General features: G+C 72.8%; 51 protein-coding genes and 1 riboswitch (2 of these 52 only partly in view). Of the genes, 30 read left to right on the plus strand and 21 right to left on the minus strand.

Annotation, left to right across the window (positions count from 1 at the left end):
* The 6 genes in view from ACFZB3_RS24540 to ACFZB3_RS24565 are tightly spaced (at most 42 nt apart) and all read left to right on the plus strand, a layout consistent with a single transcriptional unit that may run on beyond the window.
* Positions 1 to 211: the 3' portion of an ATP-binding cassette domain-containing protein gene (locus ACFZB3_RS24540; RefSeq protein WP_391378444.1), read on the plus strand. It extends 2,075 nt beyond the left edge of the window; only the last 211 of its 2,286 coding nucleotides appear in the window; its start codon lies off the left edge, out of view; its stop codon occupies positions 209 to 211.
* Positions 199 to 1,536 (plus strand): condensation domain-containing protein, encoded by a 1,338-nt coding sequence (locus ACFZB3_RS24545; RefSeq protein WP_391378446.1) that lies wholly within the window; start codon positions 199 to 201, stop codon positions 1,534 to 1,536. Before ACFZB3_RS24540 ends, ACFZB3_RS24545 begins: the two co-directional genes overlap by 13 nt.
* A 42-nt stretch (positions 1,537 to 1,578) precedes the next feature.
* On the plus strand, positions 1,579 to 1,827 hold the full coding sequence (locus ACFZB3_RS24550; protein ID WP_391378448.1) for a phosphopantetheine-binding protein: 249 nt from the start codon (positions 1,579 to 1,581) through the stop codon (positions 1,825 to 1,827).
* A gap of 6 nt (positions 1,828 to 1,833) precedes the next feature.
* Complete coding sequence (locus ACFZB3_RS24555; RefSeq protein WP_391378450.1) at positions 1,834 to 3,291, plus strand: AMP-binding protein; 1,458 nt, start codon at positions 1,834 to 1,836, stop codon at positions 3,289 to 3,291.
* Positions 3,278 to 5,035: an AMP-binding protein gene (locus ACFZB3_RS24560; RefSeq protein WP_391378451.1), complete on the plus strand. Its 1,758-nt coding sequence runs from the start codon at positions 3,278 to 3,280 to the stop codon at positions 5,033 to 5,035. Before ACFZB3_RS24555 ends, ACFZB3_RS24560 begins: the two co-directional genes overlap by 14 nt.
* On the plus strand, positions 5,032 to 5,964 hold the full coding sequence (locus tag ACFZB3_RS24565; RefSeq protein WP_391378453.1) for a JmjC domain-containing protein: 933 nt from the start codon (positions 5,032 to 5,034) through the stop codon (positions 5,962 to 5,964). Before ACFZB3_RS24560 ends, ACFZB3_RS24565 begins: the two co-directional genes overlap by 4 nt.
* A gap of 449 nt (positions 5,965 to 6,413) precedes the next feature.
* Here ACFZB3_RS24565 and ACFZB3_RS24570 read toward each other — a convergent pair whose 3' ends face one another.
* The 7 genes from ACFZB3_RS24570 to fae all read right to left on the minus strand — a co-directional run bounded on the left by ACFZB3_RS24570 (position 6,414) and on the right by fae (position 13,657).
* Entirely contained in the window at positions 6,414 to 7,280 is an 867-nt protein-coding gene (locus tag ACFZB3_RS24570) for a BTAD domain-containing putative transcriptional regulator (RefSeq protein WP_391378455.1), read from the minus strand.
* Between the two features lie 104 nt (positions 7,281 to 7,384).
* On the minus strand, positions 7,385 to 7,993 hold the full coding sequence (locus ACFZB3_RS24575; RefSeq protein WP_391378458.1) for a LuxR C-terminal-related transcriptional regulator: 609 nt from the start codon (positions 7,991 to 7,993) through the stop codon (positions 7,385 to 7,387).
* A gap of 294 nt (positions 7,994 to 8,287) precedes the next feature.
* Positions 8,288 to 9,448, minus strand: coding sequence for an iron-containing alcohol dehydrogenase (locus tag ACFZB3_RS24580; protein WP_391378460.1), 1,161 nt, complete (start codon positions 9,446 to 9,448; stop codon positions 8,288 to 8,290).
* A 46-nt stretch (positions 9,449 to 9,494) separates the two neighbouring features.
* Positions 9,495 to 10,424, minus strand: a complete 930-nt coding sequence (locus ACFZB3_RS24585) for an NAD(P)-binding domain-containing protein (protein WP_391378462.1) — start codon at positions 10,422 to 10,424, stop codon at positions 9,495 to 9,497.
* Between the two features lie 43 nt (positions 10,425 to 10,467).
* A complete protein-coding gene (locus tag ACFZB3_RS24590; protein ID WP_391378464.1) occupies positions 10,468 to 11,988 on the minus strand; it encodes an aldehyde dehydrogenase family protein in 1,521 nt (506 codons plus the stop codon).
* Positions 11,985 to 13,097 (minus strand): enolase C-terminal domain-like protein, encoded by a 1,113-nt coding sequence (locus tag ACFZB3_RS24595; RefSeq protein ID WP_391378466.1) that lies wholly within the window; start codon positions 13,095 to 13,097, stop codon positions 11,985 to 11,987. The genes ACFZB3_RS24590 and ACFZB3_RS24595 overlap by 4 nt, the downstream gene beginning before the upstream one ends.
* Positions 13,094 to 13,657, minus strand: a complete 564-nt coding sequence (fae, locus tag ACFZB3_RS24600; protein ID WP_391378468.1) for a formaldehyde-activating enzyme — start codon at positions 13,655 to 13,657, stop codon at positions 13,094 to 13,096. Before fae ends, ACFZB3_RS24595 begins: the two co-directional genes overlap by 4 nt.
* A gap of 253 nt (positions 13,658 to 13,910) precedes the next feature.
* Between fae and ACFZB3_RS24605 the strand changes: the two genes are divergently transcribed.
* The 4 genes from ACFZB3_RS24605 (at position 13,911) to ACFZB3_RS24620 (ending at position 18,409) form a co-directional block, all read left to right on the plus strand.
* The gene (locus ACFZB3_RS24605) at positions 13,911 to 14,699 is read left to right on the plus strand and encodes an IclR family transcriptional regulator C-terminal domain-containing protein (protein WP_391378470.1); all 789 of its coding nucleotides are present in this window, start codon (positions 13,911 to 13,913) and stop codon (positions 14,697 to 14,699) included.
* A 157-nt stretch (positions 14,700 to 14,856) separates the two neighbouring features.
* Entirely contained in the window at positions 14,857 to 16,332 is a 1,476-nt protein-coding gene (locus ACFZB3_RS24610; protein ID WP_391378472.1) for an aldehyde dehydrogenase family protein, read from the plus strand.
* 152 nt (positions 16,333 to 16,484) lie between these two features.
* Entirely contained in the window at positions 16,485 to 17,852 is a 1,368-nt protein-coding gene (locus ACFZB3_RS24615) for an MFS transporter (RefSeq protein ID WP_391378474.1), read from the plus strand.
* A 218-nt stretch (positions 17,853 to 18,070) separates the two neighbouring features.
* A complete protein-coding gene (locus tag ACFZB3_RS24620; protein ID WP_391378476.1) occupies positions 18,071 to 18,409 on the plus strand; it encodes a DUF2218 domain-containing protein in 339 nt (112 codons plus the stop codon).
* A gap of 1 nt (position 18,410) precedes the next feature.
* Here the strand turns inward: ACFZB3_RS24620 and ACFZB3_RS24625 are convergent, their stop codons facing one another.
* Together ACFZB3_RS24625 and ACFZB3_RS24630 are read right to left on the minus strand one after the other, a co-directional pair.
* Positions 18,411 to 19,223, minus strand: a complete 813-nt coding sequence (locus ACFZB3_RS24625) for a hypothetical protein (protein WP_391378478.1) — start codon at positions 19,221 to 19,223, stop codon at positions 18,411 to 18,413.
* 142 nt (positions 19,224 to 19,365) lie between these two features.
* On the minus strand, positions 19,366 to 19,623 hold the full coding sequence (locus tag ACFZB3_RS24630; RefSeq protein WP_391378481.1) for a hypothetical protein: 258 nt from the start codon (positions 19,621 to 19,623) through the stop codon (positions 19,366 to 19,368).
* A gap of 160 nt (positions 19,624 to 19,783) precedes the next feature.
* Between ACFZB3_RS24630 and ACFZB3_RS24635 the strand changes: the two genes are divergently transcribed.
* From ACFZB3_RS24635 to ACFZB3_RS24685, 11 genes are all read left to right on the plus strand, one after another.
* Entirely contained in the window at positions 19,784 to 19,915 is a 132-nt protein-coding gene (locus ACFZB3_RS24635; protein WP_391378483.1) for a hypothetical protein, read from the plus strand.
* Positions 19,916 to 20,105: 190 nt separating this feature from the next.
* Positions 20,106 to 20,978, plus strand: coding sequence for a glutathione S-transferase C-terminal domain-containing protein (locus ACFZB3_RS24640; RefSeq protein WP_391378485.1), 873 nt, complete (start codon positions 20,106 to 20,108; stop codon positions 20,976 to 20,978).
* Positions 20,979 to 21,055: 77 nt separating this feature from the next.
* Positions 21,056 to 21,179: riboswitch (SAM riboswitch) on the plus strand.
* Between the two features lie 388 nt (positions 21,180 to 21,567).
* Positions 21,568 to 22,551, plus strand: a complete 984-nt coding sequence (locus ACFZB3_RS24645) for an ABC transporter permease subunit (RefSeq protein ID WP_391378488.1) — start codon at positions 21,568 to 21,570, stop codon at positions 22,549 to 22,551.
* Entirely contained in the window at positions 22,548 to 23,336 is a 789-nt protein-coding gene (locus tag ACFZB3_RS24650; RefSeq protein ID WP_391378490.1) for an ATP-binding cassette domain-containing protein, read from the plus strand. Before ACFZB3_RS24645 ends, ACFZB3_RS24650 begins: the two co-directional genes overlap by 4 nt.
* Positions 23,337 to 23,398: 62 nt before the next feature.
* Positions 23,399 to 24,424, plus strand: a complete 1,026-nt coding sequence (locus tag ACFZB3_RS24655) for a transporter substrate-binding domain-containing protein (protein WP_391378492.1) — start codon at positions 23,399 to 23,401, stop codon at positions 24,422 to 24,424.
* A gap of 47 nt (positions 24,425 to 24,471) precedes the next feature.
* On the plus strand, positions 24,472 to 25,251 hold the full coding sequence (locus ACFZB3_RS24660; protein WP_391378494.1) for a GNAT family N-acetyltransferase: 780 nt from the start codon (positions 24,472 to 24,474) through the stop codon (positions 25,249 to 25,251).
* A 52-nt stretch (positions 25,252 to 25,303) separates the two neighbouring features.
* Positions 25,304 to 25,399 (plus strand): putative leader peptide, encoded by a 96-nt coding sequence (locus ACFZB3_RS24665; protein WP_384033399.1) that lies wholly within the window; start codon positions 25,304 to 25,306, stop codon positions 25,397 to 25,399.
* 66 nt (positions 25,400 to 25,465) lie between these two features.
* Positions 25,466 to 26,680 (plus strand): LLM class flavin-dependent oxidoreductase, encoded by a 1,215-nt coding sequence (locus ACFZB3_RS24670; protein WP_391378496.1) that lies wholly within the window; start codon positions 25,466 to 25,468, stop codon positions 26,678 to 26,680.
* Positions 26,681 to 26,701: 21 nt separating this feature from the next.
* The gene (locus ACFZB3_RS24675) at positions 26,702 to 28,075 is read left to right on the plus strand and encodes an NtaA/DmoA family FMN-dependent monooxygenase (RefSeq protein ID WP_391378498.1); all 1,374 of its coding nucleotides are present in this window, start codon (positions 26,702 to 26,704) and stop codon (positions 28,073 to 28,075) included.
* The gene (locus ACFZB3_RS24680) at positions 28,072 to 29,154 is read left to right on the plus strand and encodes an LLM class flavin-dependent oxidoreductase (RefSeq protein WP_391378500.1); all 1,083 of its coding nucleotides are present in this window, start codon (positions 28,072 to 28,074) and stop codon (positions 29,152 to 29,154) included. The genes ACFZB3_RS24675 and ACFZB3_RS24680 overlap by 4 nt, the downstream gene beginning before the upstream one ends.
* On the plus strand, positions 29,147 to 30,271 hold the full coding sequence (locus ACFZB3_RS24685) for an LLM class flavin-dependent oxidoreductase (RefSeq protein ID WP_391378502.1): 1,125 nt from the start codon (positions 29,147 to 29,149) through the stop codon (positions 30,269 to 30,271). Before ACFZB3_RS24680 ends, ACFZB3_RS24685 begins: the two co-directional genes overlap by 8 nt.
* A gap of 3 nt (positions 30,272 to 30,274) precedes the next feature.
* On the opposite strand, the gene ACFZB3_RS24690 is transcribed toward ACFZB3_RS24685, so the two are convergent.
* The 5 genes from ACFZB3_RS24690 to ACFZB3_RS24710 all read right to left on the minus strand — a co-directional run bounded on the left by ACFZB3_RS24690 (position 30,275) and on the right by ACFZB3_RS24710 (position 34,933).
* Positions 30,275 to 31,345, minus strand: a complete 1,071-nt coding sequence (locus ACFZB3_RS24690) for a phosphotransferase (RefSeq protein ID WP_391378504.1) — start codon at positions 31,343 to 31,345, stop codon at positions 30,275 to 30,277.
* On the minus strand, positions 31,342 to 32,103 hold the full coding sequence (locus ACFZB3_RS24695) for an ATP-binding cassette domain-containing protein (RefSeq protein WP_391378506.1): 762 nt from the start codon (positions 32,101 to 32,103) through the stop codon (positions 31,342 to 31,344). Before ACFZB3_RS24695 ends, ACFZB3_RS24690 begins: the two co-directional genes overlap by 4 nt.
* Complete coding sequence (locus ACFZB3_RS24700) at positions 32,100 to 32,861, minus strand: ABC transporter permease subunit (protein WP_391378508.1); 762 nt, start codon at positions 32,859 to 32,861, stop codon at positions 32,100 to 32,102. Before ACFZB3_RS24700 ends, ACFZB3_RS24695 begins: the two co-directional genes overlap by 4 nt.
* Entirely contained in the window at positions 32,858 to 33,895 is a 1,038-nt protein-coding gene (locus ACFZB3_RS24705) for an ABC transporter substrate-binding protein (RefSeq protein WP_391378510.1), read from the minus strand. Before ACFZB3_RS24705 ends, ACFZB3_RS24700 begins: the two co-directional genes overlap by 4 nt.
* A 117-nt stretch (positions 33,896 to 34,012) precedes the next feature.
* Entirely contained in the window at positions 34,013 to 34,933 is a 921-nt protein-coding gene (locus tag ACFZB3_RS24710) for an ABC transporter substrate-binding protein (protein WP_391378512.1), read from the minus strand.
* A 392-nt stretch (positions 34,934 to 35,325) separates the two neighbouring features.
* Here ACFZB3_RS24710 and ACFZB3_RS24715 point away from each other — a divergent pair, with 392 nt between their 5' ends.
* Positions 35,326 to 36,174 carry a rhodanese-like domain-containing protein gene (locus ACFZB3_RS24715; RefSeq protein WP_391378515.1) on the plus strand — a complete coding sequence of 283 codons (849 nt, stop codon included), beginning with the start codon at positions 35,326 to 35,328 and terminating at the stop codon, positions 36,172 to 36,174.
* 192 nt (positions 36,175 to 36,366) lie between these two features.
* Here the strand turns inward: ACFZB3_RS24715 and ACFZB3_RS24720 are convergent, their stop codons facing one another.
* Complete coding sequence (locus ACFZB3_RS24720) at positions 36,367 to 37,446, minus strand: M12 family metallopeptidase (protein ID WP_391378517.1); 1,080 nt, start codon at positions 37,444 to 37,446, stop codon at positions 36,367 to 36,369.
* Positions 37,447 to 37,540: 94 nt separating this feature from the next.
* Here ACFZB3_RS24720 and ACFZB3_RS24725 point away from each other — a divergent pair, with 94 nt between their 5' ends.
* Positions 37,541 to 39,277, plus strand: a complete 1,737-nt coding sequence (locus ACFZB3_RS24725) for a LuxR C-terminal-related transcriptional regulator (RefSeq protein ID WP_391378520.1) — start codon at positions 37,541 to 37,543, stop codon at positions 39,275 to 39,277.
* Between the two features lie 11 nt (positions 39,278 to 39,288).
* Here ACFZB3_RS24725 and ACFZB3_RS24730 read toward each other — a convergent pair whose 3' ends face one another.
* Complete coding sequence (locus tag ACFZB3_RS24730; RefSeq protein ID WP_391378522.1) at positions 39,289 to 41,892, minus strand: CHAT domain-containing protein; 2,604 nt, start codon at positions 41,890 to 41,892, stop codon at positions 39,289 to 39,291.
* A 112-nt stretch (positions 41,893 to 42,004) separates the two neighbouring features.
* Here ACFZB3_RS24730 and ACFZB3_RS24735 point away from each other — a divergent pair, with 112 nt between their 5' ends.
* The 3 genes from ACFZB3_RS24735 to ACFZB3_RS24745 are packed head-to-tail and all read left to right on the plus strand — an operon-like array spanning position 42,005 to position 44,570.
* Positions 42,005 to 43,447: a S8 family serine peptidase gene (locus tag ACFZB3_RS24735; protein WP_391378524.1), complete on the plus strand. Its 1,443-nt coding sequence runs from the start codon at positions 42,005 to 42,007 to the stop codon at positions 43,445 to 43,447.
* A gap of 35 nt (positions 43,448 to 43,482) precedes the next feature.
* Positions 43,483 to 44,082: a sigma-70 family RNA polymerase sigma factor gene (locus ACFZB3_RS24740; RefSeq protein ID WP_391378526.1), complete on the plus strand. Its 600-nt coding sequence runs from the start codon at positions 43,483 to 43,485 to the stop codon at positions 44,080 to 44,082.
* A complete protein-coding gene (locus ACFZB3_RS24745) occupies positions 44,079 to 44,570 on the plus strand; it encodes a hypothetical protein (RefSeq protein WP_391378528.1) in 492 nt (163 codons plus the stop codon). The genes ACFZB3_RS24740 and ACFZB3_RS24745 overlap by 4 nt, the downstream gene beginning before the upstream one ends.
* Before the next feature lie 84 nt (positions 44,571 to 44,654).
* Here the strand turns inward: ACFZB3_RS24745 and ACFZB3_RS24750 are convergent, their stop codons facing one another.
* The 3 genes from ACFZB3_RS24750 to ACFZB3_RS24760 all read right to left on the minus strand — a co-directional run bounded on the left by ACFZB3_RS24750 (position 44,655) and on the right by ACFZB3_RS24760 (position 47,557).
* Positions 44,655 to 45,932: a cytochrome P450 gene (locus ACFZB3_RS24750; protein ID WP_391378531.1), complete on the minus strand. Its 1,278-nt coding sequence runs from the start codon at positions 45,930 to 45,932 to the stop codon at positions 44,655 to 44,657.
* A gap of 58 nt (positions 45,933 to 45,990) precedes the next feature.
* A complete protein-coding gene (locus tag ACFZB3_RS24755; protein WP_391378534.1) occupies positions 45,991 to 46,782 on the minus strand; it encodes an N-formylglutamate amidohydrolase in 792 nt (263 codons plus the stop codon).
* A 124-nt stretch (positions 46,783 to 46,906) separates the two neighbouring features.
* The gene (locus ACFZB3_RS24760; protein WP_391378536.1) at positions 46,907 to 47,557 is read right to left on the minus strand and encodes a nuclear transport factor 2 family protein; all 651 of its coding nucleotides are present in this window, start codon (positions 47,555 to 47,557) and stop codon (positions 46,907 to 46,909) included.
* Between the two features lie 175 nt (positions 47,558 to 47,732).
* On the opposite strand from ACFZB3_RS24760, the gene ACFZB3_RS24765 reads away from it, so the two are divergent.
* On the plus strand, positions 47,733 to 48,371 hold the full coding sequence (locus ACFZB3_RS24765; protein WP_391378538.1) for a TetR family transcriptional regulator: 639 nt from the start codon (positions 47,733 to 47,735) through the stop codon (positions 48,369 to 48,371).
* A 123-nt stretch (positions 48,372 to 48,494) separates the two neighbouring features.
* Here ACFZB3_RS24765 and ACFZB3_RS24770 read toward each other — a convergent pair whose 3' ends face one another.
* On the minus strand, positions 48,495 to 50,711 hold the full coding sequence (locus ACFZB3_RS24770) for an NADP-dependent isocitrate dehydrogenase (protein ID WP_391378541.1): 2,217 nt from the start codon (positions 50,709 to 50,711) through the stop codon (positions 48,495 to 48,497).
* A 211-nt stretch (positions 50,712 to 50,922) separates the two neighbouring features.
* Between ACFZB3_RS24770 and ACFZB3_RS24775 the strand changes: the two genes are divergently transcribed.
* Positions 50,923 to 52,506, plus strand: coding sequence for a M1 family aminopeptidase (locus tag ACFZB3_RS24775; RefSeq protein ID WP_391378544.1), 1,584 nt, complete (start codon positions 50,923 to 50,925; stop codon positions 52,504 to 52,506).
* Positions 52,507 to 52,532: 26 nt separating this feature from the next.
* On the opposite strand, the gene ACFZB3_RS24780 is transcribed toward ACFZB3_RS24775, so the two are convergent.
* Entirely contained in the window at positions 52,533 to 53,612 is a 1,080-nt protein-coding gene (locus tag ACFZB3_RS24780) for a mechanosensitive ion channel domain-containing protein (RefSeq protein WP_391378546.1), read from the minus strand.
* Between the two features lie 138 nt (positions 53,613 to 53,750).
* Between ACFZB3_RS24780 and ACFZB3_RS24785 the strand changes: the two genes are divergently transcribed.
* Together ACFZB3_RS24785 and ACFZB3_RS24790 are read left to right on the plus strand one after the other, a co-directional pair.
* A complete protein-coding gene (locus tag ACFZB3_RS24785; protein WP_391378548.1) occupies positions 53,751 to 55,202 on the plus strand; it encodes an FGGY family carbohydrate kinase in 1,452 nt (483 codons plus the stop codon).
* Positions 55,199 to 55,964 carry the 5' portion of an FAD-dependent oxidoreductase gene (locus ACFZB3_RS24790; RefSeq protein ID WP_391378550.1) on the plus strand. 617 nt of this gene lie beyond the right edge of the window, so the window shows 766 of its 1,383 coding nt (coding positions 1–766); it begins with the start codon at positions 55,199 to 55,201; its stop codon lies off the right edge, out of view. The genes ACFZB3_RS24785 and ACFZB3_RS24790 overlap by 4 nt, the downstream gene beginning before the upstream one ends.

Below are 55,964 nucleotides of genomic sequence, written 5' to 3' on the forward strand. Positions count from 1 at the left end.
CGAGGCGACCAGCGCCCTGGACCCCGCTCTGGAGGAAGCCATCATGCGGGGGCTGCTGGACGCGGGAATCACCGTCGTCGTCATAGCCCACCGCCTGACCGTCCTGGACGAGGCCGACCAGGTCGTCGTGATGCGCGACGGACGCATCGTGGAAACGGGTTCCCCCGCCGTCCTCAAGGAGAGCGGAACGGAGTACCTGTGTCTGGCCTGACGCACCCGCCGGCCGGTACGCCCTTCCCTCTCACCTACGAGCAGGACTGGTTCCACACCAAGACCCGCACCGCCGGCTGGTCCCACAAGAACGTCCAGCTCGGCTTCGAGATCCTCGGCGCCCTCGACACCGACGCCCTGGCGGCCGCCGTACGCGCCTTCGTGGTCCGGCACGACGCCCTGCACCTCCAGCTGGCTCCGGACCCGGGCCCGCACCCCCGGCAGTGGACCCGGCCCGTCGCCGCCGACGAGGAGGTCGTCCAGCGTCTGAAGGTGAAGGCCGCCTCGCCCGGACAGTTCTCCCACTACGCCTCGGCCCTGCTGTCCCGGGACTGCGTCACCCCGTGGTCGTACGGCACCCAACGGCCTTTCAGGATCCGGCTGCTGCGCCACGACGAGAACCACCACGCCCTGCTGGCGACCTTCCAGAACCTCGTCTTCGACGGCCGGGCCCACCACCTGTTCGGGTACGAGGTCTGGCGCGACTACGAGGCCCTGCGCAACGGCGAGCCGCTGCCGGACACCGCCCCCTCCTTCGCCGAGGCGGCGGTCCGGCAGCGGGCACGCGCCGGCGGGCGGCAGCGCGAACGGGCCCTGGCCGGCTGGCGGGAACGACTGGCGTTCCTGACCCGCACCTCCTGGACCGCCCCCGCCGGGGCCCCGCGCACCGAGAGCGGCGAGGTGGGGGCGGAACTGCCCGCCGCGGAGGTCGCCGCGCTGCGCGGGATGTGCGCCGAGTTCCGCTTCACCGTCCTGCAGTCGACGGTCGGTTTCTTCGTCGCGGCGCTCGCCGCCCGTACCGGCGCGGCCGAAGTGGGACTGTGGACCTCGATGGACTCGCGCTCGTCCCGGGACGCCGACGTGGTGGGGATGTTCGCCGGCTCCTGCCCGCTGACCATACGCGATGCCACAGCAGGCGCGCCGGCCGTACGAACGCAGGTGCGTGACCAGCTGCTCAACGCACTCAGACACCAGGGGCTGACCGCCGAGGACCTCGCCGCCCTGACCCGGGAGGCGGAGGAGACCGGCGGCGCGCCCGTCAACCGCGACATCTACGTCAACCTGCGCCGGTTCGAAGGGGACTCCGCGGTCGCCGACGACGGCGGCCGGCTGCGGATCACGGCCGACGCCTACCCGCTGCACAGGATCACCTTCCACGACACGTTCGCGCTTCACCTGCGGTGCACCGAGTTCCGCGACCGCCTCTGCATCGACCTGCTCTACGACGGACACCGCGCCGACCGCCGGCTGGCGCGGTCGATCCTGGACGACATGCTCGCCGGCATCACGGCTGCCGTGCGCGGCGCCCGCCCCGGAGAAGCCTGAGCAGGCCCGGCCCCCGTCCCCTCACCCAGCAGAGAAGGCGCCATGCCCGACACACCGATCGACACCGTACTGACCGCCGTGAGCGAGGTGTTCGGCCACCCGGTCACGCCCGAGGACGACTTCTTCTCCCTCGGCGGTGACTCCATCACCGCGGTCGAACTGAGCATCCGGCTGGAGGAACGCCTCGACGTCGACGTCGACGTCGAACTGATCGTCAACGTCCCGCATCTCGCCGCCCTGGCCGCCGCGCTCACGCAGCCTGCCGCCGCCCTGTCGACAGCCGACCACTGAGGAATCATGAAGCCCTATCTCTGGGACCCGTGGGCCACCGCGCGGACCGACCCGGACCGTGTGGCCGTGATCGCGGACGGCGAGGAGAGCACCTACGGCGACCTCACCGGCCGTGCGGACGCCCTGGCCCGGGGCCTGCGGGCCCACGGAATCGCCGACGGCGCGATCGTGTCGACCGACATCCCCACCGGGCCGGCCTTCTTCGCGCTGGCCCTCGCCGCGCTGCGCCACGGCTTCGGTCTGTTCCCGATCGACCCCGACCTGCTCGCACTCCCCGCGGGTCCGTCCCTGCTGGCATCGGTGGCCACGGCCGCACACATCTCCGCGGAGCCCCGGGCCGGCGGCCCCGCCCTGCCCTGCCCTGTGCTGACCGACACGGAACTGACGGCCCGGGCGGCCCGGGCGGCCGGGGCGGACGGGGCGGACGGGGCGGACGGGGCGGACGGGGCGTCCGCGTCCGTGCCGCCACCCGCCGCGGGCCGCCTGGTCTTCGCCACCTCCGGCACCACCGGACTGCCCCAGGCCGTGGCGCGCGCCCGCCCGCGCAGGCCGTACCGGGGGGTCGCGGTCCTCGAACGCTACGGCGCCGGCGCCGGCCGCGGCCCCCACCTGATGGCCAACCCCACCTATCACCTGGGCACGTTGGGACCCGCCCTGTACGCCCTCCAGGCCGGCAGCGCGGTCGTCGTCCAGCGCGCCTGGTCCTGTGGCGCCTTCACGGAACTGGCCGACCGCCACCGCGCGGACAGCGTCATGCTCAGTCCGGACCGCCTGATCGACCTCGTCGGGACCGGCGAGGCACCGCACCACCCCTTCCGGGTCGTCCTGCACGGCGGGGCCGCCTGCCCGCCCGCGGTCAAACGCGCGGCCATGGACCTGTTCGGTCCGGTCCTGCACGAGTACTACGGCACCTCGAAGGGCGTCATCACCGAGATCGGCACGGCGGAGTGGCTGGCCAGACCCGGATCCGTCGGGCGGCCCCTGCCGGGGATCCGCGTCGAGATCACCCGGGACGGCCGCCCGCTGACCGCGGGGGAGACGGGGGACATCGGCATCCGGCTGCGGGCGGCCGACCGGGACCCGTCGGACGCCGACGTGCTGCGGACCGGCGACGTGGGCCATGTCGACGACGAGGGCTACCTGTTCGTCCTCGGCCGGGCCGAGAGTCCCAGGGAGATACGGATGGCACGCCTCGAACACGACATCCGCCTGCTGCCCGGAGTCACCGACGCGGCCGTCGTCGACGGAGCCGGCGACGAACCGGTGTGCTTCGTGGAACACGGCGACGGGAGCACCTTCCCGGACCCGGTGACCGCCATCGAGGCCACGGCGGACCTGCTCGAACTGCCCTCTCCGCGCACCGTCCTGGCGTCCTCGGGCTCCCTGCCCCGTACGCCCAGCGGCAAGCTGAGGCGGGCCGATCTCGTCGTCCTGGCCCGGAGCGCGCCCGATGACGCCGGATAGCGGCGCAGTCGCGCACGGCTCCGGCACCGCCCCCGGATGGCTCCGGCACCACGCGCGACACCGGCCGGACGCCGCCGCGTTGACCTGCTGGGACGAAGGGGGGATCCGCCGCCGTCTGACCTTCGGCGAGCTGGGCCGCCTCGTGGACACGGTCGGCACCGCGCTGCGCCGTCCGGACGCGGCACCGGCACCGGCACCCGGGGAACGGGTGGCGCTGGTGCTGCCGAACGACGAGGCCTTCGCCGCCGTCCTGCTGGCCGCGATCGCCGCCGGACTCGTCCCGGTTCCCGCCCCTGCCCCGCGCACGACGCGCACCGAGGCGTTCGGGCAGAGGCTGCGCGCCATCGTCCTGGACTGCCGCCCGGTTCTCGTGATCACCACGGAGGCATGGCGGGACAGGGTGCGCGGCGCACTGGACGACCCGGCCACGCGGCCCCGGGTCGCCACCTGGGAGGAGCTGCTCGCGGTCGCCGGCGCCGGGCCCGTGGGCGGCGCCGGGCCCGCGGCACGGGTGATCCCGCAGGCACCGGCCTTCCTCCAGTACACCTCCGGCTCGACCGGTTCGCCCAAGGGCGTCGTCATCAACCACCGGGCACTGCTGTCCAGTTGCCGCCAGGCGGCGTGCTGCTACGGCGAGAACCCGACGGACGTCGCCGTGACATGGGTGCCGCTCCACCACGACATGGGCCTGATCACCGGTGTCCTCAGGCCGCTGTTCAGCGGATACGAGTCCGTACTCATGGCGCCCGAGCGCTTCGCCCGGCGCCCGGGAGAATGGCTCGCCGCCCTCACCGCCTGCCGCGGCACGCTCTCCAGCGCTCCCGACTTCGCGTACGACCTGTGCGCCCGCAAGACCACCGACGCCGAGGCGGCCGCACTGGACCTGCGTACCTGGCGCGTCGCCCGCAGCGCCGGAGAACCGGTCCGCGCCACCACCGCCGATCGGTTCACGGCGCGCTTCGCGGCCGCGGGGTTCAGCGCCGGGAGCCTGTGTCCCTCGTACGGGATGGCGGAAGCCACCCTCACCGTCACCGCCACCACCCCCGCCGTCCCGCCGCTGCGTCTCGCCGCCGGCACCGACGCGCTGCGCGCCGGCCGCGTGGTCCCGGCCGGGCCGGGAGCCGCCGCCACCCCCCTGCTCTCCTCGGGCACCCCGCTGCCGGGCACCCGGGTACGCATCGGCGACGGCCGGCAGCGGGAGGGCCACGTGGGAGAGATCCATGTCCAGGGCCCGCAGCTGTACAGCGGCTACTGGCGCCGGCCGGTCCGACGGCCCGGCTGGCACGCCACCAGGGACCTGGGGTTTCTCCACGACGGCCAGCTGTTCGTCCTCGGCCGGGCCGATGACGTACTGGTCCGTCACGGCCGCAACTTCTACCCGGTGGACATCCTCGCGGTCTGCGCGGGCATACCGGGCCTGCGACCGGGCCGGTGCGCCGCCTTCGCCGTCGCGGACGGGGACTCGGGCGAGCGCCTGTGCCTGGTGGCGGAGGCGTCCGAAGGGCCCGGCGCACCGCCCCCCGCGCAGGTGGCCGCCGAGGTCCGGCGTCGCCTCGCGCAGGCCCTCGACCTGTACGTCTCGGAGGTCGTCCTGCTGCCCAGGGGCGGCCTTCCCGTGACGACCAGCGGGAAGGTCCGGGTCGCCGAGACCAGACGGCTCTTCGAGCGGGGCACCCTGCCCGCCCTCCGGCCCCGGGTATCCCGGCGGGCACCGTCCGAGCACGCAAAGGAACGCACGACATGAACGTCGCACACGCCACGACACTGTCCCGGTGGGTCGGCGACCCCGCGGCCTTCGCCGCCGACCACTGGCGCCGCCGCCCCGGCGTCTTCACCCCCGACGGCCCCCTCGCCAGCCCCTTCACCCTGACCGACGTGGACGATGCCCTCGCCACCGGCTTCCTGCACGAGCCCTACGTGGAGATGACCGGCGCGGAGGGACCGCTCCCCGCCGACGCCTACTTCTCGGCACGCTCCGTCAACCACACCCCGTACGCCGGGTTCGCCGACCAGAAGAAGATCCGGGCGCTGATCGAGCAGGGCGCGACCCTGCTCATGCGCAGGGTCGACCAGTGGCACGGCCCCACCCGCGACCTCCTCGCACGGCTGTCCGCCGAACTCCGGCGGCCGGTGGAGGCGTTCTGCTTCGTCACCCCCTCCGGCAGCCAGGGGGCCCCACTGCACCGCGACGACGCCGATGTGCTCGTCCTCCAACTGGGCGGCAGCAAGGACTGGCGCGTCTACGAGGGGCCGGCGGACGGGGAGTGGCAGGAGGGGAGAGTGGAGGGAGAACCGCCCCGCGAGGTGCTGTGCGCCACCGTGCACGCCGGCGAGGTCCTCTACATCCCGCGCGGCTTCCCCCACCAGGCCGTGGGCAGCGGCGGCCTGTCCGCACACCTGTCACTGACGATCCGCGAGATCCACAAGGGCGACCTGTTCCGCAGCCTGCAGAAGCTCTCGGCCAGGGCCATGGCCGTCGAGGCACGCCCGCTGGACGAGGAGGCCCTCCTCGCCGCGGCCACCGCCATGCTCGACCACGTCGGCAAGGCGGTGGCCGGCCTGACCCCGCAGGACCTGGTGGACCATGCCAGGCGGAGCAGACTCGCCGCGCTGCCCGCGCCGGGCCTGCCGGTGTCGCTCAGCGATCTGGCCGCCGAGTACACCGACGACTAGCGACCACTGTGGAAAAGGCGGCTCACTGCTGGGAACAGACTTCGCACTGCGAACCCGTGCCGTTCCATAACGTTCCCGGAAGGCCCGTGGCCAGCTCGTGGTGGTTCGTCGACCCGGAGAGCGGACGGTCCGGCGCCGCACCCGCCAGCGCACTTCCGGTGGCGCCGCTCATGATGACCGCCACGGCCACCACGACGAACGAGAGATGGAGACGCGAAGGCCTGCCGCCCTGGGGTGGTATCACGTTTTGTTTCCGTTTCTGTAGTGAATCCGGGCCGCGAGTTCTGTAGTGAATCCGGGCCGCGAGCCGCCGGAATCCGCAGCGTTTCGTAAGGATGGCAGCCCGCGATCAACGCGCGATCAATACGCAGGTGAGGGGTGAACCCGAGGCGCCCTCCGGGAGGTACGACCGTGGCGCAGGCGGGCGTTGATCCGGGCTCCGGGCCAGGTCAGGGCGAGATGGCCCGGTTCGCCGCGATGCCGCTGACGATCTCGGCGTCGTCGGCCAGGATCGCCTGGTGCAGCGTGCGCAGCTGTCGCCCCGGGGAGATTCCCAGCTCGTCGGCCAGCAGCTGATACGCCTCGCGATAGGCGGCGAGCGCGGCATGGCGTTGGCCCGACCGCCACAGGGCCAGCATGAGATCGGCACGCAGCTGTTCCTGATGGGGATAGTCGTCGACCGCGGCAAGGAGTTCGGGAATGATCTCGAAATGCTGACCGTCCGCGAGCTGCGCCTGGAAGTACTTCATCAGAAGGCCGAGCCGGAACTGTTCCAGCCGGGCGGCCTCGGCCTGCATGAACAGCGTCTTGGTGAGGCCGCTCAGGGGCTTGCCCCGCCACAGCCGGATCGCCTCGCGCAAGAGTCTGCCGGCCTCCTTGGGCGCACCGTTCTGGAGGCTTTCCTTGCCGAGCTGCCACAACCGCTGGCACCGCTCCAGGTCAACCCGGTCGGACTCGACGGAGAGCTGGTAGCCGTCGCTCGTCGTGATCAGGCGGACGTCGGCCGTCCGTCCGAACTGGCTGCGCAGCCGGCTGACGTAGAGCTGCGTGTTCTTCTTGGCGCTCGACGGCGGCCGCTCCCCCCAGGTGGCCTCGATGATGTTGCCCACCGAGACATGCCGGTTGACATTGAGGCACAGGTAGGCGAAAAGGATCTGCGGCTTCGCTCCTCCCGGGGACAGGGTGACGCCCGACACGAGGATTTCAAGCGGCCCCAAGAGATTCAGTTGCGTAAGGCCGGCCTCGGCTGCGCCGCCTCGGTCACCACCTGGACGAGACGCTCCGCCGTTCAGCCATGCACTGCGCGCGAACTCCACTCCTACCCCATTCCGAGAAACGGTGACGCGTCCGGGAGACGGCGACGCGTCCTGATGAATTGCTGAATGCCGGACAGGGGCGGGTGAACGATCTGCCCGGGCTCCTACTTGATGAACTCGTCGGCGACCCGGGGCGGCCAGGCATTGGTCTGCAGTATTCCCGTCGAGTAGGCGAGCGCGATCAGCGCCACCCGATTCGGCATGTCGAACTGCCGCAGCATGCGCGAGATGTGGTACTCGACGGTCTGGCGGCTCACGAACAGGCGCGACGCCAGGAATTCCGAGGTCAGTCCGGCTGCGGTTCCCTCCAGCACCTTCGCAGCCATCTCGCCGATGCTCAGGCCGTCACCGCTCACCACCCCCGGCGCGGGGGCTTCGGGGGGACGGACGAGCTGCACGGCCACGGCCCTGTTCGGCGAGCTGCCGTACAGGGCCGTCGCGGTGAGCACGGCACTGAGCGGCGAGGCGGACTGCCGCAGCAGCGCTATGTGATGGCTGAACTGGTCCCGAGTGCCGGCGAGAAGCTGGTTCAGGTGACGGTCGAGGGCCTCGCGAAGGTTCGGCGCTATGAGGTGGCGGAACGGCTTTCCGTACAGCACGTCACCCGACCCGCCGAACTGCCGGAAGAATTCAGGACTTCCGTACTGCATCTGTTGCCTTCGGTCGAGAAAGACCAAGACGTCGCTGTCCGCGATCAGCGAAGAACGGTTCATTCGTGCTCCTGTGGCTTTCCACTGCACCCTGGCTGCTTGACGGCTCCCCACCAGCGGGCCCCTCCGGCGAAACGCGTCCACCACCCTCCTCACCGGTACGGGGTCATACTGACCCACCGTGATCAAGTCCTGATCAGCGGCGAATCTAGGTACCGGATACCGGGGCACCTCGATCGACCGGACCCGCCTCGTCACGACGACAAGCAGAAGGCCGCCTCCTCGGTGGCGAGGAGACGGCCTTCGGCACGTCGTGGGACTGCTCCGGACCTGACCGCGGCACGTGCGGCGGAGCGCCTAGTACACCGCTTCGAGGATCCCCAGGATCTGCTCCTCGGTGGGCTGCCGGGGCGCGTTGCGGGTGACCGCGTCCGCGAGGGCGCCCGCGGCGACCGGGCGCAGCAGGTCCGGGCGGGCGCCCAGCTCGCGCAGCGGCTGCTTGATGCCGAGGGCGCCGGAGATCTCGCGGACGGCGCCGATCGCGGCGCGGGCCCAGTCGCCGTCGGCGGGCGGGGCGAGGCGCAGGGCGCGGGCGGTCTGCTCGTACGCCTCCTGCGCGGCGGGTGCGCCGAACTCCAGGACCTCCTCCAGGACGGCGGCGAGCGCGACCCCGTGCGGGGTGCCGGTGTGGGCGGTCAGGGCGTGCCCGATGCCGTGGACCAGGCCGAGCCCGGAGATGGTCAGGGCCTGGCCCGCCAGGTGGGCGCCGAGCATCAGCCCCGCCCGGGCCTCCAGGTCCGAGCCGTCGGCGTGGGCGACGGGCAGCCAGCGGCCGACCATCGCCACCGCCTGCGTCGCGTACGCGGCCGAGACCGGGTTCGCGCCCCGCGAGGCCAGCGACTCGATACCGTGCACCAGGGCGTCGATGCCGGTGGCCGCCGTGATCCCGGCGGGCAGGCCCAGCGTCAGCTCGGGGTCGAGCAGCGCGATCCGCGGCTTCACCGAGGGGTGGCCGAGGTACACCTTGCGACGGGCTCCGGTGTCCTCGATGACGCCGAAGCCGTTGGTCTCCGCGCCGGTGCCCGAGGTGGTCGGGATCGCGATCAGCGGCAGCCCGTCGAGCGCCTCCCACAGCGCGTCGGCGTCGGCCGCCGCCGCGTCCGCGTTGCCGACCAGGAGCGAGATGCCCTTGGCCGCGTCGAGGACCGAGCCGCCGCCGAGGGCGATCACCACGGCCGGGCCGAACTCCCGGGCCCGGGCGGCGCCTTCGTCGACGTTGCCGGTGGAGGGGTTGGCGCCGACCCCGTCGTACACCCCGTGCTCGACGCCCGCCGCGTCCAGCACCTTGAGCACCTGGCCGGCGATCCCGGCGGCCCGCAGCCCGCGGTCGGTGACCACGAACGCGCGGCTCATGCCGAGGGAGGAGACCAGGTCGGGAAGGTGCGCGAGACGGCCGGGGCCGAACTCGACACGGCACGTGGGATCGACGGTCAGCTGGCTGGTGAGGGACTCGCCCATGGCGTACGGCTCCTGGAGACGCGGGGTGGAGGGGGTGCGGTTCGGCTCAGGCGGGGGTGCTCAGCAGGGCCCCCTCCGGCTTCGGCAACCGGAACTCCCGTCCGGCCAGCGCCTCGTACAGCCGGACCGGGCTCATTTCCCCGGCCAGGTCGCCGTGTTCCGCCTTGGAGCGGCGGTAGATCTGCTCCACCAGCGCGGACAGCTCGGTGGCGACGCCCAGGTCGCGGCCCAGGTCCACGGCGAGGCCCAGGTCCTTGCAGGCGAGGACCATGGCGAACGAGTCGTCGTAGTCGCCGTCGACCAGCACGGACAGCAGGTCCTGCGCCAGGAAGTGCGAGGCGGCCGGGCTGGCGAGCAGCGAGTTGCGCAGCACGCCCAGGTCGACGCCCGCCTTCGTGCCCATGGCCAGCACCTCGGAGGTGGCGACGAGATGGGTGAACCAGAGCAGGTTGATCATCAGCTTGACCGTGTAGCCGGCTCCCGGCGGGCCCACGTGCAGCACCTTGTCCGGGTCGCCCATGGCCTCGAAGACCGGCAGGCAGCTCCGGAAGTCCTCGGCCGGGCCGCCCACGAAGATCTGCAGCCGCCCCGCCTCGGCGCCGCGCGCCATGCCGCTGACGGGGGCGTCCAGCCGGCGTACCCCGCGCCGGTCCAGGACGTCGGCGGCGATCCGGTCCGCGACGGCCGGGGTGGAGGTCGACATGTCGATCCACAGGGCCCCCTCGGGCAGCGCCTCGGCGGCCCCGCCGCGCAGCAGCACCTCCTCCACGATGCGCGGGTTGGGCAGCATGGTGATCAGCAGCTCGGCGCCGGCCGCGCAGCCGGCAGGGGTGTCGGCCCAGCTCGCGCCGAGCGCCAGGTGCTCGGCGGCGGCCTCGGGCCGGGTGTCGTGCACGGTGACCGTGTGTCCCGCCCGGATCAGGTGGCGGGCCATGTGGCGTCCCATGTTGCCCAGGCCGATGAAACCGATCCTCATCGTTGTCCTCGCTAGGTGATGGTGAAGTACGGGGAGGGGCCGCTCAGGCCAGGTTGATCCAGGTGGTCTTCAGCGCCGTGTACGCGTCCAGCGCGTGCAGGGACTTGTCGCGTCCCGCGCCGGTGGCCTTGAAGCCGCCGAACGGGGTGATGACGTCGCTCGCGTCGAAGGTGTTGATCCAGACCGTGCCGGCCCGCAGCCGCCTCGCGGTCCGGTGCGCGACCGTGACGTCACGGGTCCAGACGGCCGCGACCAGCCCGAAGTCGCTCTCGTTCGCGAGCCGTACGCCCTCGTCGACGTCGCCGTCGTACGACACGACGGCGAGCACCGGTCCGAAGATCTCCTCCTGGCCGACGACGGACGTGTTCGCCACGCCGTCGAGCACGGTCGGCTCGACGAAGCTGCCGCCGGTGCCGGTGAGCGTGCGCCCGCCGCCCAGCAGGACCCGCGCGCCGTCCGCCTTGCCGCGCTCGATGTAGCCGAGGATCCTGGCCAGTTGGGCCTCGTCCACGATCGGCCCCAGCACGGTGGCCGGGTCGAGCGGGTCGCCGACGCGGAAGGTCTCGGCGGTGATCCGGCGAACGGCGTCCAACAGCCGGTCCTTCACCGAGGCGTGCACGACGACCCGGGAACCCGCGTTGCAGGTCTGCCCGGCGTTGTAGAAGATCCCCCACGCCACGGCGGACGCGGCGGCCTCGATGTCGGCGTCGGCCAGGACCAGTTGGGGCGACTTGCCGCCCGCCTCCACGGCGACCTGCTTGCCGTTGGACTCGCCCGCGTAGACCTGGAAGAGGCGGGCGACCTCCGCCGAGCCGGTGAAGGCGATCTTGTCCACGTCCGGGTGGCGGCCGAGGGCCTGACCGGCGACCTCGCCGCGGCCGGGGACCACGTTGAGCACGCCGTCGGGCAGCCCCGCCTCGGTGGCCAGCGCCGCGAGCCGGAGCGCGGCGAGCGAGGTCTGCTCGGCGGGCTTGAGGACCACGCTGTTGCCGGTGGCGAGGGCCGGGCCCAGCTTCCAGCCGGCGATCAGCAGCGCGTAGTTCCACGGCACGACCGCACCGACGACACCGAGGGGTTCGCGGGTGATCAGCGCCAGCGCGTCGCCGGGGGTCGGGGCCACCTCGTCGTACGTCTTGTCGACCGTCTCGGCGTACCAGGCGATGGTCTCGGCCGTCCTGGTCACGTCGACGCGCACCGACTCGGTGATGGGCTTGCCCATCTCCAGGGTGTCGAGCAGCGCCAGTTCCCCGGCGTTCGCGAGGACCAGCCCGGCCCAGCGCAGCAGGATCCGCTTGCGCTCCTTCGGCGCGAGGTCACGCCAGCGGCCGTCCTCGAAGGCGGCCCGCGCGGACCGTACCGCCCGGTCCACGTCCTCGGCCCCGGCCGCCTGCACCTCGGCCAGCACCGCGCCGTCGCGCGGCGAGACGCTGGTGAAGGAGTCCCCGGAGGTCGCGTCGGTGAAGGCGCCGTCGATGAACGGGCGGGTCTCGAAGGCGAGTTTGTCCGCCGCGGCCAGCCAGTCGTCGTGCGAGCGCGCCAGCAACTCGTCGATGGTGTACGTCACTTGATCCTCCAGCGGTCGATCGCGTCCTCGTCCAGCTCGACACCGAGACCGGGCAGGTCCGGGACCTCCAGATCGCCGTCGGCGTTCACCCGCACCGGCTCGGCGAGCATGAAGTCGCGGCGTTCGGGGGTCCAGCCGGGCGGGTCGTAGGGGAACTCGAAGAACGGGCCGCCGCCGACGCCCGCCGCGACATGGAGGTTGGCGAGCACGCCGATGCCGTTGGTCCAGCTGTGCGGAGTGAACTGACGGTGCTTCAGCTGGGCCAGCTCGGCCAGCGTGCGGGCCCGGTGCATGCCGATCGCGAGCACCACGTCCATCTGGTAGATGTCGAGGGCGTCCGCTTCGAGATAGCGCAGCAGCTCGGTGGGGGAGTGGTGCATCTCGCCGGCCGCGATCCGCACCCCCGGGTTCTCGGCGCGCAGCTGCCGGAAGCCGTTCAGGTCGGCATACGGCAGCGGCTCCTCCACCCAGAACACGTCCAGTTCGGCGAGGCGGGCGACGGTCTTGCGGGTCCTGGCGAGGTCGGAGGCGTTCGCGGTGTCGCCGGCCATCCGCCAGGACTGGTTGAGGTCGACCATGATCTCGAAGCCGGGCCCGAGTTCCTCACGGACGGCCCGGACCGCCGCGATGCCCTCGTCGATCCGGTTGCGGTCGATCCGGATCTTCATGGCGCGGAAACCGGCCTCGCGCACCCTCAGGGCGGTCTCGACCCGCTCCTCGGGGGACTTGAGCTCGCCGGAGGAGGCGTACGCGGGCAGCTTCTTCGCCGCGTTGCCGAACAGCTCCGACACCGGGCGGCCGTGCACCTTGCCGATGACGTCCCACAGCGCGGCCTCCAGCGGCCAGTAGTGGGCGCCGTGGAAGTTGGCGGTCTCGATCGCCCGCACATGCCGGGTGATGTCGAGCGGGTCCTCGCCGACGAACAGGTGCTTGTACGTCTCGAAGCCGTCCATCAGGTCCCCGGAGCCGATGCCGGTGACGCCCTCGTCGGTATGGACGCGGACGATCGTCGCGTCGAAGACCCGGCGCGGCTCCGGGTCCCAGGCGGCGCGGAACGGCGGGTCCAGCTCCAGCCGCAGCCGGTCCAGGACGATGTCGGTGATCTTCATCGGGCGAGCACCTCGGCGGTCGGCGTGTAGAACGGGTTCGCGGCGCCCTCCCTGGCGGCCGCCAGCACGTCGGAGACGGTCGGCGTGCCGGTCACGGCGGCCCGGACCGCGCCGTACGCGGCGGCGCGCTGGTTGCGGAAGGCGGCGTCCAGGTCGCCGACCGCCGGGTTGACCCACACCGCGGCGATGATCAGCAGGTCGTCCGCCTCCGCCGCCGGGATCAGCCCCTCCTCGACCGCGTCCGCGACCCCCTGCGCGAGGCCGGCCTGGGCGGCACCCCAGGTCGCCCGCTCGTGCAGCTCGCCCGCGGCGGCGGCCTTGGTCACGAACAGGGTCAGCGGCTTCACCGGCACCGACGGCCGGACGACCGTCAGGAACGGGACGTGCCCGGCGCTCGGGGTGGCCAGCGCCGTCGCCCACGCGGTCTCGACGGGGCCGCCCTTGCGTCCGAGCACGATGTTCGTGTGGGCGGCGTTCGCGCCGTCGCCGACGAACGACTCGCCGATCAGCGCGGTCGCCGCGAAGCCGGGCGGACGGGTGGGGGAAACCGGCGTGGGCATCGGAACTCCTGGGCCTGGGAAGGGTGGTTCACCGGGCGCGGAAGGACGAACCTTGCAGGCGGCTCGAGTGCGGAACCCCTTCCGGGGACGAACCTCGTATTCGGTGCGGTTCATCCGGCCCGATGCGGCGAATCTAGGTCGGCCGCCACCCCCTCGCAAGGCACCGGCCGGAATCGAAACGCCGGTTGCTCTGCTGACAACTTCCGCCCTGACCTGGGGCTCCTCCGCCGGTACACGCGCCTACGATGACCCCGTGACCGACTCCTCCGCGGCCTCCCGCGGCCACGGCCTGCGCCGCGACATCGACCTCCTCGAAGCCCTCGCCTCCGACGAGGCCCAGAGCGCCGGCGGCCTCGGCGTCGTACGCCTCGCCCAGCTGGTGGGCCGCGAGAAGACCCAGATCTCCCGGGCCCTGAAGGCGCTGGCCGCCGAGGGCATCGTCGAGCGCGACCCCGACACCCTGGAGTACCGCCTCGGCTGGCGGCTCTTCTCCCTGGTCGCCCGCACCTCCGAGAGCCGGCTGGTGCGGGTGGCCGAGCCGGTCATGCACGCCCTGTCGGCCGACCTGGAGGAGACCAGCCACCTGTGCGTGCTCAGCGAGCGTGACGTGCTCACCCTGCTCTCCGTCTCCGGGCACTCCTTCCGCGTGCACGGCTGGGAGGGGCGCGGGGTGCCCGCCTGGCAGCTGTCGGCGGGGCGCGTGCTGCTCGCCGACGCGACCCCGGACGAGCTGTACGTCCGCTTCGGGACGACCGGCGAGATGCCGGTGCAGGACCTGTGGGCCCTCATCCAGGACGCCCGGCGGCAGGGCTACGCCCGGGTCAGCGAGGAGTTCGAGGAAGGACTGGTCGGGGTGTCGGCGCCGATCCGGGACTTCCGGGGCCGGGTGGTCGCCGCCATCAACATCTCCGCCCCGAAGGCCCGGCTCGGCGACCGGCTCGACGAGGCGGGGCGCACCACGGCACGGGCGGCGGCGCGGGTGTCGTCGCTGCTGGGCTGGGAGCCCCGGCGCGCCCTGCCGGCCGGGGCCCGGCTCACCTGACGGCCGTCCCCCGGCGGACTCCCCGCATGATCGGCGAGTTGCCCTCACAGCAACCCCCGTTGCGATCCGCCGAGGTTGCCTTGTCGGCTTCATGACGCGCTCGTAAATTCACCGCGCATCGGACGAACCTCGTCCGGAACGGAGAAAAGAGCAGCTCATGAACCTCGCCGGCATCGACCTCCTGGCCAAGGCGCCGCTCGCGGAAGGCGATGTGTTCCTCGGCGGCCGCTGGCTCCCGGCCGCCGACGGACGCACCTACCCCGTGTCCGACCCGGCCACCGGCGGCCTGATCCGGGAGGTCTCCGCGGCGGGGCCGCAGGACGCCCGCGCGGCGGTGGAGGCGGCGGGGTCGGCCGCGGCCGGCTGGCGGGCGACAGCGCCCCGGCGCCGCTCGGAGATCCTGCACGACACCTTCGAGCTGATGCGCGAGCACACCGACGCGCTGGCCCGGCTCATCGTGCTGGAGAACGGCAAGGCCTACCGGGACGCGGCGGCCGAGGTCGGCTACGCCGCCGAGTTCTTCCGCTGGTTCGCCGAGGAGGCGGTCCGGATCGGCTCCTCCTTCGGGGACGCCCCGGCCGGCGGCTACCGGCACGTCGTACGCAGGCACCCCGTCGGCGTCACCGCGTTCGTGACCCCCTGGAACTTCCCGGCCGCCATGGCCACCCGCAAGATCGCCCCGGCGCTGGCGGCCGGCTGCCCGGTGCTGCTCAAGCCCGCCCCGGAGACCCCGCTCACCGCCCTCGCGGTCGCCGCGCTGCTGACCGAAGCCGGGCTGCCCGAAGGCCTGTTGAACGTCCTGCCGACCGACCGCGCCCCCGAGGTCGTCTCCGTCTGGCTGGGCGACGAACGGGTCCGCAAGTTCTCCTTCACCGGCTCCACCGCCACCGGCAGGCTGCTCCTGGAGCAGGTCGCCGCGAACGTCGTCAACGTGACGATGGAACTGGGCGGCAACGCCCCCTTCGTGGTCTGCGCGGACGCCGACGTCGACGCCGCCGTGCGCGGCGCGATGGACGCCAAGATGCGCGGCGGCGGCGAGGTCTGCATCGCCGCCAACCGCTTCTACGTCCACGCCGACGTCGCCGCCGAGTTCACCGAGAAGTTCGGCGCGGCCATGGCCGCCGTCCGGGTCGGACCCGGTCTGGCGGAGGGCGTCACCCTCGGCCCGATGATCAACCGGGCCGCCGTGGACAGGATCCGCTCCCTGGTCGACGACGCGGTGGCACGCGGCGCCCGGATCGCCGCGCAGGGCGGGATCCCGGACGGGCCCGGCCACTTCCACCCCGCGACCGTCCTCGTCGACGTCCCCGACGACGCCCGCGTCCTGCACGAGGAGGTCTTCGGCCCCGTCGCCCCGCTCACCACCTTCACCGACGAGGACGAGATGCTCACCCGCGCCAACGCCACCGTCCACGGCCTGGCGTCGTACGTCTACTCCCGTGACGTCGGCCGCGCCCTGCGCCTCGCCGAACGCCTGGAGGCCGGCATGGTCGGCGTCAACCGCGGCCTGCTCTCCGACCCCGCCGCGCCCTTCGGCGGCGTCAAGCAGTCCGGCCTCGGCCGGGAAGGCGGCCGCGAGGGCATCGAGGCCTTCCTGGAGACGCAGTACATCGCCCTCGACTGGCCCTTCTGACCGGCCCCGCCGAACCTCCGGCCGTCCCTCCCGCACCTCCGGCCGTCCCTCCCGCACCTCCGCCCGTTCCTCCCGCACCTCCGCCCGTCCCTCCCGAACCTCTGCCCGTCCCCGCCCGCTCACCGCTCACCCGCTCACCCAGAGGACCGCTCATGGCAATGACGCCTGCGACCCAGCAACCGCCTGGCACCCCCGAAGTGTCCGCCGACCGGGCCCGCGAACGCCGCCGCCTGCACACGAAGCTGAAGCTCGCCACCCAGATCGGCGAGGGCATCGACGGCTACATCATCGGCGGCATCGGCATGGCGATGACCGCACTCACCGCCGACCTGCACCTCTCCACCCTCATGGAGGGGCTGGTCGGCGCCTCCCCGCTGATCGGCATCTTCGTCGGCGGCCCGCTCTTCGGCCGCCTCGCCGACCGCCTCGGCCGCCGCCCGGTGTTCCTCGCCGACATGCTGATCTTCCTGGTCGGCTCGGTCCTCCAGTTCTTCGTCACCGACGGACTCCAGCTCTTCCTGATCCGGCTGCTGATGGGTGTCGCGATCGGCGGCGAGTACGCCATCGGCGCCCCGCTCCTGTCCGAGTACGCCCCGAAACAGGGCCGCGGCCGGCTGCTGGCGAGCCTGGAGATCAGCTGGTACGTCGGCTACGCGCTCGCCACCGTGGTCGGCGCCCTGTTCGCGGACGTCGACGGCGGCTGGCGCTGGTCCCTGGCCAGCAGCGCGGTCATCGCGGTGGTGTGCGTGTCCCTGCGGGGCGGCATCCCCGAGTCGGCCCGCTGGCTGCTGAGCAGGGGCCGCCGGGAGGAGGCCGAGGCACTGATCGAGCGGTACGGCATCGAGATCGACGTCGACGCCGAACTCGACGAGCGGAGCGCGACCGGACAGGCCGGGTTCTGGGCGCTGTTCAGCAAGGACCACCTCCGCAGCACGGTCTTCGCGAGCGTCTTCTGGGCGGCCCTGGTGCTGCCGTACTTCGCCATCGGCACGTTCTGGACCCAGGTCTTCGACGCCCTCGACATGGGCGACAACGCGGTCGCGGCGCTGCTCGTCTACTCGTTCACCGCGGTCGCCGGGGTCACGGCCGGCTGCCTGGTCGTGGACCGCATCGGCCGCCGCAGGCTGCTGATCCCGCCGTTCTGGATCACCGCGGTCTGTCTCGCGCTGGTCGCGGTGTGGCCGCACTCGACGCCCGTCATCGTGGGCGGCTTCCTCTTCTTCATCTTCCTCAACGCGGCCTCCAGCGCGCTTACCGCCGTCTACCCGCTGGAGGTGTTCCCCACCTCCCTGCGCGCCACGGGCGTCGGCTTCGCCACCGCGATGAGCAGGGTCGGCGCGGCCGTCGGCACCTTCCTGCTGCCGATGGGACTCGACCGGTTCGGAGTGGAGTTCGTCCTCCTCGTCGGTGCCGGGGTGCTCGCGATCGGCGGGCTGGTCTCCCAGTTCCTCGCCCCCGAGACCACGGACCTGGACCTCGCGAAGGCGGCGCGGACGGCGCGCGGGCCGGTGAACGGCTGACGCCCCGCTTCGGCGACGCCGAGAAGGCCACGAACGCCCCGGAGGCCCCGCGCGCGAGCGACCGCGGGGCCTCCGGGCGACCGACGCGGGTTCCGGCGGCGGCAGGTGACACGACCGGCATGCATAGTTTGCGGCCCCCGGTACGGTCCCTGACCCCGTGCCCCGACGTAGCGTGAGCCCGTCACCGCTTGCCCGCCCCGCACCACCGGGAGTCCCAGATGGCCCGCTCCGAAGCCCGCGTTCCCACCGACCGCCCCGCCCGCTACGCCAAGCAGCTCGCCTCGCACCTCGGCCGCCGCTCGCAGACCAGCTGGGACGAGGAGACCGGCACCGGCGGCATCGTCTTCCAGAACGGCACCGGCACCCTCACCGCGACCGAGGGCGCCCTGCTGCTCACCGTGGAGACGGAGGCGGAGAACCTCGACGTCCTGGAAGGCGTCGTCGGCCGGCACCTGGTGCGCTTCGGCACCCGTGACGAACTCGTCGTCGCCTGGCAGCGCGACAACGGGGAACCGGGCACCACCCAGCGCAACTCCGAGGCCCCGGCGCCCCACTGACCTAGTCGAACTGGCTCGGCAACGGCGCCGGCGTCTTGCCGGACAGCACTTCCTTGAGGCGCTTGGCGCCGTTCTGCACGGCCAGGACGGTGCTGTCGTGGTCGACGCCCGAGAGGCCGCCGTTGGTGACCGCGGCCCCGGAGGCGCCGACGCGCAGCACCGCGACGTCCAGGGTGGTCGTGGCGGGCTGCCCGTTCGAGGTGCCCTGGACGGTGACCGTGAGCGCCGCCAGCGCGTCGCCCGCCTTGGGCGGCTCCTTGTACTCGACGACCTGCACGGTCCGCTTGCTGCCGTCCGAGGCGGTGGCCGAGAACTGGTTGCACTCCGTCGGGAGGTTCTTCAGCCACTTGATGGTGGCGTCCACGGAGGCCTGGCCGTAGTCCCCCACCTGGTACAGCAGCCGGGAGTCCGCCGAGGTGAAGCCGCGCAGCCCGGAGGCGCCGGTGGCGCGGCCCAGCAGGGTGTCGGAGTACAGGCTGTCCAGCAGCCGCTGGCAGTCGGCCGCGTCGGACCTGGCGGTGAGGAAGCCGGCGACGTCGACCTTCCCGACCAGCATCTGGTTGCGCCAGGTGGCGGCGTCGTTGGCCAGCTGCCAGTCGTCCTCGATGTCGGCCGGCGTGATCAGCGCGGCCTGCGCCCCGGGGCCGGTGAGGGCGGGGGTGCGCGACGGGGCCGGGGAGCGCTCGGCGGCGGGGGAGACGGCCGCGGCCTCGGGGGAGCCGCTGCCGTCCGAACAGGCCACCGCCGTGGCGAGCAGGGTCCCCGCCGCCAGGGCCGTGGCGAGCACACGCGCGGGTCGGGACGGACGGGTCATCGCGACTGCCTCCTCGGGAACGCGGTACGTCCCTCCGCGGACGGCGCCGGTGCGCGTCCTCCGCGGGAAGACGTCGGTACGTCCCTCCACGCCATCACCGGCCAGGGGCGCCGACCACCCGCACGTGCCATTCGGGTGAGCGTCACGACCCGGCCGCCGAGATGCGCACCCGCCTGCTGCCGCAGCGCGGGCACACCGCGTCCGTGAGCGGCGACGGCACCGCCCGGCCGGCCTCGTCGACGTACTCCAGGGTGGTCTGCAGCTCCGGGTCGGCGACCGGGTCGGTGAAGAACACCGCCTGGAAGGCGGCCTCCCAGCCGTGGCCGCACCGCCCGCAGCGGAACGCGAAGGTCTCGGGCACGGCACCCGGCACCGGCCCGGGACCCGGGGGCTCGGTCATCGGCTCCGGCTCCTGTCACTCGGCCTTCCCCACCAGCGCACCGCCCCGGCCGGCCGGCGGCAAGTCGGGGCCGGGTGTCCCAGGCGTGGACGCCCCCTTGACGCCGGGCGGGGGCCGATCGACACTCCAGTTGGGAATCCTAGTGAAAAGGTAGGGAAAGATGGGTCGCCTGCGCACGCTCACCGGCAGCCACCGCCGCGAGAGCCCCGCGCCCTGGCCGGCCCCCCTGCTCACCTCCCGCCGCCACCTCGACCTGCTGCGGATGTGCGGCGCGACCGGCCGCAGAGGCTGAGCGCCCGATCCCGGCCGTACGGGCCGGGTGCCCGTCCGCCGGGACGCACCACGGCTCACCGAGCCACGGCGCATCGAGCCATCGAGTCACGACCCATCGACTCACGACCCACCAAGTCACGACCCGCCGAGAACCCACCGACGAACGCTTCCGCCGCGCGTACGTCCGCGCGCCCGCCCCGGGGAGACGCATGTCCATCACTCCACTCGCCGCCCTGCCCTCCGTCCGCACCGCCCCCGCCTTCCGGGGCCGCATCGGCCGCGACGCGCGCAGCGGCCACTACGCCGTGCCGCGCCGCTACCGGCTGCACCTGTCCACCGCGTGTCCCGACGGCCTCCGGATCGCCGTCGGCCACAGCCTGCTGGCCCTGGACGACTGTTGTCCGGTCACCTTCCTGCCCGCCGTCCCGGACTGTCCCGACGGCAGCCACGCGGTACTGCGCCCCCTGTACGAGGCCAGTGCGCACCGCTACTCGGGACCGGCCCTCGCGCCGGTGTTCAGCGACGGATGGTCCGGCCGCATCGTCAGCACCCACAGCCGGGACATCCTGCGCGACCTGGACCAGCACTTCGGCGACGGTGCCGCCCGGCTCTACCCGTGCGGTGCCGAGGCCGAGATCGAGGCCGTCGAGCGGCTGTGCGCCGAGGACGTCGAGCAGGCCGCGCAGCGCGCCGGGCGCGAGGGCGGCGACCCGGCGGCGCTGGAGACGCTGCTCGCCGCCCTGGACGAACTGGAGCACCGGCTGACCGGGGTGGAGTTCCTGGTCGGCGGTCAACTCACGGCCGCGGACATCGAGTTGTGGGTGACCCTGGTGCAACTCGACACCGTGCACCGCAACCACCTGGACGCCGCCGCCGTGCACGCCGTCGCCGGCCACCCGGTGCTGTGGGCCTACGCCCGGCGGCTGGCCGCCCACCCGGCCTTCGGCGTTCACCTCGACCTCGACGGCATCGCCCGCCGCCACCACGGCCGTTGCCAGGGCCTGGAGGCCGCCGGCGCGGCCGTCCAGATCCTGGACTGGGCGGGCCACGCGGCGGACGCTCCCGGCGTTCCGCGCAGGTGAGAGCGGTCCGAACCGTTTCGCCAGTCGGACAGGCGTTGACATTCGTTCGGGCAACTGCGTTACTTACGGACCAGAACGGTCATGAGCGTCAGCATCAAGCCCTGGCTTGCTGACCGGCAACCCTCGCATCGCGGTGGGGTGCCCCAGGTGACGACCGGACCGACGACGTTTCGGCAAGCGACGATTCGGTAAGCGCGAGGCCCTCCCGGGGCCGGCACGACAGTGACAGGTGACGGACATGTACGCAGCTTCCAGGACGGCCCAGCGCCGCGCCGCGGGCTGCGTACGCCCGTACCCGAGCCCGCTCGTCGCCGACCGCGCCGTCGACCTGCTCCGTGTCAACAGCGCCCTGTGTAGCGCGTGTACCGCACCGGGCTGTGCCCGCTGTCGGATCTGACCAGGCCTTTCCGCCGGTTTTCCGCAGCTTCGCACCCCAGCGTCCCCGTCGAGACACCGGCCGCCCGGTGTGCCGCCGTCCGCCCAGCCCCCGTGCCCGCGCGCCTCCGCGCACCGTGCCGTGCCCGAACACGGCCCGGTGCGCGGCCACCGCCGTGGGACACGTGGGCGTCCGACTCCGCCGGAGCCCGCCATGAGTGAACCCCCAGGCGCCACGATCGCCGCCCCCGAGGCGCCCCCCGCAGCCGACGAGCCGTCACCACCCCTCGCAGCACAGCGCGTTCAGCCACTGCGCAGGCCCGGACGGTGGATCGCCACCGCCGTCGTCCTGGTCCTCGTCGTCCAGTTCGCCCACGGACTGGTCACCAACCCCTTCTACCAGTGGGACCGCTTCGGCTACTGGTTCCTGCGGCCGACCATCCTCGACGGACTGGCCATCACCCTCGAAGTCACCGCCTACAGCGCGGTGCTGGGCCTCCTCGGCGGCATCCTGCTCGCCCTGGCCCGGCTGTCGAAGAGCCCCGTGCTGCGCGCGGTCAGCTGGACCTACGTGTGGGCGCTGCGCTCCGTACCGCTCATCGTGGTCCTGCTCTTCCTCTACAACTTCAGCGCCCTGTACAAGACGTTGAGCATCGGCGTCCCCTTCGGGCCGGCCTTCTTCTCCTTCGACGAGTCGAAGCTCGCCACCGACATGGTCGTCGCCGTCATCGGCCTCAGCCTCAACGAGGCCGCCTACGCGGCCGAGGTGGTCCGCGGCGGCATCCTCTCCGTGGACCAGGGCCAGCACGAGGCGGCCGCCGCGCTCGGCCTGCCCAAGGGCTACCAGTTCCGGAGGATCGTGTTCCCGCAGGCGCTCAGGTCGATCACCCCGAACTACGTCAACCAGCTGATCGGCCTGATCAAGAGCACCTCGCTGGTCTTCTACGTCTCGCTGCTCGACCTCTTCGGCTCCGCGCAGAGCATGGGCTCCACCTACCCCGGCGACATCGTGCCGCTGCTCCTGGTGGTGACCGTCTGGTACCTGATCCTGACCAGCGTCGTCTCCGTCGTCCAGTTCTACGTCGAGCGGTACTACGCCCGAGGCGCCACCCGCACGCTGCCCCCGACCCCCCTCCAGAAGCTGCGCACCGGCCTCACCGACCTGAGCGCCCGCATCCGCCGGGAGGCCGCGGTATGACCGCCACCGACACCCTGGACACGGCCCCCGCCGCCCTGGAGATAACCGGCGTCCACAAGTGGTACGGCGCCCACCGCGTCCTGGACGGCATCGACCTGACCATCCGTCCCGGCGAGGTCACCGTCGTCCTCGGCCCGTCCGGCTCCGGCAAGTCCACCCTCCTCAGGGTCATCAACCACCTGGAGAAGCCCGAGCGCGGCCACGTCAGCATCAACGGCGAGCCGATCGGCGTGAAGCGGCAGGGCGACCGGCTGAAGGAGCTGAGCGAACGCGCCATCCTGGCCCAGCGCGGCCGGATCGGCTTCGTCTTCCAGAACTTCAACCTCTTCCCGCACCTGACCGTGCTCGACAACGTGGCCGCCGCCCCGGCCGCCACCGGGAAGCTCAGCAGGCCCGCGGCCCAGGCCCTGGCCAAGGAACTCCTGGAACGGGTCGGCCTCGGCGAGCGCATCGGCGCCTACCCCCGGCAGCTCTCCGGCGGCCAGCAGCAGCGCGTCGCCATCGCCCGCGCCCTCGCCCTGCGCCCCGGCGTGATCCTCTTCGACGAGCCGACCTCCGCCCTGGACCCCGAACTCGTCGGTGAGGTCCTCGCCGTCATCAAGGACCTGGCGACCAGCGGCACCACCCTCGTCATCGTCACCCACGAGATCGGCTTCGCCCGCGAGATCGCCGACCGGGTCGTCTTCATCGACGGCGGCCGGATCGTCGAGCAGGGCCCGCCCTCCGAGGTCCTCGACAACCCCCAGCACGAGCGGACCAGGGACTTCCTCAGCAAGGTCCTCTGAACCGCACCCCTCTCACCGCACCTCAACCACACCTTTCACCGCAACACGAAGGACAGACAGCCATGCCCACGCTCCTCACCCGACGCAGCCTGATCAGAGGCATCACCGCGGCGACCGCCGTCGCCTCCCTCGCCACCGGGCTCGCCGCCTGCGGGGGCGACAGCGACGCGGCCACCACCACGGCCGCCGCGAAGACCGGCGAGGTCGTCATCGGCCAGGTCTCCAACGGCGCCGCGACCCAGACCACGATCAAGGTCTCCGAGGTCAAGTCCATCAGCGCCGAACTGCCCGACTCCGTCAGGAAGAGCGGCAAGCTCGTCATCGGCGAGGGCGCCCTGCCCGCCGGGTTCCCGCCGCTGGCCTACGTGGGCAGCGACCAGAAGACCCTCACCGGCTCCGAGCCCGACCTCGGCCGCCTGGTCGCCGCGGTCTTCGGCCTCAAGCCCGAGATCCAGAACGCCACCTGGGAGAACATGTTCGTCGGCATCGACAGCGGCAAGGTCGACGTGGCCTTCTCCAACGTCACCGACACCGAGGAGCGCAAGAAGAAGTACGAGTTCGCCTCCTACCGGCAGGACAACCTCGCCTTCACCGTGCCGAAGAAGAGCACCTGGAACTTCGACGGCAACTACGAGAACCTCGCCGGCAAGACCGTCTCCGTGAGCGCCGGCACCAACCAGGAGAAGATCCTCCTGGAGTGGAAGAAGAAGCTGGAGAGCGAGGGCAAGAAGCTCACCGTCAAGTACTTCCAGGACAGCAACAGCGTCTACCTGGCCCTGTCCAGCGGCAAGATCGACGCCTACCTCGGCCCCAACCCCGGTATCGCGTACCACAACAAGCAGACCGAGAACACGCCCACCGCCACCCGCACCGCGGGCACCTACTCCGGCGCCGGCGCCAGCCTCCAGGGTCTGATCGCGGCCACCGCAAAGAAGGACAGCGGCCTGGCCAAGCCCCTTGCGGACGCCATCAACTACCTGATCGAGAACGGCCAGTACGCCAAGTGGCTCAAGGCCTACAACCTTTCCAACGAGGCCGTCGCCAAGTCCGAGGTGAACCCGCCCGGACTGCCCCTCGACAACTCCTGATCCCTGTCGAAGAGCAAACCCGCTGGTTGAGAAAGGACTTCGCCTCCGTGACTCTCCACCCCGGCCTTCGCGGAGGCGGAGCCCCTCCCGCTCCGCGCACGTCCCCGCTCGACAACGCCGTCTGGTCGGCCCTCACCGGCCCGCACGCCCACCTTGCCGAGCGAAGCGAGATGGGGGTCCCCCCGGCCGAAGGCTGGGGGAGGGTCGGCCGGGCGGCCCGCTATCCCGACGACGTCTACGCCTACGCCGCGCTCGCCGACCCCACCGACCCGGCCGCCTGGGCCGACCTGCGCACGCTCGTCGGCCCGGGAACGACGGTGAAGATCAAGCCGGTCGAGGCGGCACCGCCCGGCTGGGAGGTGGTCGGCGGCGGGACGGGCGTCCAGTTCGTGGACACCGCGCTCCGGGCCGAGCCCGCTCCCGAGGCGGTACGGCTCGGGCCGGACGACGTGCCCGAGATGCTGGACCTCGTCGCCCGCACCGAGCCGGGCCCGTTCCGCACCCGGACCGTCGAGATGGGCACCTATCTCGGCATCCGGCACCGCGGGCGCCTGGTCGCGATGGCGGGGGAGAGGCTGCGGCCGCCTGGCTGGACGGAGATCAGCGCCGTCTGCACCGACCCGGAGCACCGGGGCCTGGCCACCCGGCTGATCCGCGCGGTCGCCGCCGGGATCCGGGAACGCGGCGACACCCCGTTCCTGCACGCGGCCCCGGGCAACGCCAACGCGATCCGGCTCTACGAGTCGATCGGATTCACCGAGCGGCTGCGCGGCCGCACCCTGCTGCTGCGCAGCCCGGGAACAACCACGGAAACCGGTCGGTTGTGACTCACGACGAGATGTACGCGGAGCAGGCCGGAAGATCTGGGAGGTGCGGGCCGTGACACGTGTCCCCAGCCCCAGCCGCCGTACCGTCCTGCACTCCCGGCCGCACATCGACCTCCAGCGCGTGGCCGGCGCGCTCTGTTGTTCCTGACCAGTCGTCCCCGCAGCGCCCCCGTCTCCGGCGCGCCCTCGTACGGACCCTCAGGAAGGCACCACTGTGTCCTCATCTCCCGCTTCCCACCTGCACCTCGCCGTCGCCCTGGACGGCACCGGCTGGCACCCCGCGTCCTGGCGCGAGCCGGTCGCCCGCCCCCGCGACCTGTTCACCGCCGGCTACTGGGCCGACCTGGTCGCCGAGGCCGAGCGCGGCCTCGTCGACTTCGTCACCATCGAGGACGGCCTCGGCCTGCAGTCCTCGCACTACGGCGAGCTCGACGGCCGCACCGACCAGGTCCGCGGCCGCCTGGACGCCGTCCTGATCGCGTCCCGGATCGCGCCCCTGTCCAGCCACATCGGCCTGGTGCCGACGGTGATCGCCACCCACACCGAGCCGTTCCACATCTCCAAGGCGATCGCCACCCTGGACTACGTCAGCTCCGGCCGCGCCGGGCTGCGGGTGCAGATATCCGCCCGCCCGCACGAGGCGGACCACTTCGGCCGGCGCGCCTTCCCGCCGATCGACCTGGCGCAACTGCAGTCCCCGGCCGGGCAGGAACGGCTCACCGAGCACTTCGACGAGGCCGCCGACCACGTCGAGGCCGTGCGCCGGCTCTGGGACAGCTGGGAGGACGACGCCGAGATCCGGGACGCCGCCACCGGCCGCTTCATCGACCGCGACAAGCTGCACTACATCGACTTCGAGGGCCGCCACTTCAGCGTCAAGGGCCCCTCCATCACCCCGCGCCCGCCGCAGGGCCAGCCGCTCGTCACCGCCCTCGGCCACCAGACCGTCCCCTACCGGCTGATCGCCCGCCAGGCCGACGTCGGCTACGTCACCCCGCGGGACGCCGCCGACGCCCGCGCGATCGTCGCCGAGATCCGCGCCGAGCAGCAGGCCGCCGGACGGGCCGGGGACACCGTGCACGTCTTCGGCGACCTGGTGGTCCTCCTCGACGACGACCGGGCCACGGCCGCCGCCCGCAAGGAACGCCTCGACGCCCTCGACGGCGGCGCGTACACCAGCGACGCCCGCATCTTCACCGGCACCGCGGCCGAACTCGCCGACCTCCTGGAGGAGTTCGCCGCCGAGGGCCTCTCCGGCTTCCGGCTGCGGCCCGCCGTACTCGGCCACGACCTGCCGCGGATCACCGCGGACCTGGTCCCGGAACTCCAGCGCCGCGGCCGCTTCCGCACCGCCTACGAGGCGGACACCCTGCGCGGCCTGCTCGGGCTCGCCCGCCCCGCCAACCGCTACGCCGCCGCCACCGCCTGAGCCGGAAGGACCGCACCCGACATGAGCAAGCCCCTGAAGCAGATCCACCTGGCCGCGCACTTCCCCGGCGTCAACAACACCACCGTGTGGAGCGACCCGGCCGCGGGCAGCCACATCGAGTTCAGCTCCTTCACGCACTTCGCGAAGACCGCCGAACGCGCCAAGTTCGACTTCCTGTTCCTCGCCGAGGGCCTGAGGCTGCGCGAACAGGGCGGGAAGATATACGACCTGGACGTCGTCGGCCGCCCCGACACCTTCACCGTCCTCGCCGCGCTGGCCGCCGTCACCGACCACCTCGGCCTGACCGGCACCATCAACTCCACCTTCAACGAGCCCTACGAGGTGGCCCGCCAGTTCGCCAGCCTCGACCACCTCTCCGGCGGCCGGGCCGCGTGGAACGTGGTCACCTCCTGGGACGCCTTCACCGGCGAGAACTTCCGGCGCGGCGGCTTCCTGCCGCAGGACGAGCGCTACTCCCGCGCCAAGGAGTTCCTCGCCACCGCGAACGAGCTGTTCGACTCCTGGCACGGCGACGAGATCCTCGCCGACCAGACCACCGGCACCTTCCTGAGCGACGCCAGGGCCGGCTCCTTCGTGCACCAGGGCGCCCAGTTCGACATCCACGGCCAGTTCAACGTGCCGCGCTCCCCGCAGGGCCGCCCGGTGATCTTCCAGGCCGGCGAGTCCGACGAGGGCCGGGAGTTCGCCGCGTCGAGTGCCGACGCGATCTTCAGCAGGTACGCCACCCTCGACGCCGGCCAGGCCTTCTACACCGACGTGAAGTCCCGCCTCGCCAAGTACGGCCGGCGCCCCGAGGACCTGCTGATCCTGCCCGCCGCCAGCTTCGTCCTCGGCGACACCGACGCGGAGGCCGAGGAGATCGCCCACCAGGTGCGCCGCCAGCAGGTCAGCGGCGCGACGGCCCTCAAGCACCTGGAGTTCGTCTGGAACCGTGACCTGTCGTCGTACGACCCGGAGGGCCCGCTGCCCGACGTCGACCCGCTGGTCGGCGAGGAGCACATCTCCCGGGGGCGCGCGCAGGTCAGGATGTACCGGGACCCGGTCGCCATCGCCCGCGAGTGGCGCGAGCTGGCCGAGGCCAACAAGTGGTCCATCCGCGACCTGGTGATCAACACCGGCAACCGGCAGACCTTCGTCGGCTCCCCGGCCACCGTCGCCCGTACCATCAACGACTTCGTGCAGGCCGACGTCTCCGACGGCTTCATCCTGGTCCCGCACATCACCCCCGGCGGCCTGGACACCTTCGCCGACACGGTCGTTCCGCTCCTCCAGGAGCAGGGCGTCTTCCGCACCGAGTACGAGGGCACCACCCTGCGCGACCACCTGGGCCTCGCCCACCCCGACGAGCCCCGGGGCGAGCGGGTGGCATCGTGAGGTTCCTCGCGATCACCCTGATCGTGCACCGACCGGATCCGGTCACGGGGCGGCAGAAGTCCACCCACGACCGGTTCCGCGAGGTCCTCGACAACGCCGTGCTCGCCGAGGAACTGGGCTTCGACGGCTTCGGGGTGGGGGAGCGGCACGAGCGCCCGTTCATCTCCTCCTCCCCGACGGTCGTGCTCAGCCATGTCGCCGCGCTCACCCGGCGCATCCGGCTGTTCACCGCGGTCACCACGCTGAGCCTGCTGGACCCGGTCCGGGCGTACGAGGACTACGCGACCCTCGACCACCTCTCCGAGGGCCGCCTCGACCTGATCATCGGCAAGGGCAACGGCTCCGCCCAGCGCGAGCTGTTCCACGTCACGCCCGAGGACCAGTGGGACCGCAACGCCGAGAGCTACGAGGTGTTCCGGCAGCTGTGGCGGCAGGACAGGGTGACCGCGAAGACCCGGTTCCGGCCGGAGCTGACCGACGCCGAGGTCTGGCCGCGCCCCTACCAGCGGCCGGTCCGGGTCTGGCACGGCAGCGCCACCAGCAAGGAGTCCGTCGACCTCGCCGCCCGCTACGGCGACCCGCTGTTCTCCGCGAACGTCACCAACCCCGTGGAGCCGTACGCCGAGCTGATCCGGTACTACCGGGAGCGCTGGGAGCACTACGGCCACGACCCGGCGGAGATCGCCGTCGGCGCGGGCACGGCGGGCCTGCTGGTGGCGCCCACCACGCAGCAGGCGCTGGCCGCCTACCGCCCGGTGTTCGAGGCGAACCTGGCCTTCTTCCGCCGGGCCGGACTCCCGGTCGTCTTCGAGACCCTGGAGGACTTCGCCGAGCGCAGCTCCGCGCTGATCGGCAGCCCGCAGCAGGTCATCGAGAAAGTCCACCGCTACCACGAGCAGTTCGGGCACACGGTCCTGCATCTGCACGCCGACGCCGGGGGGCTGACGGACGCTCAGCACCGCGACTCGCTGGAGCTGTTCCAGTCGGCGGTGGCCCCGGTCCTGCGCAGGGACATCCCCGACCCGCCGTTCCCGTGGGCACCCGTCCACCCGGCCGCCGAGGAGCCCGCCCATGTCTGACATCCCGCTCGGCGTCCTCGACCTGGTGCCGATACCGAGCGGCGCCACCGCCGCCGACGCCCTGCGCAACTCCGTCGAACTCGCGCGGCGCACCGAGGAGTTCGGCTATGCCCGCTACTGGTTCGCCGAGCACCACCTCAACCCGGGGGTGGCCGGCACCTCCCCCGCGGTGGTCCTGGCGCTGACCGCCGCCGCGACCTCCACCATCCGGCTCGGCTCCGGCGCCGTACAGCTCGGACACCGCACCGCGCTGTCCACGGTCGAGGAGTTCGGCCTCCTGGACGCCGTGTACCCGGGCCGCCTCGACCTGGGCCTGGGCCGCTCCGGCGGCCGTCCGCCGGGCGGGAAGGCGGCGGCGCCGACGGCGACCCCGGTGGTCGACGGCCGGGCGCCCAACGGCCTGGTCGTCCCGCCCCGCGTCTCCTTCGCCCGCCTGCTCGGCTCCCCTCGGTTCGCGCTCCACCGCAAGCTGCTCCTGCTGCCGAACGCCGAGTCCCAGGACTACGCCGAACAGATCGACGACATCCTCGCCCTGCTCGCCGGGACCTACCGCACCGAGGACGGCGTCGAGGCCCACGTCGTCCCGGGCGAGGGTGCCGAGGTCGAGGTGTGGATCCTCGGCAGCAGCGGCGGCGAGAGCGCCCAGGCCGCGGGCGAGCGGGGCCTGCGGTTCGCCGCCAACTACCACGTCAGCCCGGCCACGGTCCTGGAGGCGGTGGACGGCTACCGCGCGTACTTCCAGCCCTCGGACATCCTCGACAAGCCGTACGTCAGCGTCTCCGCGGACGTCGTGGTCGCCGAGGACGACGCCACCGCCCGCGAACTCGCCACCGGCTACGGCCCCTGGGTCCGCAGCATCCGGACCGCCGAGGGCGCCATCCCCTTCCCCACCCCCGAGGAGGCACGGGCGCACGTCTGGACGGACGAGGACCGGGAGCTGGTCCAGGACCGCCTCGACACCCGGTTCGTGGGCAGCCCGCAGCACGTCGCCGACCGCCTGGAACAGCTCCAGGAGGCCACCGGCGCCGACGAGCTGCTCATCACCACCATCACCCACGACCAGGCCGACCGCGTCCGCTCCTACGAACTCCTCGCGGCGGAGTGGCGCCGGCGCTGAGGCTCACACCTGGGCGGCCACCAGCTCAAGGAGCCGGTGGCCGGCCCCGCCCGAGAACCACTCGGCGTGGCCGACGTAGTACTCGTATGCCAGCCGGGCGTTCGCCGGCGACCGGGTGACCCCGTGGAAGTAGTCCAGCTCGGACAGCGCGAACTCGGCATGGACCAGGGGGAGGAGGGCGGGCAGGGCCGCCGACTCGGCGGGGGTGAGCGGGCGTACCGACTGGTATCCCCGGAGCAGTTCGACGGCGTGCTTCTCCTGGACCGGGCGGCCGGGGTCCAGCCACTGCACGGTGTTGCGCTCCAGGGCCGTGGCCAGGTCGTGCACGGCGGTGGTGCGGTCGCTCATGCCGAAGTCCAGGACCGTGGCGACCTCGCCGTCCTCGCCCCAGAGGAGGTTGGAGGCGTGCCAGTCGTTGTGGGTCCACAGGGGGTCGAGACCCGGCAGGTGGGGCGCGAGGTGCTCGTGCAGCGGGAGCAGGACGCGACGGGTGTCCTCCAGCCAGGGGAAGCCCGTCAACGCCTCTGTCAGCCGCAGGCGTTCGGCCACGAAGGTCCGCAACGCGGCCCACGGGTCCGGGGCCGCGAACACCGTGAAGGAGGCGACCAGCGGCTGCGGTGAGCGGCGGGGCGCGTCGAAGCCCTCCGCCGCCAGGTGCAGCCGGGCCAGCGCCTCGCCGGCCGCCCGGGCATGGGCCGTACCGGCGAACGGCGACCAGGACAGCGCGTCCCGGTACAGGTCCGTGCCGGTCCCGGCCGAGTGCACCTCGTAGGTCCACTCGCCGCGCTCCACCAGGTCCAGGACCTCCACCACGGGCGCCCCCCGCTCCCGCAGCCGGCGCAGGAAGGCGTGCTCCTCCGCCAGCCCCCGTGCGGTCCGCACGGTGACGTGGTGGCGTTTCACGAACAGCCGCCGTCCGTCCCGTTCCACGACGGCCGCCGCCGACAGCGGGCGCGGGCTGCGCCACACCACCCGGGCCGGGCCGGTCACGGCCGTGACCTCGGCGTCGGTCAGCGGCGGCCAGTCCGGCTCGACCGGTTCGGTGCCCAGTCCGTGGGCGAGATGCGAACTCATGGCGCCCCCACCGCCGTTGTGCCGCGCAGCGAGTCCAGGATCCGGCGTTCCGCCGCCGCGAACTCCGGTGCCGTGAAGTCGTCGGCGCCGCGCGGGCGGGGCAGCGGGACCTCGACGCGGTCCACCACCGTGGCCGGGCGCGGGGACAGGACGTGGACGGTGTCGGCGAGCAGCACCGCCTCCCGGATGTCGTGGGTGACCAGGACGACCGTCCAGCGGTGCCGCTGCCACATGCCGGCCAGCCACAGCTGCATCTCGGTGCGGGTCAGCGAGTCCAGCGCGCCGAACGGCTCGTCCAGGAGCAGCACCGGCCGCTCCAGGACCACCGTGCGCAGCAGCGCGGCCCGCTGCCGCATGCCCCCGCTGAGCTGGGCGGGGTAGGCCTTCTGGAAGCCGTCGAGGCCGAAGTCGGCGAACAGCGCGTCGGCCCGCGCCCGCGCCTCCTTCTTCCGCACCCCCTGCGCCTCCAGGCCCAGCGCGGTGTTGTCGAGGACCGTCCGCCACGGGAACAGCAGGTCCTTCTGCGGCATGTAGGCGACCTTGCCGGACGCCACCCCGGCCGGTTCGCCCTCCACCAGCACCTGCCCGGAGGTCGGCCGGTCGAGCCCGGACACCAGGTTGAACAGGGTGCTCTTGCCGCTGCCGCTGGGCCCGATGACGGCGGCGAACTCGCCCGGTTCCACGGTGAGTTCGAGATCCCGCAGGACCTCCAGCGAACCGAAGGCCTTGGCCACGCCCGCGATGCGCAGACTGCTCATTTCCCGGCCTTCCGTTCCCAGGGCAGCACCAGCCGCTGCAGCAGGTAGGTCGCCCCGAACAGGGCGACACTCAGCGCGGCGGTCACCGCGACCGCCGCGAACACCAGGTCGGTACGGAACGCGCTCTTCTGGGCCTGCATGTAGATCCCGAGCCCCGACTCGGCGCCCGCGTACTCGGCGAACACCGCGCCGACCACGGCGTAGGTGATGCTCACCCGCAGCCCCGCGAAGAAGTACGGCATCGCGCTCGGCACCCGCACCAGCCGGAACGCCCGCCACCGCCCGGCGCCCAGCGAGCGCAGCAGCCGCATGGCCTCCCGGTCGGTCGCCGCGAAGCCCGCGGCCAGGTTGGCGGCCAGCGGGAAGAACGTCGTCAGCGTCACCACCAGCATCTTCGGCAGCAGACCGAAGCCGAACCAGATGATCAGCAGGGGCGCCACGGCCACGATCGGGATGGTCTGCGAGGCGACCAGCAGCGGGTACAGGCCCCGGCGGGCGGCGGCCGAGAAGTCCAGCACCACCGCCACCAGCCAGGCCGCCGCGAACGACAGCGCGAAGCCGAGCAGCGTCTCCTGGAGCGTGGGCAGCGTCTGGTCCCACAGGTCCTGGCGGTTCAGCCAGCCCTGCTCCACCACCCGGGCGGGGGAGGGCAGGGTGGTCGGGTCGACCCCGGCCGCCGTCACGTACAGCTGCCAGCCGCCGACGACCACGGCGAGCACCAGCAGCGGCGGCCACGACGACCGCAGCACGGCCCTCACTTGGTGTCCGGGAGGTAGGCGTCGGTGAAGAAGGCCGAGGTGTCCGGCGCCTTGGTGAGCTTCCTGCCGTTCGCGTCGACGAGCAGCCCGGCGTCGTACTCGAAGTCGGCGAAGGCCTTCCAGCGGGCGGCGCTCTGGGTGCCGATCGAGCCGTCGGCGCCCTTGTAGTACTCCTTGGCCAGCAGCCGCGAACTCTCCTTCACCAGCCTGGTGTTGGTGAGCACGCTCTTGTTGGCGGCGACGAGGAGATCGGCGGCCTGGTCGGGATGGTCGGCCGCGTAGCGGTAGCCCTTGTCGACGGCGGCCAGGAACTTCCTCGCCACCGCCGGGTTCTTCTCCAGGAACTGGTCGGAGGACGCGATCAGCGTGGAGTAGATCGCCGGGAAGCCGTAGTCGGAGAGCTGGAAGTCCTTCAGCGGCTTCCCGCTGAGCTTCGCCTCCAGGCCCTCCCAGGTCGGCATCGGCATCGCGAAGTCCGCCTTGCCGGCGTACAGCGCCGCGTACGCCGAGGTGTTGAGGGTGACCTGCTTGAAGTCGCCGGTGCCCCCCGCGTTCTTGATGACCTTCTGGAGCAGCGGCTTCTCGTAGGGGGCGCCGAACCCGGCGTACGTCTTGCCGTCGAGGTCCTTGGGCGAGGTGATGTCGGAGCGGTCGGCGCGCACCGAGACGGTCACGTCCGTCTTCTGCGTGACGGCGTAGACGGAGGTGATGTCCTGGCCGGCCGCGCGGGCCGTGGTGACGCCCTCCTGGTAGGAGATGCCGAAGTCGGCCTTGTGGCTCGCTATCAGCGTCTCGGGCGCGGTCGAGCCGTAGGGCACGATCTTCAGGTCGATCCCGGCGTCCTTGAACCAGCCCTTGGCCTGGGCGACGTAGAGGCCGGTGTGGTTGGTGTTGGGCGTCCAGTCCAGGGCCAGTGTGACGGTGGTGGTGCCGTCCTTGGCGGCGGCGGTGGAGTCGGCGTCGGCCGAGCAGGCGGTGGTGACGGCGAGCAGTGTCAGGGCGGCGAGGGCCGGCAGCGCGGTGCGGCGGAGCATGGTGGCGGGTCCTTCGTACGGGGGAGGGGGGTCGGGCGGCGGTGCGGGGCGGTCAGGCCCGACACAGCGCGCTGTCCACCCGCTTGAAGTCGACGGCGAGCCGCCGGGTGAGCAGGGTCATGCGGCCACGTCCAGCAGGCTGTTGGTGAAGGACCGGTGCCAGTCGTGGTCGTGCGCGATGGCGCCGTTCTCGGCGAGCCAGTGCGCGTAGGGGCCCATCCGGCCCTCGTCGATCACGCCCCAGCGGCCCTGCGGGTCCGTCCAGGTCGGCGCGATCAGGGCGAGGGAGCGGGCGATGAGCGGACGCGGGAAGTACGGGATGACCCGCTCCAGCATCTCCAGGGTGGCGTCGGGCTCGTCGGCCGCGGTGGCATAGCCGCGGGCCGTCACGGCCAGGAAGTCCCGTACCAGGGACGGCTGTTCGTCGCGCAGTCGCTCGCTCGTGCCCAGCAGGTAGCTGTGGTAGCGGGGCGCGCCTATCTCGTCGACCGGCCAGGTCAGCCGGCTGTGCTCGGGCAGGTCGCCGCGCAGGGCGTCCCAGGACCAGTAGTTGCCGAAGGTGGCGTCCGCCTCGCCGGCCTCGATGTCGTCCACCGTGAGTTCGCGGGAGCCCGCGTCGACGGTGACCACCGCGTCCGGGTCGCCGCCGTCCGCCGCCACCAGATGGCGGACCATGGCCCGCCCGCGCGGGGTCGGGTTGTAGGCGAGACGGCGGCCCGCCAGATCGCGGGGGCGGGTGATGCCGGTCGAGACCGTGGTCTGGATCGCCTCCAGACCGCGGTGGTTGACCGCGGCGACGGCCACCAGCGGCTGGCCGAGGGCCGCCCGGCGGGCGAGCAGCCGGTTCGGCGGGAAGATCCCGAAGTCCACCTCGCCCCGGGCCAGGTACTCCAGCGTGTCCCCGCGCCCCGGGTCCTGCACCACCAGTTCGACGTCCAGGCCCGCGGCCCCGTACCAGCGGCGGGCACGGGCGACGTACAGACCGGCGGAATTCGGCCACGGATGGAAATAGTCGAGCATGACCCGGATGTGCGGCATGGGGGTACTCCGAAAGCGGCGCGCGGGGGCGCGGAAGTGAGCGGGGTGAGGGAGGCGGCGGTCAGCGGGACCGGCGGCAGCACGCGCGACAACAACAGGAGCGGGCGGCATGGTGGAACACCGGGGGCCGCGGCTCGACTGCTGTGGACACGTGAACTCCTACGCGGGGCGCATGGCGCTGCTGGTGCGGTCGGCGTCCCCATGGGGACCGTGCCCGCCACCGCGGCACACGGATCCCAGACGCCCTCTCAGCCCGGTCGGGGAGGGGCTCCCGCGTAGATGGCCGAAACCATAACCGCTGCTCCCGCGTCCTGTGCAAGCGGTATCCGGAATGTGGGACGCCACTGACCGGTCCATGAGACATCCAGGTCACGGGCGTACGATCGCCCGCCATGACCACCCTGCTGCCCGGCCCCCTGGTCGACGACGCCTGGCTCGCGACCCACCTGGACGACCCCCGGCTGGTCGTCCTCGACGCCACCGCGCTGCTGCCCGCGCCCCGCCACGACGGCGACCACCGCTCCGCCTCCGGCCGCGCCGGCTGGGCCGGGCGCCACGTCCCCGGCTCCCGGCACGCCGACCTCACCGGCGATCTCTCCGACCCCGGCGCGCCCTACCACTTCGCCGTCCCGGCGCCGGACGCCCTCGCCGCCGCACTGGCCCGGCTGGGCGTGGGGGAGGGCAGCGAGGTCGTCGTCTACGACACCGGGGGCGGGATCTGGGCCGCCCGGGTGTGGTGGATGCTGCGGGCGGTCTCCGTACCGGCCGCGGTGCTGGACGGCGGGCTGGCGGCCTGGGAGTCGGCGGGGCGGCCGGTGGCCGCGGGGGACCGCGTCCCCGAGCCGGCCGCCGTGCCGGTGACGCCGGTGCCCCGGCCCGGGCTCTGGTCGGACATCGAGGAGGTGGCGGCGATCAGCCGGGGGGAGCGGCCGGGGGTGCTGGTCTGTGCGCTGCCCTCCGGGGGGTACGCCGGGTCGGTGCCGACGCGGTACAGCCGGCGGGGGCACATTCCGGGGAGCGTCTCGCTGCCGGGGCGTGGCCTGCCTGCTGCCGAACTCGAAGCAAAGGTGCGGGAGTTGGGTGACGCGTCGCCCGTCGTCCTCTACTGCGGCGGGGGGATCTCGGCGGCGGGGGCGGCGCTGGCGCTCACGCTGCTCGGCCGTGAGGACGTGTCGGTGTACGACGGTTCACTTGAGGAATGGTCCAAGGACCCCTTGCGGCCGCTGGAGTTGGGCGGCTAGGGGGAGGGGCGGTCCTGCGCCCGTCCGGGTGCCGGTGTGTGGCGGCTGGTCGCGCAGTTCCCCGCGCCACTGAAAGCAATACACGCACCGGCGCTGCCGCGCGGACGTCTCCCTCCCCCGAAGGTGGCGTCCGCGCGGCTGCTTCCCCCCGGTGCCGGACAGTGGTCCGACCTCCGCGCCGCGGCTGTGCTCTCACCAGCACATGACCGCTGTCTCCCCCGACCCCCACGTGGAATGGAGACGGACGCGGACGGCATAGCGGCGGCCCTTGACGAGCCTGACCCTGATTCTTGTGTTGTGCGGGGTGCCTCCGTCGTCGTGGCCGGCGAGGTAGCGCGGTTCCCCGTCGCGCTCCTCGAAGACCACGACGACGGAGTCGCTCTCCCCGAAGGTGCCCACGCTGTAGACGCGGGTCTCCGGCGGCTCCACGGCGAAGTCGGCCTGTCCGCCGGGCCCCAGGCTGAGCGGCGCCGAGCGGAACGGCACCAGCACGGCCGGCGGATCGGCGGGCGGGTACCAGCGGAGCACGAACTCCTTGTCCGCCGGGGACAGCGACCCCGGCGGGTACAGGCCGTTGTGGTAGTGCTCCGGCTCCAGGACCAGCCCCGGACCGAACGGGAACTGCATCACGGACTGCGGGTCCCACACCGAACCGTTGGCCTCGGACGGATCCAGCGTCCGCAGGATGTTGAAGTGGGTCCGGTCCCGGCTCCAGTGGTTCGGCGGTCCGGCGAGGTCCGCGTAGACCGCCTCGTCGTCCCAGTGGACACCCGCGAACGGGCTCTGGTGCTCGTGCTGCATCCCGAGCGCGTGCCCGATCTCGTGCAGCGCCGTCCAGCGCCCGCCGGGCTCGGTCAGGTCCCAGCCCAGGTTCATCGTGCGCTCGCCCGCGCCCACCGAGAGCGCGTCCCGGCCCACCGCCGACCAGGACCCGTCCCCCAGCTGGAAACCGATCCGCAGCTCCGCCTCGCACCGGTCGAAGACCTCGGCGAACGTCACCCCGATGCCGAGGTCCTGCCACTCCCGGAAGGACTCGCGCACCACGTCCCGCTGCTCCTTCGCACCCGCCCACGGCACCCGGCGGGTCTCCCCGGTCCCCGGGACCGGGATCACCGAGGCGTCCGTGTCGGCGTCGAAGAAGTAGTAGTGCAGAGCCGTCCCGTTGACCCACATCCGCCGCCCGCCCACCAGCGCGCCGAGCCGCTCGGCGGCCAGTCCCGGCGCGAACGCCGGAGCCGGCTGCTGCGAAAGCGAGCAGTAGCGTCGGGTCATGCGCCCAGACTGCCGTTCGACCTGGCCGCACGCCTGAGTCGGAAGCTACTCAAGTCCCCCTGTATCAGAGCTGAGTAACCCGGCTCATACTCACGTGACGACTTACGAACAGGATGCGCGAACCCTCGAACTGCCCTGGCCGTTCACCGGCCGGGAGGACGAACTGGACCTGGTCAGGCGGTCGTCGGTGAGCGGCAGGCACGGTGTCGTGGTGACCGGCCCGGCCGGCACCGGCAAGACCCGGCTGATCACCGAGGCCGTCCGGGGCACCGACTGCGTCCGGGTGACCGGCACCCCCGAGACCAGCACCCTCCCGTTCGCCGCGTTCGCACACCTGCTCTCCGACCGCGAGTCGCTGCCCGGCGCGGTCCGGCACCTGTCCGGAGTCCGGCTCCTGGTCGTCGACGACGCCCACCTCCTCGACGAGGCCTCGGCCGCCCTCGTCCACCAGCTCGCCGTGCACGGCCGCACCCGGCTCGTGGTCGCCGCCACCGGCACGGCAGCCGTCCCCGGCGCCGTCTCCCGGCTGTGGACCGGGGAACTCCTCACCCACCTCGACCTGGAACCGCTGCCCTACGACGAGACGGCCGCGCTGCTCGCCGGCGGCGGCCTGGAACCGCTCACCGTGCGCCGCCTGCACCGGGTGTGCCGGGGCGACCTGCGGCTGCTGCGCGACCTGCTCGGCGCGCTGCGCGGGTCCGGCCGGCTGTCCCGGGTCCCGGACACCGGCGAGTGGGCCTGGCGGGGGCCGCTGCCCCTGACCGCGACCGTACGGGACCGGATCGCCGCCCTGCTGCACGGTCAGGGGCCACGAGAGCGCGACACCCTCGAACGCCTCGCCTTCGCCGAGCCGTTGCCCCTCCACCCCGACGACGCCCTCGACCTCGCCGTGCTCGAACGGCTGGAGACCGACGGCCTCGTCCACGTCGACGACCGCGGCGCCGTCCGCCTCGCCCACCCTCTGCACGGCCCGGCGCTGCGCGCCTCGGCAGGCCGGCTGCGGGCCCGCCGGCTGGCCCGCACCCCGGCGCAGAGCGAACCCGCCCTGAAGGACGAACAGGAACAACTGGAAGAGCGCATCGAGCAGCTGGACGTACGGGAGGTGCCGGCCCCGGTGGGGGAGTGGCCGGCAGCGGGAGACCTGCCCGTACCGGCCGGGTACGCAGCCGTGCGTGCCCGGTACTCGTGGCTTCGGGGGGAGCTGCGAGAGGCGGCGGCGTGGGCGAGGGAGGGACTGCGGGCGGCGCCGGGCGACGCCTCCTGCCGTACCGAACTCGCCCGTGCCGCCGCCGAGTGGGGGGAGGCGGCCGTAGTGCGCGGGGACGGGGGTCTCGCGCACTACGGCGCCGTACGGCTCGGGGAACCCGAGGGAGCCGCGCAGGCCCTGAGCCGGCTGGACGGCGTGCTCGCCCGGCACGCGGAGGCGGTCGCCCGCCGTGACGGACCGGCCCTGGACCGGGCGGCCGAGGCACTGGCGGCACGCGGCCTGCTGCTGTTCGCGGCCGAGGCCCACGCGCAGGCGGTCCGCGCCCACCGGGACCCGCGCGCCGCCCGGATGTCCCGCACCCGCGCGGTCGCCCTCGCCCGCCGCTGCCAGGGCGCCCGCACCCCGGCCCTGTCCGGCCTCGTGCTCGGCGAACTCACCGCCCGCCAGCGCCAGATCGTCACCCTCGCCGCCGCGGGCCTCAGCAACCGGCAGATCGCCGAGCAACTGACCCTGTCCGTGCGGACGGTGGGCAACCACCTCTACAGCGCCTACACCCGCCTCGGCGCCGGCGACCGCGCGGCGCTGCCGTGGCTGGTGGAGCAGCCGGACCGCAAATCGGCCTAGCGGACGCCTGCTCAGGCCGCCCCGAACGCGGCGAACGCCCACCCCGTCGCCTGGTGCAGCGCGTCGCCCGGCAGGGCGGCCCGGGCATCGCGCAGCGCCTCCGCCAGCGACAACCCGGCGCCCAGACCCTTGTGCAGGGCCAGCATCAGCGGGACCACCGCCGCGTCGTTGACGGGGGCGCTGCTCGCCACCACCCCGGCCGTACCCAACGGCAGCAAGGCCGTGACCAGGCCGAGGAGTTCATCGGCGCCCACCGAAGCGAGACGGGCCGTGTCGCAGCTGGACAGGATGATCCGGTAGGGGCTGCGGGCGAGGCGCTCGAAGTCGTGCACGATCAGCGGGCCGTCCGCCATCCGCAGCGACGAGAAGAGCGGGCTGTCCGCGCGGAACGTGCCGTGCGCGGCGATGTGCGCCAGCGCGGCGCCGTCCAGCTCCTCCAGGACCCGCGGGACCTGCGCCTCCTCGTGCTCCAGGATCCGCGCCGCCGCGTACCGGCCCGCCACCTCGGGCACCTCCGCACCCCCGGTCGCCAGCCCCGGCCCCCGGACCAGCACATGGCGGCCGCCCGGCGGCGGCTCGGTCTCCCGGGCCCGCAGCCAGCTCGACGCCGACGGCGACACACTGAGCACCCGCTCCCGCAGAGCGGGCAACAGGGCCCACGGCACCCGGTGCAGCGCGCCCGGCGGGACGATCACCACCGGCCCGGAGCCGAGCTGGTCCGCCGCCGCGCCAAGCAGCAGCTCCTCCAGCCGCTTCCCGGCCGCCTCCACCACCGGCAGCCGCGCCTCCGCCCCCGGATGCGCGAGCCGCCGCAACCCCGCCTGGACGTGCTCCGCCTCCGCGACCGCCTCCGCCAGCAGCCCGCCCGCGAAGCGCCGCACCCGGCCCTGACCGCACAGCAGGATGTGCACCCGGCCGTCCAGGACGGCGAGTTCGACCAGCCGGGCGTCGCCGAGCCGGTCCAGGAGCCGGGCCGGGTCGAAACGGTCGCCGCCGCCCGGCGCGTCACCCCGCGTGTGGTGCGTACGGGCGCGGATCTCCCGCTCCAGACGCCGCTGTTCACGCTCCAGGGCAGGCACCGGACGACGCTCCCGGCGGGCCTCCTCCGCGCGGGACGCGATCTCCCGGAACGCGGTCAGCGAGGCGAGCAGGGCAGGGTCCGCGGGCGGCCGGGCCGGAGGCGTGGACAGCACCGTGGCCCGCCAGCGCTCGCTCCACTCCAGGAGGCGGCGCGGGCCGCCGTGCGCGAGACTCGCCTGCTGGGCCAGCGCGGCCAGTTCGGCACCCTGCGCGGTGGCCCGGGCCCGCAGCTCCGAGGCGCCCAGCGTCATCCGGTGGTCGTCCAGGACGTCGAGGCCGCGCCGGCACGCCTCCAGGACACCACGCCCCGATCCGGCTGCCCGGGCCCGGAGCGCCTGCGCGGCCCAGCCTGTCATCCGGGCCAGCGGCGGACCGGTGTGCCTGCCGCGCGCCGCCACCGCCAGATGCCGCTCCGCGTCCGCCGTCCAGCCCAGCGCCAGCGCGATCCGCCCGGCGAGCAGCGAGGCCTCCGGCGCGGCCGGCGCACCGAAGGACGCCAGCCGGTCGGCCACCGCCGCCGTGTCCTGCACCAGCCGCCCCGACGCGGCCCCGCCCTTCACCCGCGCCTCGATCAGCACCAGCCGCGCATGCGACTCCCACCAGCTCCGCCGCTGCCCCGAGAACAGCCGTACGGCGACCGCGGCACGCGCGATCGCGGTCTGCGCGTCCCCGGTCGACAGTGCGGACCGGGCGGCGGTCAGCAGCAGTTCGGCCTTGCGGGTGGACTGCCCGCCGATCCGGTCCAGGGCCGCGATCGCCGCATCCGCCTCGGCCAGCGCCTCCGGCGCAAGACCGGCCGCCATCAGCACGTCGCAGCGCGCGATGTACAGCATGAACGAGGGCGTGCCCAGGTCGTCGTAGCGCTCCTTGGCCTCGGCCAGCAGCCGGAGCGCCGCCGGGATGTCGCCGGACCGGTACGCGGCCAGGCCCCGGTTCTCCACGGCGACCGCCTTGTCGTGCTCCTGGCCCGTCGTCTCCCACAGCAGCTCCGCCGCGGTGAAGTCCGCGTCGGCCCGCTCCACCGCGCCCATCGCCAGATGCACGGTGGCCCGAACGCTCAGCGCCCGCGCGGTCCAGATGACGTCGTCGGCCTGCCGCAGCACCGGTATCGCCCGCCGCAGGTCCTCCAGGGCCTCCTTGTGCCGGCCCAGCACCCACCCGGCGTACGCCCGCCGGTACAGCACCCGCGCCCGGGTGTGCCCGTTGCCCCGGGCCACCCCGCGGTCCAGCACGTCCAACCCCTGCCGGGTGCGCCCCGCGTGCACCAGGGCGACCCCCAGGGTGCCGAGGACGTCCGCCTCCCGCTCCGCAGAGTCCGCCCGCGCCGCCCAGTCCCGGGCCCGCCGCAGATGGTCGAGGGCCACCGCCAGGTCCCCGAAGTCCCGCTGCCAGATGCCGATGACCTGGTGGGCGACGGACGCGTCCAGCGGCGACGGATCGGACCGCAGGACGTGCTCCGCCCGGGCCAGGGCCTCGCCGGGGGCGGCGAACACCATCGGCAGCAGTTCCGTAACCGAATCGCTTCCCGCACTCACCCCTCGGATGGTAGTGGCCTGGGCATACATGCCCCACAGGTTTGACGCTGTATCAAGCGGCGGCCTCGCGAGTCTGACTGAAGAACGCCGTTTCTGGGGGAGGAGACAGGCCATGGCACCTCAGCGATTCCATGAGCAGTTCGAGCAGATCCAGCGCTCCATGCCGGATGTTCCACTGGCGATGGGGCCGGACGACGCCGCCGAGTTCCTGTACGAGAAGGGGGTGGTCCTCGCCCGCGACGGCGAGGAGGCCCGGGTCGTCGAGGACACCGTGCGCGCCCACTTCACCGCCACCGCCGGCCTGGTCGCCGACCACGTCCGCAGGGCGGGACCGGAGACCAACCGCACCGGGGTCACCCGCATCCGGGTCGGCGACCCCGACCACCGCGACCGCACCGCCGACCCCGCCGTCGGCCACGCGCTGCGCGCCGTGCGCGAGGCGGAGGGCCGCACCGGCCGCCGCCTGGTCAGCCGCAACCACGTGGTGTCCACCACCCCAAACGCCAACTCCTGCAACCCCTGCGAACCGCTCCCCGCCCTGCTCACCCAGACCCCCAACCCACAGCCCGTGACGGGGACCTACGACCCGGAGACCGCCGTCAGCGTCCTGGTGATGGACACCGGCCTGGTGCACGACTACCGCACCTACCCGCTCCTCGCCCGTGTCAAGGGCGACCTGCAGCTCACCGAGACCGACGCCGACGGCATCCTCCAGCAGTACGTCGGCCACGGCACGTACATCGCCGGACTCATCGCCGCCCTCGCCCCCAACACCGACATCACCGTCACCAACACCCTGACCGACGCCGGTGCCATCCTGGAGTCCGAGTTCGGCGCCAAGCTCTTCGAGGCGATCGACCAGCACGGCTGGCCGGACGTCATCAGCCTCTCCGCCGGCACCCCGAACGGCAGCGCCGACGGACTCCTCGCCGTCGAGGCCTTCATGGACGCCCTGCGCGACCAGCCCACCCTCCTCGTCGCCGCCGCCGGCAACAACGGCAGCGCCACCAACTTCTGGCCCGCCGCCTGCGCCGACCTGCCCGGCTACGAGAACACGGTCCTCTCGGTCGGCGCGCTGCGCAGCGACGGCGAGTACGGCGCCTGCTTCACCAACCACGGCAGCTGGGTCAAGGTCTACGCCCCCGGTGAACAACTCATCGGCGCCATGGCCGGCTTCGACGCACCCGTGCCGTACGTGTACCAGCACACCACCTACGACGCCTGCCGGTTCGGCTTCAGCTATGCCTGCACCTGCCAGTACCCGCGCCACACCGGCGTGTTGACCGACACCGGGACGACCGGCCCCGGCAAACCGGACCAAGTGATGTTCGAAGGGTTCGCACAGTGGAGCGGAACATCGTTCGCCACCCCCATCGTGGCCGGCCTCGTCGCCGACCGGATGAGCACCGGGCAGGAGCCCGACCCGCGCGCCGCGGGCGCCCAACTCCTGCAGAGCATCACGGACTACGCCGAGGTGCGCGGGGCCCACGTACCGGCGCTCCGCCCGGCGAGCTGGCAGCCGGTCCCGGTCGTCCGGCTGGCTGCCACCGCCTGAGTTCCGGAACACTCCCCTCCACGGCGTACCATGACTTGCCGTACACGAGGGGTGGGACCGTGGACCGAGCAGAGGTCGGCGCGCTGGTCCGGGCCGCCGTCGACGGCGACGCGGCGGCCTGGAAGGCGCTCGTGGAAGGGCTGAGCCCACTGGTGTGGTCCGTGGTGCGCGCGCACCGGCTCTCCGACGCCGACGGGCACGAGGTGTACCAGACCGTGTGGTTCCGGTTCGCCCAGCACCTGGGCCGCATCCGGGAGCCGGACAAGGCGGGTTCCTGGCTGGCCAGCACGGCACGCAACGAGTGCCTGAAGGTGATCCGGGGACTGACCCGGCTGCTGCCGACCGACGATCCCCAGGTCCTGGACCGGATCAGCGAGGACCGCACGCCCGAACAGTCCCTGATCGACGCGGAGGACGAGGCGGACGAGGCGGAGCGGATCCGTCTGCTGTGGCAGGAGTTCGAGGAACTCGGCGACCGCTGCAGGCAGTTGCTGCGGGTCCTGATGGCCTCGCCGCCGCCCAGCTATGTCGAGGTGTCCGTCGCGCTGGGCATCGCCGTGGGCAGCATCGGCCCACTGCGCCAGCGCTGTCTGCGCCGGCTGCGGGCCCGGCTCGACGCGAGGGGTGCGGTGTGAACGACGACGAGTTCCCGGCCGAGGAGGCGCTGGGCGACCTCCCGGGTGACGCCGACTTCGACGCGGACCTCCTGGAGGAGGAGCTGCGCGGAGCGGCCGCCGTCCTGGACCCGCTCCCGGCCGAACTGCTCCAACTGGCCATGGACGCCTTTCTGCTGCACGACCTGGACGCCCGGGTCGCCGAGCTGACCTTCGACTCCCTGGTCGACGCGATCCCGGTGAGGGGTGTCGAGGACCCGCCCCGCATGCTGACCTTCCAGGCGGGCGAGCTGACCGTGGACGTCGAGGTCACCGACGACGGACTGCTCGGCCAGCTGCTGCCCCCGCAGTCCGCGCGCATCGAGGTGCTCGGCGGCCCGGCGGCGGCGCACCCGCTCACGGTCGACGCCATGGGCCGCTTCGCCGGCGACACCCCGCCCTCGGGCCCGTTCGCGCTGCGGCTGCGGACGGGCGGGGAGGTGATCGTGACGGAGTGGCTGCGGGCGTGAGGCGCAGTGCTATGTCACATACCACCGCTGGTGGTATGTGACATAGCACTGCACTGGTCTCCCGTAGCCGCCCCGCCCCCCCCGTCACCAGCCCACCGGCAGCGTCCGCGGCCCCCGGATCATCGTCTTCCGGCGCCATTCCACACCCTCGGCCGGCACCGCGAGCCGTAGCCCCGGCAGCCGGTCGAGGAGGGTGTCGACCAGCAGTTCGGTCTGCAGCCGGGCCAGGACGGCGCCCGTGCAGTAGTGCGTGCCGTGGCCGAAGGCGAGGTGCGCGCCGGGTTCGCGGTCCGGGTCGATGCGGTCCGGGTCGGGGAAGACGGCCGGGTCGCGGTTGGCGGCCAGGTAGGAGACGTACACCGGATCGCCGGCCGCGATCCGGGTGCCGTCGCTCAGCTCGGCGTCCTCCAGGGCGATCCGGGCGAGCCCGACCGTGCTGCGGTGCGGGATCCAGCGCAGCAGTTCGTCCAGGACCGGGCCGCGCTCCGCCGGCCGCTCCCGCATCCGCGCCATCAGCTCCGGCCGGGTCAGCATCAGGAACAGCATCTGCCCGCAGTTGTGGGTGACCGCCTCGCCGCCGATCTGCAGCGGGCCGGCCAGCCCCACGGCCTCCTCCTCACCGATCTCGCCCCGGGCCACGGCACTTCCGAGCAGCGAGTACACGTCCTCGCCGGCGCTGTCGGCACGCGCGCGTACCGCCTCGGTGATCCACCCGTACAGCCCCTGCTTGGCGGCCTCGGCGGCCTCGGCTCCGCCCGAGGTGGAGATGATCTGCCGGGTCCAGGAGTGCACCCGTGCCCGGTCGGCCTCCGGTACCCCCATCACCTCGCTGACCACGGTGATCGGGAACGGCTCAAGGACCCGCTCGATCAGATCGGCCGGCGGCCCGTCCCGCAGGACCCCGTCGACCAGTCCGTCGAGGATCTCCTGTGCCCGGGGCCGCAGCCGTTTCATCGCGCCGACCGTGAAGGCCCCGGCGAGCGGCTTGCGCAGCCGGTTGTGGTCGGGCTGGTCGGCCCAGGCCAGCGAGCCCGGGCGCGGCTTGAAGTGCGGGGCCAGCCGGGTCACCTGGCGCCGGGTGACCTCGGTCCGGCTGAACCGCGGGTCGTTGGTGACGGTCCTGACGTCCTCGTGGCGGGTCGCGAGCCATGCCCAGCCCTCGCCGTGGGGCAGCCGGATCCGGGTCACCGGCCCTTCCTTCATCAGGGCGGCCAGGACCGGGTCGAAGCCCGTCCCCGCCAGTTCGAGCGCGGGCCAGTCCCGCACCGGAGGCCCGGCCTCGCGGACGGGCGGAAGCGGCCCCGTCGCCGTGGGCGCGGCCGGCTCCGTGGCCGCGGTGGGCGCGGTGATCTCCGTGGTCATGGCTCCACGGTGGTACGGGCCTCCCCCCGTGTCCTGCCGGAGTGCTCCAGCCGGAGGGTCAGCGCCCGGCGGCGTCCACGAGCGCGGCGAGGGCGGCGGCGAGCCGGTCCGTCCCCGAGCCGGCCGGACCGCCGGGCTCGGTCATGTAGAGGTCGCGCCGGATCTCCACCATCAGCGCGGTGACCCGCGGGTCCGTGCCGTGGAACTCCAGCGGTACGTAGGTCCCGCCGAACGGGGTGTCCAGTTCCGTCTCCCCGCATTCCGCGAAGGCCTTGCGGGCGGCCTCCGTCAGTTCGGCCGGCGTGTGGAAGGCGTCCGTGCCCAGGCAGACGGGCGGCCGCGGCCCCGCCCCGTGCAGTTCGTAGGGCAGCGCCCGGCTCGGGTAGGAGTGCACGTCGATCACCACGGCCCGCCCGGTCGCGGCCAGCCGCCCGGCGACGGCCTCGGTCATCGCCCGCGCGTACGGCCGGAAGTACCGCTCGACCAGCGGCCCGGGGTCGTACGACCCGTCGCGCAGCACGCCCTGATGCGTGGTCCGCGTGTACACGGCCCCCATCCCGACGGCGAGCATCTCCTCCCGCTCGTCCGGGAACCGCTCCGGATCCACCACCAGCCGCGACAGCCGGTTGACGAACCGCCAGGGGGGCACTCCGGCGAGCCCGGCCGCCGCCTCGGCGATCTCGGCGGTGTGCGCGTCCGTGATGTGGTCCAGCTCCCGCTCCAGCGCGGCATCGTCGAGCACGATGCCGGTCCGGACGCCGGCCGGGATCGCCCGCCCGGAGTGCGGGACATGAAGGATGACCGGCGACTCGTCGGCGCCGGGCAGGAGTGCGTAGGACGGCTGGGACACGGGCGGCTCCGGGGGTGTGGTCCGTGGCGGCGCGAAGGACGGGATCACGGTGTCACATCGGGGGCCGGCGGGGGGGGGGGGGGGGGCCCGCCCCCCCCCCCCCCCACCCCCGCCGGACAGTCGCTCAGTGGTTGCCGACGGCCGAGGCCCAGTCCCAGTTCACGCCCATGTCGGAGTACATCTTGGAGTACCCGACGAAGCAGTCGAACTTCTCGACCTTGCCGTTGCGCAGGTACCAGAAGTCGGCGGTCGGGGCGTCGACCTTGTGGCCGTTGCCCTTGACGACGCCCGCCGGTGACTGGAGTTGTCCGTCGAACGTGCCCTGGATGGACAGCTCGATGCTGATCACGTCGCCGTTGACGGTGATGCGCCTGAGGTCGCGGTGGACGTCGGAGAAGAGGCCTTTCATGTAGGGCAGGACGGCGCCGAGGGCTTCGCCCTGGTAGGTCTGGCCGCCGACCACGTCGTTGAAGACGCCGTCCTCGGTGAAGCTGCTGACGAAGGTCGGGACGTCTATGTGGCTTCCCTCGGCCACGTAGTAGTCGCGCAGGACGACGGCGAGGTTCTGCCTCTCGTGCCTGGTGAGGTGGCGGTTGGTGAGCGGCAGCTCCGCCAGCTGGCGGGGGGTCAGATCAGGGACCCCCGTACTGCTGTGGGCCGCCGTGCTCCGGTGGGCGGGGCTCGCGGCCTGTGACGGGGCGGCGGCGATGGACAGTCCGCCCAGGACGGCCACTGCGGTCGCGGCGGTGATCGACTTCCGGCTGAGCAGCTTCATCTCGGATTCCTCCAGGTCGGCTCGGGTGCGCCATTAGTAATTCAAACGCTCGCTTAACCTTATGAACGGCGATGTGGACTGTCAAGCGACTGTTTGAATTGATTGGCCGTGTGCGGCCGCCGGGGGGAGGTGAGGCTGTTGACAATGTAGTCAAACGTATGCTTGATTACATTCCATGACACGGTCGGAAAAGACGGACCTGCGCCGGGAGGCCGGTCAGCGCACGCGGGAAGGCCTGCAGACGGCCGCCCTGGAGTTGCTCGCGCAGCGAGGTCAGGAGGGCGTGACACTCCGCGAGATCACGGAACGCGCCGGGGCCAACGTCGCCGCCGTGAGCTACCACTTCGGGTCGCTGAAGGCGCTGTGCAACTCCGCGATAGAGCACGCGCTGGAACAGTATCTGGACGCGCAGATCCAGGCACTCGGTCCGCTCGGCCCGAGCTCGACGCTCCAGGACCTGGCCGAGGCCTTCGCCCGGCCGATGATGCGGGCGCTGGCGGCCGGCGGACAGGATCTGGCGATGATGCGGACCGTGGCGCGCGTCGGCATCGATCCGCCCGAGGGGTGGGAGCGGCTGACCGGCAAGTTCGACCGGAGCCGCCGCGAGGCCCTCCGGGTGCTGACGGCGAACCTCCCCGGGGTCGACGAGCAGGAGCTGATCTTCCGTACCCGCTGTGCCGCCGGCATGCTGAACTGGCTGGCGCTGGCCCCCATCGGCGCCGAACTGGCCGCCATGCCCGCCGGGCGGATCGAGCGGCAGCTGGTCCCCGTGGTGGCCGGGGCGTTCCGCGGCGACGGCCCCGCCGGACGCTGACCGGGCCGCGGGCCGCCGGAATCGAGGCAGGGCGGCACGGGTCCGGAGACGGCTCCGCCCCGGCGGGCGGGATGCCTGCCGGGGCGGAGACTGTGACGAGGCGGCCCGGAGGGCCGGGCGGGCCTAGAGGGCCGCGAGGGCCGCGTTCCAGGTGGCCGACGGGCGCATGACCGCGTCCGCCTTGGCCTTCTCCGGCTGGTAGTAGCCGCCGATGTCGGCCGGGGAGCCCTGCACGGCGAGCAGCTCGTCGACGATCGTCTGCTCGTTGGCGGAGAGCGTCTCGGCGAGCGGGGCGAACGCCTTCGCCAGCTCGGCGTCGTCGGTCTGCCTGGCCAGCTCCTGCGCCCAGTACAGGGACAGGTAGAAGTGGCTGCCGCGGTTGTCGATGCCGCCGACGCGACGGGTCGGGGACTTGTCCTCGTCGAGGAAGGTCGCCGTGGCGCGGTCGAGGGTGTCGGCGAGGACCTTGGCGCGGGTGTTGCCGGTGAAGTCGGCGTACTGCTCGAAGGAGGGAACGAGCGCGAAGAACTCGCCGAGGGAGTCCCAGCGCAGGTAGTTCTCCTTGACCAGCTGCTGGACGTGCTTCGGCGCGGAACCGCCGGCGCCCGTCTCGAACAGGCCGCCGCCCGCCATCAGCGGGACGACCGACAGCATCTTGGCGCTGGTGCCCAGCTCCAGGATCGGGAAGAGGTCGGTCAGGTAGTCACGGAGCACGTTGCCGGTGACGGAGATGGTGTTCTCGCCGCGGCGGATGCGCTCCACGGACAGCTTGGTGGCCTCGACGGGGGAGAGGATCCGGATGTCCAGGCCCTCGGTGTCGTGCTCGGCCAGGTACTGCTCGACCTTGGCGATCAGCTGCGCGTCGTGGGCGCGGCCCTCGTCCAGCCAGAAGACGGCCGGGTCGCCGGTGGCGCGGGCGCGGGTGACGGCCAGCTTCACCCAGTCCTTGACGGGCGCGTCCTTGGTCTGGCAGGCGCGGAAGATGTCGCCGGCGGCGACCGGCTGCTCGATCACGACGTTGCCGGCCGCGTCGACCAGGCGGACCGTGCCGGCGGTGGCGATCTCGAAGGTCTTGTCGTGGGAGCCGTACTCCTCCGCCTTCTGCGCCATCAGGCCCACGTTCGGGACCGAGCCCATGGTGGACGGGTCGAAGGCGCCGTTGGCCCGGCAGTCCTCGATCACGGCCTGGTAGACACCGGCGTAGGAGGAGTCCGGGATGACCGCGAGGGTGTCGGCCTCCTGGCCGTCCGGGCCCCACATGTGGCCGGAGGTGCGGATCATGGCCGGCATCGAGGCGTCGATGATGACGTCGGACGGCACGTGCAGGTTGGTGATGCCCTTGTCGGAGTCGACCATCGCGAGGGCCGGGCCCTCGGCGATCTCGGCGTCGAAGGAGGCCTTGATCTCGGCGCCCTCGGGCAGGCTCTCCAGGCCCTTCAGGATGCCGCCCAGACCGTCGTTCGGGGACAGCCCGGCCGACTTGAGCGTCTCGCCGTACTTCGCGAACGTCTTCGGGAAGAACACGCGCACCACGTGGCCGAAGATGATCGGGTCGGAGACCTTCATCATCGTGGCCTTGAGGTGCACCGAGAAGAGCACGCCCTCTTCCTTGGCGCGGGCGACCTGCGCGGCCAGGAAGTCGTTGAGCTGCGCGACGTGCAGCACGGAGGCGTCGACGACCTCGCCGGCGAGGACCGGTACGGACTCCTTGAGGACGGTGGTGGTGCCGTCCTCGGCGACCAGCTCGATCTTCAGCTTGCCGGCCTCGGAGATCACCGCGGACTTCTCGGTGGAGCGGAAGTCGTTCTCGCCCATGGTCACCACGTTGGTCCTGGACTCGGAGGTCCAGGCGCCCATGCGGTGCGGGTGGGTCTTGGCGTAGTTCTTGACCGAGGCGGGGGCGCGGCGGTCCGAGTTGCCCTCCCGCAGGACCGGGTTCACGGCGGAACCCTTGACCTTGTCGTAGCGGGCGCGGATGTCGCGCTCCTCGTCGGTCTTCGGGTCGTCCGGGTAGTCCGGCAGCGCGTAGCCCTTGCCCTGGAGCTCGGCGACGGCGGCCTTCAGCTGCGGGATGGACGCCGAGATGTTCGGCAGCTTGACGATGTTGGCCTCGGGCGTCTTGGCCAGGTCGCCCAGCTCGGCCAGGGCGTCCGGGATGCGCTGGTCCTCGTTCAGGTACTCCGGGAAGTGGGCGATGATGCGCCCGGCCAGCGAGATGTCGCGGGTGTCCACGGCGACACCGGCCTGCGAGGCGTACGCCTGGATCACCGGCAGGAACGAGTGCGTCGCGAGGGCCGGGGCCTCGTCTGTGTAGGTGTAGATGATGGTCGAGTCAGTCACCGGGTGCTCCGCTCCACGTCTGCAACATTGCTCGACATCAAGATATCTCGTGACCGGGTCCGGCTCGACAGGGGTCCGCGTCTCGGAAGATCCGCTTGTCCGGTTGTCATACGACGGGCAACCGGATCGGTCAAAAGGGTGGTCAAGACGAACGAGCCACCATCGACCGACGGCCGGACCGACCAACCGGCCGCCCGAGCGAAAGCGGACCATGAGATATCGCACCAGAGTCACGGCCCCGGCGGCCGCCCTGCTCGGCACGGCGACCGTACTGGCCACGGGGGCCCCGGCCCTCGCGCGTCCCTTCTCCGCGGGGGAGAAAAGCGGCGGCGCGAGGACCGGGGGCGGCACGCCGGCACCGGGCCCGGAGACCCTCGGCGACCCCGTCTACCCGGCCCTCGGCAACGGCGGCTACCGGGTCCGGGCCTACGACCTCGACCTCGCCTACGACGCCACGACCCGCCTGGCGGACGCCACCGCGACCCTGCGGATCCGCACCACCCAGGACCTGTCCCGCCTCTCCCTGGACGCACTCGGCCTGGACGTGTCCGCCGTACGCGTGGACGGCCGGGAAGCCGCCTTCGAGCAGGTGGACGAGAAACTGCGGATCACCCCCGCCCGCCCGCTGCGCGAGCGCGACGACGTCACCGTGTGCGTGACCTACACGGCCGACCCGCGCCGCACCCTCCCGCACACCGCCTGGGTGCCCACCCCCGACGGCTTCGCGATCTGCCCGCAGCCCAACTCCGCGCACACCGTCTTCCCGTGCAACGACCACCCCTCGGACAAGGCCGACTTCACCTTCCGCCTCACCGTCCCGAGCGGCCTGCGCGCGGTCGCGAACGGCCTGCTCACCTGCGTGGAGAACCTCCCGGGCGACCGGACCGCGTACTCGTACCGCTCCCGCTCGCCGATCGCCACCGAACTCGTCCAGATCACCGTCGGCGACTACGTGATCAAGGACCGGCCGGGCCCGCACGGCCTGCCGCTGCGGGACGTCGTCCCCACGGCCCGTGCCGCCGCCCTGGAACCGGCGCTCGCCCTCACCCCGGGCCAGGTCGCCTGGCTGGAGGACCGGCTCGGCACCGCCTTCCCGTTCGAGACCTACGGCCTGCTGCCCTGCAACTCCGACGACCCGGACGCCTTCGACTTCACCGGGCTGGAGACCCAGACGCTGACCCTGTACAAGCCGAACTTCCTGCTCCAGGCGGAGCCGAAGATCGGCTCGCACATGATGCACGAGCTGGTCCACTCCTACTTCGGCAACCTGGTCTCGCCCGCCACCTGGGCCGACCTCTGGCTCAACGAGGGCCACGCCGACTTCTACGGGCTGCTCTACCGCTACGAGCGCGGCTGGCCGGACTCGATCGGCCTCACCTCCATGGAGGCCCGGATGAAGGACACCTACGCCCGCGGCGACCAGTGGCGCCACGACTCCGGCCCGGTGGCCGCCCCGAACGAGGCCGACCTCTTCGACAGCCAGCGCTACCTCGGCGGCGTCCTGGTCCTCTACGCCTTCCGCGAGCTGGTCGGCGAGGACGCCTTCGGCACCGTCGAGCGCACCTTCCTGGACCGCTTCCGGCGCCGCTCCGCCTCGACGGAGGACTACATCGCGGTGGCCACCGAGGTCACCGGCCAGGACCGGGCGGGCTTCCTCCGCGACTGGCTCTACGGCACGACGACCCCGCGCATGCCCGGCCACCCCGACTGGACGGTCACCCCGGTGACCCCGGCCCCGGCCACCCCGCACAGCCTGCGGGGCGGCCACCGGCACGACAACTCGGCCACGCTGTAGACGCGACCGGCAGGGGGCCAAGGGGGCTAGTCGGTGACCGGTACCTCCCCGGCGGTGCGCTGCTGCGGGATCACCACGGCCCCCTGCTGGAGCGCCACCGTGCGGGCCGGCGCCGGTATGCGGATGCCCTCCTCGCGGTAGCGGCGGTGCAGGCGCTTGACGAACTCGTGCTTGATCCGGAACTGGTCGCTGAACTCGCCGACACCGAGGATCACCGTGAAGCCGATCCGGGAGTCGCCGAACGTGTGGAAACGGATGGCGGGTTCGTGGTCCGGGACCGCGCCGGTGATCTCGGTCATGGTCTCGGCGATCACCTCGTGCGTGACCCGCTCCACGTGGTCCAGGTCGCTGTCGTAGCCCACACCCACCTGCACCAGGACCGTCAACTGCTGCTCGGGACGGGTGTAGTTGGTCATGTTGGTCTTCGCCAGCTGGCCGTTGGGGATGACCACCAGGTTGTTGGAGAGCTGACGGACGGTGGTCTGGCGCCAGTTGATGTCCACGACGTAGCCCTCCTCGCCGCTGCTCAGCTGGATGTAGTCGCCCGGCTGGACGGTCTTGGAGGCGAGGATGTGGATGCCCGCGAAGAGATTGGCGAGGGTGTCCTGGAGGGCGAGGGCGACCGCGAGACCGCCCACGCCCAGGGCGGTGAGCAGCGGTGCTATCGAGATGCCCAGCGTCTGGAGCATCACCAGGAAGCCGATCGCCAGCACCAGCACCCGGGTGATGTTCACGAAGATTGTGGCTGAGCCGGCGACCCCGGAGCGGGACTGGGTGACCGACTGCACCAGCCCGGCGATCACCCGCGCCGCCGACACCGTCACCGCGAAGATGAGCAGCACCTTCAGGAACTGGTCGGTGTGGTGCTGGACCGTCCTCGTCAGCGGCAGCACCGCCGCCGCGGCCGCCGCGCCGCCCGCGAGCGCCGCCCACGGGACCACCGTGCGCAGCGCGTCCACGATGACGTCGTCACCGCTCCAGCGGGTCCGCTTCGCGTGCCTGGCCAGCCAGCGCAGCATCCCCCGGGACAGGAACGCCAGCAGCAGGCCCGCCGCGAGGGCGATTCCGGCCAGGACCAGGTCATCGACGGTGAGCGCTCGGTTCACCGGTTACCTCCCATTCGATCGTGCAACCGCTCATCCTGCCGTATCCGCACGGGGGTTCGTGCCAGCCGCACCCGGTGCGCTTGTGCTGCCCCGGGCCGCTGCGGCAGGCTGTCGCGCAGTGATCGTCAGGGAGGCTCGATGACAGGTCCGGTGCTCGCCGTCGACCAGGGCACGTCCGGCACCAAGGCCCTGGTGATCTGCCCCGAACGGGGCGTCATCGGCACCGGATTCGCCGCCGTACGGACCCGGCACCTGCCCGGCGGCCGGGTGGAGGCCGACCCGGTGGAGCTGTACGAGTCGGTGCTCGTCGCCGGCCGCCGGGCGCTCGCCGAGGCCGGCGAACCGGTGACCGCGCTCGGTCTGGCCAACCAGGGCGAGACCGTCCTCGCCTGGGACCCCGGCACCGGGCGCCCGCTCACCGACGCCATCGTCTGGCAGGACCGCCGGACCGAACCGGTCTGCGCCGAACTCGCCGAGCACGCCGAGGAGTTACGTGCCCTCACCGGCCTCCCGCTCGACCCCTACTTCGCCGCGCCCAAGATGGCCTGGATCCGGCGGCACCTGACCACCGAGGGGGTCGTCACCACCACCGACGCCTGGCTGGTCCACCGGCTCACCGGCGCCTATGTCACCGACGCCGCCACCGCGAGCCGCACCCACCTCCTCGACCTGGACCGGGTGCAGTGGTCCGCCCGCGCCCTCGACCTCTACGGGCTGTCCGCCGAACGCCTCCCCGAGATCGTCGACAACGCCCAACTCGTCGGCAGCACCAAGGAGTTCGGGGACAAGATCCCGCTCACCGGGCTCGCCGTCGACCAGCAGGCGGCGCTCCTCGCGCAGCGGATCACCGGACCGGGCGGCGCCAAGTGCACCTACGGAACCGGGGCGTTCCTGCTCGCGCACACCGGTGACACGCCCCGGCACAGCAGCTCCGGACTGGTCAGCTGCGTCGCCTGGCGCCTCGCCGGAGAGCCCGGGTACTGCCTGGACGGCCAGGTGTACACCGCCGCCTCCGCGGTGCGCTGGCTCACCGACCTCGGCGTGATCTCCGGCCCCGCCGACCTGGACCGGGTGGGCGGCGCCGTCCCCGACGCCGGCGGGGTCACCTTCGTCCCCGCGCTGGCCGGGCTCGCCGCCCCCTGGTGGCGCGGCGAACTGCGCGGCTCCCTCACCGGGCTCTGCCTCGACACCGGCCCCGGACAGCTGGTGCGGGCCCTGTGCGAGGGCCTCGCCGCCCAGGTGGTGGAGCTCGCCGAAGCCGCCGGGACCGACCTCGGCACCCCGCTGACCGCCCTGCGCGTCGACGGCGGCCTGACCCGCTCGGCCCTGCTCATGCAGACCCAGGCCGACCTGCTGCAACGTCCCGTCGAGGTGTCCACGCTGCCCGACGCCACCGCCCTCGGCGTGGGCGCGCTGGCCCACCTCGGCAGCGACCCCGTCGACTTCCTGCCGGACGGCCGGCCCGCCGCCGTCTACGAGCCGCGCGTCTCCGCCGCCGAGGCCGCCGAACGCCTCGGCGTCTTCCGCGCCGCCGTCGCCGCCCTGCTGGACGGACCGGGGGCCGGAGCCGGCCCGGGAGCACCCCGGTGACGGTCACCGCCGCGGGACCCCTGCCGGCCGCCCCCTACGACGTGACAGTCGTCGGCGCCGGGGTCGTCGGCAGCGCGATCGCCCGTGAACTCGCCCGCCACCCGCACCTGCGAGTCGCCCTGGTCGAGGCCCAGGACGACGTCGGCCAGGGCACCTCGAAGGCCAACACCGCCATCCTGCACACCGGTTTCGACGCCCACCCCGGCACCCTGGAGGCCCGCCTGGTCCGCGACGGCGCCCGCCTCCTCGCCGGGTACGCCGCCGAGTCCGGCATCCCGGTGGAGCCGGTCGGCGCGCTGCTGGTCGCCTGGGACCGGGAGCAACTGGCCGCCCTGCCGGACCTCGCACGGCAGGCCGTACGCAACGACTGCCACGACACGGCCCTGCTGGACGCCGCCGAGCTGTACGCCCGCGAACCCCGCCTCGGGCCCGGCGCCCTCGGCGCCCTGCACGTGCCCGGCGAGAGCATCGTCTGCCCGTGGAGCACCACCCTGGCCTACGCCACCCAGGCAGTCCGCGGGGGCGTCGACCTGCACCTCGACGCCCGGGTCACGGCGGTGAGCCGACGCGACGGCAGCCACACCCTCACCACCTCGCGCGGCCCGCTGCACACCCGGCACCTGGTCAACGCGGCCGGTCTGCACGCCGACACCCTCGACCGCCTGCTCGGCCACCACGCCTTCACCGTCACCCCGCGCCGCGGCCAGCTCATCGTCTACGACAAGCTCGCCCGCGACCTCGTCCGGCACATCCTGCTGCCGG

Source organism: Streptomyces sp. NPDC008092, assembly GCF_042957285.1.
Lineage (GTDB): Bacteria > Actinomycetota > Actinomycetes > Streptomycetales > Streptomycetaceae > Streptomyces.

What these genes read in the sequence shown, in the direction of transcription:
- ACFZB3_RS24765 (WP_391378538.1), top strand. Translation starts at nt 47,733, where the DNA reads ATGACACGGTCGGAAAAGACGGACCTGCGCCGGGAGGCCGGTCAGCGC.
- ACFZB3_RS24555 (WP_391378450.1), top strand. Translation starts at nt 1,834, where the DNA reads ATGAAGCCCTATCTCTGGGACCCGTGGGCCACCGCGCGGACCGACCCG.
- ACFZB3_RS24650 (WP_391378490.1), top strand. Translation starts at nt 22,548, where the DNA reads ATGACCGCCACCGACACCCTGGACACGGCCCCCGCCGCCCTGGAGATA.
- ACFZB3_RS24675 (WP_391378498.1), top strand. Translation starts at nt 26,702, where the DNA reads ATGAGCAAGCCCCTGAAGCAGATCCACCTGGCCGCGCACTTCCCCGGC.
- ACFZB3_RS24775 (WP_391378544.1), top strand. Translation starts at nt 50,923, where the DNA reads ATGAGATATCGCACCAGAGTCACGGCCCCGGCGGCCGCCCTGCTCGGC.
- ACFZB3_RS24645 (WP_391378488.1), top strand. Translation starts at nt 21,568, where the DNA reads ATGAGTGAACCCCCAGGCGCCACGATCGCCGCCCCCGAGGCGCCCCCC.
- ACFZB3_RS24785 (WP_391378548.1), top strand. Translation starts at nt 53,751, where the DNA reads ATGACAGGTCCGGTGCTCGCCGTCGACCAGGGCACGTCCGGCACCAAG.
- ACFZB3_RS24565 (WP_391378453.1), top strand. Translation starts at nt 5,032, where the DNA reads ATGAACGTCGCACACGCCACGACACTGTCCCGGTGGGTCGGCGACCCC.
- fae (WP_391378468.1), bottom strand. Translation starts at nt 13,657, where the DNA reads ATGCCCACGCCGGTTTCCCCCACCCGTCCGCCCGGCTTCGCGGCGACC.
- ACFZB3_RS24610 (WP_391378472.1), top strand. Translation starts at nt 14,857, where the DNA reads ATGAACCTCGCCGGCATCGACCTCCTGGCCAAGGCGCCGCTCGCGGAA.
- ACFZB3_RS24690 (WP_391378504.1), bottom strand. Translation starts at nt 31,345, where the DNA reads ATGAGTTCGCATCTCGCCCACGGACTGGGCACCGAACCGGTCGAGCCG.
- ACFZB3_RS24635 (WP_391378483.1), top strand. Translation starts at nt 19,784, where the DNA reads ATGGGTCGCCTGCGCACGCTCACCGGCAGCCACCGCCGCGAGAGCCCC.
- ACFZB3_RS24715 (WP_391378515.1), top strand. Translation starts at nt 35,326, where the DNA reads ATGACCACCCTGCTGCCCGGCCCCCTGGTCGACGACGCCTGGCTCGCG.
- ACFZB3_RS24735 (WP_391378524.1), top strand. Translation starts at nt 42,005, where the DNA reads ATGGCACCTCAGCGATTCCATGAGCAGTTCGAGCAGATCCAGCGCTCC.
- ACFZB3_RS24575 (WP_391378458.1), bottom strand. Translation starts at nt 7,993, where the DNA reads ATGAACCGTTCTTCGCTGATCGCGGACAGCGACGTCTTGGTCTTTCTC.
- ACFZB3_RS24620 (WP_391378476.1), top strand. Translation starts at nt 18,071, where the DNA reads ATGGCCCGCTCCGAAGCCCGCGTTCCCACCGACCGCCCCGCCCGCTAC.
- ACFZB3_RS24710 (WP_391378512.1), bottom strand. Translation starts at nt 34,933, where the DNA reads ATGCCGCACATCCGGGTCATGCTCGACTATTTCCATCCGTGGCCGAAT.
- ACFZB3_RS24655 (WP_391378492.1), top strand. Translation starts at nt 23,399, where the DNA reads ATGCCCACGCTCCTCACCCGACGCAGCCTGATCAGAGGCATCACCGCG.
- ACFZB3_RS24640 (WP_391378485.1), top strand. Translation starts at nt 20,106, where the DNA reads ATGTCCATCACTCCACTCGCCGCCCTGCCCTCCGTCCGCACCGCCCCC.
- ACFZB3_RS24615 (WP_391378474.1), top strand. Translation starts at nt 16,485, where the DNA reads ATGGCAATGACGCCTGCGACCCAGCAACCGCCTGGCACCCCCGAAGTG.
- ACFZB3_RS24625 (WP_391378478.1), bottom strand. Translation starts at nt 19,223, where the DNA reads ATGACCCGTCCGTCCCGACCCGCGCGTGTGCTCGCCACGGCCCTGGCG.
- ACFZB3_RS24580 (WP_391378460.1), bottom strand. Translation starts at nt 9,448, where the DNA reads ATGGGCGAGTCCCTCACCAGCCAGCTGACCGTCGATCCCACGTGCCGT.
- ACFZB3_RS24550 (WP_391378448.1), top strand. Translation starts at nt 1,579, where the DNA reads ATGCCCGACACACCGATCGACACCGTACTGACCGCCGTGAGCGAGGTG.
- ACFZB3_RS24750 (WP_391378531.1), bottom strand. Translation starts at nt 45,932, where the DNA reads ATGACCACGGAGATCACCGCGCCCACCGCGGCCACGGAGCCGGCCGCG.
- ACFZB3_RS24705 (WP_391378510.1), bottom strand. Translation starts at nt 33,895, where the DNA reads ATGCTCCGCCGCACCGCGCTGCCGGCCCTCGCCGCCCTGACACTGCTC.
- ACFZB3_RS24560 (WP_391378451.1), top strand. Translation starts at nt 3,278, where the DNA reads ATGACGCCGGATAGCGGCGCAGTCGCGCACGGCTCCGGCACCGCCCCC.
- ACFZB3_RS24720 (WP_391378517.1), bottom strand. Translation starts at nt 37,446, where the DNA reads ATGACCCGACGCTACTGCTCGCTTTCGCAGCAGCCGGCTCCGGCGTTC.
- ACFZB3_RS24760 (WP_391378536.1), bottom strand. Translation starts at nt 47,557, where the DNA reads ATGAAGCTGCTCAGCCGGAAGTCGATCACCGCCGCGACCGCAGTGGCC.
- ACFZB3_RS24695 (WP_391378506.1), bottom strand. Translation starts at nt 32,103, where the DNA reads ATGAGCAGTCTGCGCATCGCGGGCGTGGCCAAGGCCTTCGGTTCGCTG.
- ACFZB3_RS24585 (WP_391378462.1), bottom strand. Translation starts at nt 10,424, where the DNA reads ATGAGGATCGGTTTCATCGGCCTGGGCAACATGGGACGCCACATGGCC.
- ACFZB3_RS24595 (WP_391378466.1), bottom strand. Translation starts at nt 13,097, where the DNA reads ATGAAGATCACCGACATCGTCCTGGACCGGCTGCGGCTGGAGCTGGAC.
- ACFZB3_RS24685 (WP_391378502.1), top strand. Translation starts at nt 29,147, where the DNA reads ATGTCTGACATCCCGCTCGGCGTCCTCGACCTGGTGCCGATACCGAGC.
- ACFZB3_RS24630 (WP_391378481.1), bottom strand. Translation starts at nt 19,623, where the DNA reads ATGACCGAGCCCCCGGGTCCCGGGCCGGTGCCGGGTGCCGTGCCCGAG.